The organism is Pseudomonas silensiensis, assembly GCF_050434865.1.
Lineage (GTDB): Bacteria > Pseudomonadota > Gammaproteobacteria > Pseudomonadales > Pseudomonadaceae > Aquipseudomonas > Aquipseudomonas fluorescens_W.
Window position 1 is genome coordinate 1 of the sequence record NZ_JBNDJH010000003.1, and the last position, 57,671, is coordinate 57,671.

Annotated in this window: 49 protein-coding genes and 4 pseudogenes (1 of these 53 running past the window's edge); 27 read left to right on the plus strand and 26 right to left on the minus strand. The window is 56.1% G+C overall.

Annotation, left to right across the window (positions count from 1 at the left end; translation table 11 throughout):
- The first annotated feature begins 308 nt into the window (after window positions 1–308).
- The 8 genes from glpD to QF010_RS04660 all read left to right on the plus strand — a co-directional run bounded on the left by glpD (window position 309) and on the right by QF010_RS04660 (window position 9,275).
- Window positions 309–1,847, plus strand: a complete 1,539-nt coding sequence (gene glpD, locus QF010_RS04625; RefSeq protein ID WP_429532497.1) for a glycerol-3-phosphate dehydrogenase — start codon at window positions 309–311, stop codon at window positions 1,845–1,847.
- A gap of 389 nt (window positions 1,848–2,236) precedes the next feature.
- Entirely contained in the window at window positions 2,237–3,151 is a 915-nt protein-coding gene (locus tag QF010_RS04630; RefSeq protein WP_033057458.1) for a glutamate/aspartate ABC transporter substrate-binding protein, read from the plus strand.
- Window positions 3,152–3,343: 192 nt separating this feature from the next.
- Window positions 3,344–4,090, plus strand: coding sequence for an amino acid ABC transporter permease (locus QF010_RS04635; RefSeq protein WP_008156468.1), 747 nt, complete (start codon window positions 3,344–3,346; stop codon window positions 4,088–4,090).
- A complete protein-coding gene (locus tag QF010_RS04640; RefSeq protein ID WP_033057457.1) occupies window positions 4,090–4,761 on the plus strand; it encodes an amino acid ABC transporter permease in 672 nt (223 codons plus the stop codon). Before QF010_RS04635 ends, QF010_RS04640 begins: the two co-directional genes overlap by 1 nt.
- Window positions 4,758–5,492, plus strand: a complete 735-nt coding sequence (locus QF010_RS04645; protein WP_033057456.1) for an amino acid ABC transporter ATP-binding protein — start codon at window positions 4,758–4,760, stop codon at window positions 5,490–5,492. The genes QF010_RS04640 and QF010_RS04645 overlap by 4 nt, the downstream gene beginning before the upstream one ends.
- A 218-nt stretch (window positions 5,493–5,710) precedes the next feature.
- Window positions 5,711–7,612, plus strand: a complete 1,902-nt coding sequence (gene aauS, locus QF010_RS04650; protein WP_033057455.1) for a two-component sensor histidine kinase AauS — start codon at window positions 5,711–5,713, stop codon at window positions 7,610–7,612.
- A complete protein-coding gene (aauR, locus tag QF010_RS04655) occupies window positions 7,609–8,937 on the plus strand; it encodes a two-component response regulator AauR (protein ID WP_033057453.1) in 1,329 nt (442 codons plus the stop codon). Before aauS ends, aauR begins: the two co-directional genes overlap by 4 nt.
- 8 nt (window positions 8,938–8,945) lie before the next feature.
- Window positions 8,946–9,275, plus strand: a complete 330-nt coding sequence (locus QF010_RS04660) for a GlpM family protein (RefSeq protein WP_197281743.1) — start codon at window positions 8,946–8,948, stop codon at window positions 9,273–9,275.
- A 228-nt stretch (window positions 9,276–9,503) separates the two neighbouring features.
- On the opposite strand, the gene QF010_RS04665 is transcribed toward QF010_RS04660, so the two are convergent.
- The 3 genes from QF010_RS04665 to metE form a co-directional block, all read right to left on the minus strand.
- The gene (locus tag QF010_RS04665) at window positions 9,504–10,172 is read right to left on the minus strand and encodes a DsbA family oxidoreductase (protein WP_033057450.1); all 669 of its coding nucleotides are present in this window, start codon (window positions 10,170–10,172) and stop codon (window positions 9,504–9,506) included.
- A gap of 90 nt (window positions 10,173–10,262) precedes the next feature.
- Window positions 10,263–11,297, minus strand: coding sequence for an alpha/beta fold hydrolase (locus QF010_RS04670; protein WP_429532498.1), 1,035 nt, complete (start codon window positions 11,295–11,297; stop codon window positions 10,263–10,265).
- Window positions 11,298–11,554: 257 nt separating this feature from the next.
- Window positions 11,555–13,867: a 5-methyltetrahydropteroyltriglutamate--homocysteine S-methyltransferase gene (gene metE / locus QF010_RS04675; protein ID WP_429510972.1), complete on the minus strand. Its 2,313-nt coding sequence runs from the start codon at window positions 13,865–13,867 to the stop codon at window positions 11,555–11,557.
- A 111-nt stretch (window positions 13,868–13,978) separates the two neighbouring features.
- On the opposite strand from metE, the gene metR reads away from it, so the two are divergent.
- Complete coding sequence (metR, locus tag QF010_RS04680; protein ID WP_008155262.1) at window positions 13,979–14,896, plus strand: transcriptional regulator MetR; 918 nt, start codon at window positions 13,979–13,981, stop codon at window positions 14,894–14,896.
- Between the two features lie 121 nt (window positions 14,897–15,017).
- Here metR and QF010_RS04685 read toward each other — a convergent pair whose 3' ends face one another.
- From QF010_RS04685 to nosR, 4 genes are all read right to left on the minus strand, one after another.
- Entirely contained in the window at window positions 15,018–15,515 is a 498-nt protein-coding gene (locus tag QF010_RS04685; protein ID WP_429510973.1) for a GNAT family N-acetyltransferase, read from the minus strand.
- Window positions 15,516–15,517: 2 nt separating this feature from the next.
- Window positions 15,518–16,156: a LysE family translocator gene (locus tag QF010_RS04690; RefSeq protein ID WP_033057445.1), complete on the minus strand. Its 639-nt coding sequence runs from the start codon at window positions 16,154–16,156 to the stop codon at window positions 15,518–15,520.
- 25 nt (window positions 16,157–16,181) lie between these two features.
- Entirely contained in the window at window positions 16,182–16,616 is a 435-nt protein-coding gene (locus QF010_RS04695; RefSeq protein ID WP_429510974.1) for an NUDIX hydrolase, read from the minus strand.
- A 192-nt stretch (window positions 16,617–16,808) separates the two neighbouring features.
- Window positions 16,809–18,167: a response regulator c-di-GMP phosphodiesterase, NosR family gene (gene nosR, locus QF010_RS04700; RefSeq protein ID WP_033057441.1), complete on the minus strand. Its 1,359-nt coding sequence runs from the start codon at window positions 18,165–18,167 to the stop codon at window positions 16,809–16,811.
- Between the two features lie 257 nt (window positions 18,168–18,424).
- Here nosR and QF010_RS04705 point away from each other — a divergent pair, with 257 nt between their 5' ends.
- From QF010_RS04705 to QF010_RS04730, 6 genes and pseudogenes are all read left to right on the plus strand, one after another.
- Window positions 18,425–20,731: a putative bifunctional diguanylate cyclase/phosphodiesterase gene (locus QF010_RS04705; protein ID WP_033057440.1), complete on the plus strand. Its 2,307-nt coding sequence runs from the start codon at window positions 18,425–18,427 to the stop codon at window positions 20,729–20,731.
- Complete coding sequence (locus tag QF010_RS04710) at window positions 20,728–22,602, plus strand: putative bifunctional diguanylate cyclase/phosphodiesterase (protein ID WP_429532499.1); 1,875 nt, start codon at window positions 20,728–20,730, stop codon at window positions 22,600–22,602. Before QF010_RS04705 ends, QF010_RS04710 begins: the two co-directional genes overlap by 4 nt.
- 44 nt (window positions 22,603–22,646) lie before the next feature.
- The gene (locus QF010_RS04715; protein ID WP_033057438.1) at window positions 22,647–23,606 is read left to right on the plus strand and encodes a cytochrome-c peroxidase; all 960 of its coding nucleotides are present in this window, start codon (window positions 22,647–22,649) and stop codon (window positions 23,604–23,606) included.
- Complete coding sequence (locus QF010_RS04720; RefSeq protein ID WP_033057437.1) at window positions 23,603–25,414, plus strand: DAHL domain-containing protein; 1,812 nt, start codon at window positions 23,603–23,605, stop codon at window positions 25,412–25,414. The genes QF010_RS04715 and QF010_RS04720 overlap by 4 nt, the downstream gene beginning before the upstream one ends.
- A 590-nt stretch (window positions 25,415–26,004) precedes the next feature.
- Window positions 26,005–26,091, plus strand: a pseudogene (locus tag QF010_RS04725) (hypothetical protein); the annotation flags it as partial.
- 57 nt (window positions 26,092–26,148) lie between these two features.
- On the plus strand, window positions 26,149–26,817 hold the full coding sequence (locus QF010_RS04730) for an ATP-binding protein (protein WP_429532628.1): 669 nt from the start codon (window positions 26,149–26,151) through the stop codon (window positions 26,815–26,817).
- A 22-nt stretch (window positions 26,818–26,839) separates the two neighbouring features.
- Here QF010_RS04730 and QF010_RS04735 read toward each other — a convergent pair whose 3' ends face one another.
- Window positions 26,840–28,165, minus strand: a complete 1,326-nt coding sequence (locus QF010_RS04735) for an APC family permease (protein WP_033057435.1) — start codon at window positions 28,163–28,165, stop codon at window positions 26,840–26,842.
- Between the two features lie 242 nt (window positions 28,166–28,407).
- The gene (locus QF010_RS04740) at window positions 28,408–29,229 is read right to left on the minus strand and encodes a carbon-nitrogen hydrolase family protein (protein ID WP_046047064.1); all 822 of its coding nucleotides are present in this window, start codon (window positions 29,227–29,229) and stop codon (window positions 28,408–28,410) included.
- 125 nt (window positions 29,230–29,354) lie between these two features.
- Here QF010_RS04740 and QF010_RS04745 point away from each other — a divergent pair, with 125 nt between their 5' ends.
- Entirely contained in the window at window positions 29,355–30,155 is an 801-nt protein-coding gene (locus QF010_RS04745; protein WP_008147857.1) for a helix-turn-helix transcriptional regulator, read from the plus strand.
- 212 nt (window positions 30,156–30,367) lie between these two features.
- Window positions 30,368–31,108 (plus strand): annotated as a pseudogene (locus QF010_RS04750) (glutamate synthase-related protein); the annotation flags it as partial.
- A 194-nt stretch (window positions 31,109–31,302) separates the two neighbouring features.
- On the opposite strand, the gene QF010_RS04755 reads toward QF010_RS04750, so the two are convergent.
- Window positions 31,303–32,832 (minus strand): nucleotidyltransferase, encoded by a 1,530-nt coding sequence (locus QF010_RS04755; RefSeq protein ID WP_429532500.1) that lies wholly within the window; start codon window positions 32,830–32,832, stop codon window positions 31,303–31,305.
- A complete protein-coding gene (locus tag QF010_RS04760; protein WP_429532501.1) occupies window positions 32,829–33,389 on the minus strand; it encodes an SLATT domain-containing protein in 561 nt (186 codons plus the stop codon). Before QF010_RS04760 ends, QF010_RS04755 begins: the two co-directional genes overlap by 4 nt.
- A gap of 564 nt (window positions 33,390–33,953) precedes the next feature.
- Here QF010_RS04760 and QF010_RS04765 point away from each other — a divergent pair.
- The 3 genes from QF010_RS04765 (at window position 33,954) to QF010_RS04775 (ending at window position 36,672) form a co-directional block, all read left to right on the plus strand.
- The gene (locus QF010_RS04765; RefSeq protein WP_429532502.1) at window positions 33,954–35,267 is read left to right on the plus strand and encodes an SMODS domain-containing nucleotidyltransferase; all 1,314 of its coding nucleotides are present in this window, start codon (window positions 33,954–33,956) and stop codon (window positions 35,265–35,267) included.
- A complete protein-coding gene (locus tag QF010_RS04770; protein WP_429532503.1) occupies window positions 35,264–35,893 on the plus strand; it encodes an SLATT domain-containing protein in 630 nt (209 codons plus the stop codon). The genes QF010_RS04765 and QF010_RS04770 overlap by 4 nt, the downstream gene beginning before the upstream one ends.
- Before the next feature lie 161 nt (window positions 35,894–36,054).
- Entirely contained in the window at window positions 36,055–36,672 is a 618-nt protein-coding gene (locus QF010_RS04775) for a 3'-5' exonuclease (protein ID WP_429532504.1), read from the plus strand.
- Window positions 36,673–37,133: 461 nt separating this feature from the next.
- Here the strand turns inward: QF010_RS04775 and QF010_RS04780 are convergent, their stop codons facing one another.
- From QF010_RS04780 to QF010_RS04810, 7 genes are all read right to left on the minus strand, one after another.
- Window positions 37,134–37,841: a hypothetical protein gene (locus tag QF010_RS04780; RefSeq protein ID WP_429532505.1), complete on the minus strand. Its 708-nt coding sequence runs from the start codon at window positions 37,839–37,841 to the stop codon at window positions 37,134–37,136.
- A 260-nt stretch (window positions 37,842–38,101) separates the two neighbouring features.
- The gene (locus tag QF010_RS04785; protein WP_429532506.1) at window positions 38,102–38,929 is read right to left on the minus strand and encodes a pentapeptide repeat-containing protein; all 828 of its coding nucleotides are present in this window, start codon (window positions 38,927–38,929) and stop codon (window positions 38,102–38,104) included.
- Between the two features lie 196 nt (window positions 38,930–39,125).
- Window positions 39,126–40,232 carry an AAA family ATPase gene (locus QF010_RS04790; RefSeq protein WP_429532507.1) on the minus strand — a complete coding sequence of 369 codons (1,107 nt, stop codon included), beginning with the start codon at window positions 40,230–40,232 and terminating at the stop codon, window positions 39,126–39,128.
- 305 nt (window positions 40,233–40,537) lie between these two features.
- A complete protein-coding gene (locus QF010_RS04795; protein WP_429532508.1) occupies window positions 40,538–40,774 on the minus strand; it encodes a ribbon-helix-helix protein, CopG family in 237 nt (78 codons plus the stop codon).
- 320 nt (window positions 40,775–41,094) lie between these two features.
- On the minus strand, window positions 41,095–41,889 hold the full coding sequence (locus tag QF010_RS04800) for an acetoacetate decarboxylase family protein (RefSeq protein ID WP_429532509.1): 795 nt from the start codon (window positions 41,887–41,889) through the stop codon (window positions 41,095–41,097).
- 58 nt (window positions 41,890–41,947) lie between these two features.
- A complete protein-coding gene (locus QF010_RS04805; protein ID WP_429532510.1) occupies window positions 41,948–42,628 on the minus strand; it encodes a type 1 glutamine amidotransferase domain-containing protein in 681 nt (226 codons plus the stop codon).
- 38 nt (window positions 42,629–42,666) lie between these two features.
- The gene (locus QF010_RS04810) at window positions 42,667–43,113 is read right to left on the minus strand and encodes a cupin domain-containing protein (RefSeq protein WP_429532511.1); all 447 of its coding nucleotides are present in this window, start codon (window positions 43,111–43,113) and stop codon (window positions 42,667–42,669) included.
- A gap of 215 nt (window positions 43,114–43,328) precedes the next feature.
- Between QF010_RS04810 and QF010_RS04815 the strand changes: the two genes are divergently transcribed.
- Window positions 43,329–44,210, plus strand: coding sequence for an NAD(P)-binding domain-containing protein (locus tag QF010_RS04815; protein WP_429532512.1), 882 nt, complete (start codon window positions 43,329–43,331; stop codon window positions 44,208–44,210).
- A 57-nt stretch (window positions 44,211–44,267) separates the two neighbouring features.
- Here the strand turns inward: QF010_RS04815 and QF010_RS04820 are convergent, their stop codons facing one another.
- Both QF010_RS04820 and QF010_RS04825 read right to left on the minus strand, forming a co-directional pair.
- Complete coding sequence (locus QF010_RS04820; RefSeq protein WP_429532513.1) at window positions 44,268–45,245, minus strand: helix-turn-helix domain-containing protein; 978 nt, start codon at window positions 45,243–45,245, stop codon at window positions 44,268–44,270.
- A gap of 283 nt (window positions 45,246–45,528) precedes the next feature.
- A complete protein-coding gene (locus tag QF010_RS04825) occupies window positions 45,529–46,293 on the minus strand; it encodes an SDR family NAD(P)-dependent oxidoreductase (RefSeq protein ID WP_429532514.1) in 765 nt (254 codons plus the stop codon).
- 309 nt (window positions 46,294–46,602) lie between these two features.
- Between QF010_RS04825 and QF010_RS04830 the strand changes: the two genes are divergently transcribed.
- From QF010_RS04830 to QF010_RS04845, 4 genes and pseudogenes are all read left to right on the plus strand, one after another.
- Entirely contained in the window at window positions 46,603–46,824 is a 222-nt protein-coding gene (locus QF010_RS04830; protein WP_046061863.1) for a hypothetical protein, read from the plus strand.
- Complete coding sequence (locus QF010_RS04835; protein ID WP_429532515.1) at window positions 46,821–48,314, plus strand: cytosine permease; 1,494 nt, start codon at window positions 46,821–46,823, stop codon at window positions 48,312–48,314. The genes QF010_RS04830 and QF010_RS04835 overlap by 4 nt, the downstream gene beginning before the upstream one ends.
- A 450-nt stretch (window positions 48,315–48,764) precedes the next feature.
- Window positions 48,765–49,730 (plus strand): annotated as a pseudogene (locus QF010_RS04840) (PDC sensor domain-containing protein); the annotation flags it as partial.
- Window positions 49,731–49,832: 102 nt separating this feature from the next.
- Complete coding sequence (locus tag QF010_RS04845; protein WP_429532629.1) at window positions 49,833–50,588, plus strand: methyl-accepting chemotaxis protein; 756 nt, start codon at window positions 49,833–49,835, stop codon at window positions 50,586–50,588.
- Between the two features lie 44 nt (window positions 50,589–50,632).
- Here the strand turns inward: QF010_RS04845 and QF010_RS04850 are convergent, their stop codons facing one another.
- From QF010_RS04850 to QF010_RS04860, 3 genes are all read right to left on the minus strand, one after another.
- A complete protein-coding gene (locus tag QF010_RS04850) occupies window positions 50,633–51,292 on the minus strand; it encodes a TetR/AcrR family transcriptional regulator (protein WP_429532516.1) in 660 nt (219 codons plus the stop codon).
- A 257-nt stretch (window positions 51,293–51,549) separates the two neighbouring features.
- Window positions 51,550–52,446: an alpha/beta hydrolase gene (locus QF010_RS04855; RefSeq protein ID WP_429532517.1), complete on the minus strand. Its 897-nt coding sequence runs from the start codon at window positions 52,444–52,446 to the stop codon at window positions 51,550–51,552.
- A gap of 37 nt (window positions 52,447–52,483) precedes the next feature.
- Window positions 52,484–53,362 carry a phytanoyl-CoA dioxygenase family protein gene (locus tag QF010_RS04860; protein ID WP_429532518.1) on the minus strand — a complete coding sequence of 293 codons (879 nt, stop codon included), beginning with the start codon at window positions 53,360–53,362 and terminating at the stop codon, window positions 52,484–52,486.
- 196 nt (window positions 53,363–53,558) lie between these two features.
- Here QF010_RS04860 and QF010_RS04865 point away from each other — a divergent pair, with 196 nt between their 5' ends.
- Entirely contained in the window at window positions 53,559–54,305 is a 747-nt protein-coding gene (locus tag QF010_RS04865; RefSeq protein WP_429532519.1) for an SDR family oxidoreductase, read from the plus strand.
- Window positions 54,306–54,432: 127 nt separating this feature from the next.
- Here QF010_RS04865 and QF010_RS04870 read toward each other — a convergent pair whose 3' ends face one another.
- Complete coding sequence (locus tag QF010_RS04870; RefSeq protein ID WP_429532520.1) at window positions 54,433–54,798, minus strand: histone-like nucleoid-structuring protein, MvaT/MvaU family; 366 nt, start codon at window positions 54,796–54,798, stop codon at window positions 54,433–54,435.
- Between the two features lie 10 nt (window positions 54,799–54,808).
- On the opposite strand from QF010_RS04870, the pseudogene QF010_RS04875 reads away from it, so the two are divergent.
- A pseudogene (locus tag QF010_RS04875) lies at window positions 54,809–55,489 on the plus strand (glutamate synthase-related protein); the annotation flags it as partial.
- 25 nt (window positions 55,490–55,514) lie between these two features.
- Here QF010_RS04875 and QF010_RS04880 read toward each other — a convergent pair.
- Together QF010_RS04880 and QF010_RS04885 are read right to left on the minus strand one after the other, a co-directional pair.
- On the minus strand, window positions 55,515–57,029 hold the full coding sequence (locus QF010_RS04880) for a glucosyltransferase domain-containing protein (RefSeq protein ID WP_429532521.1): 1,515 nt from the start codon (window positions 57,027–57,029) through the stop codon (window positions 55,515–55,517).
- 1 nt (window position 57,030) lies between these two features.
- Window positions 57,031–57,671, minus strand: the 3' portion of a protein-coding gene (locus QF010_RS04885; protein WP_429510980.1) for a glycosyltransferase family 2 protein. The gene runs 301 nt beyond the window's last position; 641 of the gene's 942 nt are visible here — the last part of the coding sequence; the start codon falls outside the window, past its right edge; the stop codon is at window positions 57,031–57,033.

Below are 57,671 nucleotides of genomic sequence, written 5' to 3' on the forward strand. Positions count from 1 at the left end.
TCAGTTTTTTGGGTGTTTTTGTTTTTTACACCGCCGTCTTTTAAAAAACCCTGTGTTGGGGGGGGGGGGGGGGGGGGGGGGGCGGCCTGCGCCCCCCCCCCCCCCCCACCCCTGGCTCCTACAACAGCACGCGCCACCTCCCTCATCTCCACGTTTAATGTTCGAAAATTTTCCTTTAGCGGCCCTTCGATCAGTATTTTCAATCGAAGTTAACTGGCTGTGGGCGACTTTATGGGCTACCATTTTCGCAAATGAACATTAATGTTCGAATTCCAATACAGAAAATCATAAAAGCCCGAGGCTAGCCGATGCCCACTTCTACCTTGCCTACGCCCCCTCTCGCTGAGATCTACGATATCGCCGTTATCGGTGGCGGGATCAATGGCGTGGGGATCGCAGCGGATGCCGCCGGTCGCGGTCTTTCGGTGTTTCTTTGTGAGAAAGACGACCTGGCCAGCCACACCTCGTCAGCCAGCAGCAAGCTGATCCACGGTGGCCTGCGCTACCTTGAACATTACGAATTCCGTCTGGTGCGCGAAGCCCTGGCCGAACGCGAAGTGCTGTTGGCCAAGGCCCCACACATCGTCAAGCAGATGCGCTTCGTGCTGCCACATCGCCCACACCTGCGTCCAGCATGGATGATCCGCGCCGGTCTGTTCCTTTATGACCACCTCGGCAAGCGGGAAAAACTAGAAGGCTCGAAAAGCCTGAAGTTCGGCCCGGACAGCCCACTGAAAAGCGAAATAACCAAAGGCTTCGAATACTCCGATTGCTGGGTCGACGATGCTCGTCTGGTGGTCCTGAACGCCATGGCCGCCCGCGAAAAAGGCGCCCACGTTCACACCCAGACCCGTTGCGTCAGCGCCCGTCGCACCAAGGGCATGTGGCACCTGCATCTGGAACGCGCCGATGGCAGTCTGTTTTCGATCCGCGCCAAGGCACTGGTAAACGCCGCCGGCCCATGGGTCGCCAAGTTCATTCGTGACGACCTGAAGATGGAATCGCCGTACGGCATCCGCCTGATTCAGGGCAGCCACCTGATCGTTCCGAAACTGTACGAGGGCGAACACGCGCACATTCTGCAAAACGAAGATCAGCGCATCGTGTTCACCATTCCGTACTTGAACCACTTCACCCTGATCGGCACCACCGACCGCGAGTACACCGGGGATCCGGCTGCCGTTGCGATCACTGAAGGTGAAACCGATTACCTGTTGAAAGTGGTCAACTCCCATTTCAAGAAACGCATCAGCCGCGACGATATCCTGCACAGCTATTCCGGTGTTCGCCCGCTGTGCAACGACGAATCCGACAACCCGTCGGCTGTCACTCGCGACTACACCCTGGCGCTGTCGGGCACCGGCGAAGAAGCGCCGCTGTTGTCGGTGTTCGGCGGCAAGCTGACCACCTACCGCAAACTGGCCGAGTCGGCGCTGGCGCAACTGGCTCCGTACTTCAAAGACATCAAGCCGAGCTGGACCGCCAGCGCTACCCTGCCGGGCGGCGAAGACATGACCACCCCGCAAGCCTTGTGCGCCTTGATCCGTGACAAGTACGACTGGGTGCCGACCGAAATCGCCCGCCGCTGGTCCACCACCTACGGCAGCCGCACCTGGCGCATGCTGGAAGGCGTGCAGAATCTCAGTGATATGGGCGAACACATCGGCGGCGGGCTCTACACCCGTGAAGTCGATTACCTGTGCAGCGAAGAGTGGGCGACCACCGCGCACGACATCCTGTGGCGCCGCAGCAAGCTGGGGCTGTTCACCACCCCGGTGGAACAGGAAAAACTCAAGGATTACCTGAACAAGGTCGAACAGAACCGCAGCAAGATCGAAGCGGCCTGATCGCAAATCCGGTTAAACGAAAGCCCCTGAATCGAGAGATTCAGGGGCTTTTCGCATGCTGCCAGACACTAAACATCCCCTGTGGAATCGTCGCACCGCCGCTCCCACAGGGGGATTTCGGCGCCCTCGGGATTTCATTCGGTTTTCCGAACGCGACTTGCCGGTCGATTCGGTTAACCGGATTCTTCAACATCAAAAACCTCGCCACAAATATTTAATCCCCTTATAAATCAATGTATTGACCTGACTGTCCTGGCCTGGCACGAGTCATGCTCTACACTCTTGGACGAATGTCCGCTGAGCCAACCCTTCAGGAGCCGGCAAGCATTCAAAGCACAAAAAGGGCCGATGAACTGGCTCCATATAAAAACAATGTCGAGGAAAATTTGATGCGCATCGTTCCCCATCTCCTGGGCGCAGCCATTGCTGCCGCTCTGATCAGCACTCCAGTTTTCGCCGCCGAGCTCACCGGCACCCTGAAGAAGATCAAAGAGTCCGGCGTTATCACCCTCGGACATCGTGACGCTTCCATTCCGTTTTCCTACATCGCTGATGCTTCCGGCAAACCGATGGGCTACTCCCACGATATCCAGCTGAAAATCGTCGAAGCCATCAAGAAAGACCTCGACCTGCCGAACCTTCAGGTCAAATACAACCTGGTCACCTCGCAAACTCGTATCCCGCTGGTGCAGAACGGCACCGTGGACGTCGAGTGCGGCTCCACCACCAACAACGTCGAGCGTCAGCAGCAAGTTGACTTCTCCGTCGGTATCTTCGAAATCGGTACCCGCCTGCTGTCCAAGAAAGGTTCCGCGTACAAGGATTTCGACGACCTCAAAGGCAAGAACGTCGTGACCACCGCCGGCACCACGTCCGAGCGCATCCTCAAGTCGATGAACGCCGACAAACAAATGGGCATGAACGTCATCTCCGCCAAAGACCACGGCGAATCCTTCCAGATGCTGGAATCGGGCCGTGCCGTCGCGTTCATGATGGACGACGCGCTGCTGGCCGGTGAAGCGGCCAAAGCCAAGAAGGCGGATGACTGGGCCGTAACCGGCACTCCACAATCCTTCGAAATCTACGGCTGCATGGTCCGCAAGGGCGACGAGCCGTTCAAGAAAGTCGTGGATGACGCCATCGTTGCAACCTACAAGTCCGGCGAGATCAACAAGATCTACGAAAAATGGTTCATGGCGCCAATCCCGCCAAAAGGCCTGAACCTGAACTTCCCGATGAGCGACGAGCTCAAGGCCCTGATCGCCAATCCGACCGATAAAGCGGCTGACGAAAAGAAATCCTGATTTCTGACTAACCTTATCTCCTGAGAGGGCCCCTGCCCTTTCAGGGGATAGTCATTCCCTGCTGGCATTTCTGGAAACACTCGAACCGGTGGCTGTCGAGCCGCTCGTGTGTGCCTGACCGTCAAGGTTGGGCGGGAACGGAGCTTCCCCAGGCGGGCACTTGTACATCGAACGATCTGAGGGGAGACCCTAATGAATTACAACTGGGACTGGGGCGTGTTCTTCAAGTCCACCGGCGTGGGCAGCGAGACGTATCTCGACTGGTACGTCGCCGGTTTGGGCTGGACCATCGCCATCGCCGTCGTGGCCTGGATCATTGCCCTGCTGCTGGGCTCGATTCTGGGTGTCATGCGCACCGTACCGAACCGCATCGTATCGGGCATCGCGACCTGTTACGTCGAACTCTTCCGTAACGTGCCGCTGCTGGTCCAGCTGTTCATCTGGTACTTTCTGGTGCCCGATCTGCTGCCTCCGGACCTGCAAGAGTGGTACAAGCAGGATCTCAACCCAACCACCTCGGCTTACCTCAGTGTTGTCGTCTGCCTGGGCTTGTTCACCGCCGCTCGCGTTTGCGAACAAGTGCGTACCGGTATCCAGGCGCTGCCTCGCGGCCAGGAATCCGCCGCTCGCGCCATGGGCTTCAAGCTGCCGCAAATCTACTGGAACGTGCTGCTGCCCCAGGCTTACCGGATCATCATTCCGCCGCTCACCTCGGAATTCCTGAACGTGTTCAAGAACTCTTCCGTCGCGTCGCTGATCGGCCTGATGGAGTTGCTCGCGCAGACCAAACAGACCGCCGAGTTTTCCGCCAACCTGTTCGAAGCCTTCACCCTGGCAACGCTGATCTACTTCACGCTGAACATGGGCCTGATGCTGCTGATGCGCATGGTCGAGAAGAAAGTGGCCGTACCGGGTCTGATCTCCGTAGGGGGTAAATGATGGAATTCGACTTCTCGGGCATCGTCCCGTCCCTGCCGGGTTTGTGGAACGGCATGGTCATGACCCTGCAACTGATGGCACTGGGCGTGTCCGGCGGGATCATCCTCGGCACGATCCTGGCGCTGATGCGCCTGTCCCACAGCAAACTGCTGTCGAACATTGCCGGCGCCTACGTTAACTACTTCCGCTCGATTCCACTGCTGCTGGTCATCACCTGGTTCTACCTGGCGGTGCCGTTCGTACTGCGCTGGATCACCGGCGAAGACACCCCGATCGGCGCGTTTGCCTCGTGCATCGTGGCGTTCATGATGTTTGAAGCAGCGTACTTCTGCGAAATCGTCCGGGCCGGCGTACAGTCGATTTCCAAGGGCCAGATGGGTGCAGCCCAAGCCCTGGGCATGACGTATAGCCAGATGATGCGGTTGATCATCCTGCCGCAAGCGTTCCGCAAGATGACCCCGCTGCTGCTGCAACAGAGCATCATCCTGTTTCAGGACACCTCGCTGGTCTACGCGGTCGGTCTGGTGGACTTCCTCAATGCCTCGCGTGCCAGTGGCGACATCATCGGTCGCTCCAACGAGTTCCTGATCTTTGCAGGTCTCACGTACTTCACAATCAGCTTTGCCGCCTCGCTGCTGGTCAAGCGTCTGCAAAAAAGGTTTGCCGTATGATCTCTATCAAGAATGTCAACAAGTGGTATGGCGACTTCCAGGTACTGACTGACTGCAGCACCGAGGTCAAAAAAGGCGAAGTGATTGTGGTGTGCGGGCCGTCCGGTTCCGGCAAATCCACCCTGATCAAATGCGTCAATGCCCTGGAACCGTTCCAGAAAGGCGACGTGGTGGTCGATGGCACGTCCATCGCCGACCCGAAGACCGACCTGCCGAAACTGCGTTCGCGCGTTGGCATGGTGTTCCAGCATTTCGAACTGTTCCCGCACCTGACCATCACCGAAAACCTGACCATCGCGCAGATCAAGGTGTTGGGCCGCAGCAAGGAAGAAGCCACCAAGAAAGGCCTTCAACTGCTTGAGCGCGTCGGGCTGTCCGCCCATGCGCATAAGCACCCGGGCCAGCTCTCCGGTGGTCAGCAACAGCGTGTGGCAATTGCCCGTGCGCTGGCGATGGACCCGATCGTCATGCTGTTCGACGAACCGACTTCGGCGCTGGACCCTGAAATGGTCAACGAAGTGCTCGACGTGATGGTGCAACTGGCCCACGAAGGCATGACCATGATGTGCGTGACCCACGAAATGGGCTTCGCCCGTAAAGTGGCGGACCGGGTGATTTTCATGGACCAGGGCCGGATCATCGAAGACTGCAAGAAAGAGGAATTCTTCGGCGACATCAATGCCCGCGCCGAGCGTACGCAGCATTTCCTCGCCAAGATTCTGCAGCACTAAGACGGTACTGGCTTGCCCTTGTGGCGAGGGAGCTTGCTCCCGCTGGGTCGCGCAGCGGCCCCAAAACCTGCCAATGCATGATGTCAGACACACCGCATTGACCGGTTTTACGACTGCTTCGCAGCCGAGCGGGAGCAAGCTCCCTCGCCACAGGTTCCGCATTCGACTGGAAACCAGAGCAAGCCTGTTGCCACGCTGGTTGACCCAAGGCATCTGTGATGAAATGCGACCCCACTCTCTATCGCGCCGCGCCGCCATCACTCGCCGTGAAACCCCGTCTGATTCGCCATCTGTTCCTGCCGCCGCTGGTCATCGCCCTGATGATCGGATTGGGTTACATCGGCTTCTGGGTCAGTGAACACTACGGGATCCGCAGCCTCAGCGAGAACGGCCAGCGTCAGCTGGAACTGCACGCCCGCGCCGTCGAGAGCGAGATCAGCAAGTACACCTACCTGCCCAGCCTGCTGGAACTCGAATCCAGCGTTTCGAAGCTGTTGGCCGACCCGTCGCCGGAACACCGACAGACGGTCAATGAATACCTCGAAGGCCTGAACCGGCGCAGCCGCAGTCGGGCTATCTATGTGATGGACACCACCGGCCGTGTCATGGCCACCAGTAACTGGCGCGATGTCGACAGTTACCTGGGCGAAGACCTGTCCTTCCGCGCCTATTTCCAGAATGCCGTTCGCGGTCAGCCGGGGCGTTTCTACGGCATCGGCAGCACCAACGGCGAGCCCGGTTATTACCTGGCTCATGGCCTGGAAGAACAGGGCAAGATCATCGGCGTCGCGGTGGTCAAGGTCCGCCTCGAAGCCATGGAAGAACGCTGGCAGCGCGCGCGGCTGGAAGCGTTCGTCAGCGATGAGAACGGCATCATCATTCTTTCCAGCGATCCGGCACGGCGCCTGAAATCGGTTGTACCACTGAGCGACGAAACGAAAGAAAAACTCGCTCGCAGCCTTCAGTACTACTGGTTCCCGCTGAACGAACTGCAACCGCTGGCCCGGGAAAAACTGGCCGAAGGCGAGGAAAAACTCACCTTCCCCGCCAACAGCGAAGTGGAATCCGACGATGAAGACATCAGCTACCTGTCGCAAACCCGTCCGCTGAGCGACACACCATGGAATTTCACCCTGCTCACCCCCCTGCAGGATTTGCGTCGCGAAGCGATCAATCAGGGGATTCTGGTGGCGGTGGCGTTTGCCCTCGTGGCGTTCCTGCTGATCGCCTGGAACGAGCGGCGCAAGGTCATTGCCACGCGTCTGGCCGCCCGGGAAGCCTTGCAGGAAGCCAACAATCAACTGGAGCGTCGGATTACCGAACGCACCACTGATCTGCGCGCCAGCAACGAACGGCTCAAGGGCCAGATCCGCGAACGGCGTCTGGCCGAAGAGACGCTACGCCGCGCCCAGGATGAACTGGTGCAGGCCGGTAAACTCGCGGCCATCGGCCAGATGTCCACCAGCATCGCCCACGAATTGAACCAGCCATTGGCGGCGCTCCGAACCTTGTCTGGCAACACCGTACGGTTTCTGGAACGCGGTCAACTGGACGTTGCCAGCACCAACCTCAAGACCATCAACGAACTGATCGACCGCATGGGCCGGATCACCGCCAGCCTGCGTTCATTCGCTCGACGCGGCGACGACAAAGGTCAGGCCAGCCTCGGCAAAGCGGTGGATGCAGCCTTACAGTTGCTCGGTGGTCGCGTGGAAAGCACGCACCTGCAACTGCACCGAGACTTCGCCGATCTGCAGGTGCAGATCGACCAGACCCGTCTGGAGCAGATTCTGGTCAACCTGATCGGCAACGCCCTCGACGCCATGCAGGCACAGCCGCTGCCAGAACTGTGGCTCGAAGGCGAAGAGTTCGATGGTAAATATCGCCTTCGTGTACGCGACAACGGCCACGGCATCGACGCCGAAGCCCGCAAACATCTATTCGAACCGTTCTTCACCACCAAACCCGGCGAACAGGGCCTGGGCCTCGGCCTGACCCTTTCCGCCAGCCTGGCCGCCGCCACCGGCGGGCACTTGGGTGTCGAGCACCCGGCCAGCGGTGGTACCACCTTCGTCCTCAGTTTACCGTTGGTAAGCCCCACTCACGCCGAGCCAATATGAACAATGACCTTAGTGTGCTGATCGTCGAAGACGACCCCCATGTGCTGCTCGGCTGCCAACAGGCGCTGACCCTTGAAGACATTCCCTGCGAGGGCGTCGGTAGCGCCGAAGAAGCGCTGGAGCGAGTCGGCGACAACTTCGCCGGCATCGTCATCAGCGACATCCGCCTGCCGGGCATCGACGGTCTGGAATTGCTGACCCGTCTCAAGGCCCGCGATCGTAGCCTGCCGGTGGTGCTGATCACCGGTCACGGCGACATTTCCATGGCCGTCGGCGCGATGCAGAAAGGCGCCTATGACTTCATGGAGAAACCTTTCTCCCCCGAGCGTCTGGTCGATGTGGCGCGCCGTGCGCTGGAGCAACGCAGCCTCGCGCGGGAAGTCTCTTCGTTGCGCCGGCAACTGGCGGAGCGGGATTCCCTCGAAGGCCGGATCATCGGCCGCTCGCCCGCCATGCAAAACCTGCGGGAATTGATCGCCAACGTCGCCGATACGTCGGCCAACGTGCTGATCGAAGGCGAGACCGGCACCGGTAAAGAGCTGGTTGCGCGTTGCCTGCACGACTTCAGTCGGCGGCACACCAAGCAGTTCGTCGCGCTGAACTGCGGGGGTCTGCCGGAAAACCTGTTCGAAAGCGAAATCTTCGGCCATGAAGCCAACGCCTTCACGGGCGCTGGCAAACGGCGGATCGGCAAGATCGAACACGCCGACGGCGGCACGCTGTTCCTCGACGAAGTGGAAAGCATGCCGCTGCCGCTGCAGATCAAACTGCTGCGGGTATTGCAGGAACGCACCCTGGAACGTCTCGGCTCGAACCAGAGCGTGGCGGTGGATTGCCGGGTGATCGCGGCGACCAAGTCCGATCTGGATGAGTCGAGCAAGGCTGGCGAGTTTCGCAGCGACCTGTATTACCGCTTGAACGTGGTGACCCTTGAATTACCACCGCTGCGTGAACGCCGCGAAGACATCCTGCAATTGTTCGAACACTTTCTGCAGCAATCGTCCCTGCGTTTCGACCGTGCCGTGCCGGACTTGGACAACCAGACCCTGTCGAACCTGATGAGCCACGACTGGCCGGGCAACGTGCGCGAATTGCGCAACGTCGCCGAGCGTTTTGCCCTCGGTCTGCCGGCCTTCAAGAAATCCGGCGCCAGCGGCAGCAATCAGGGCCTGGCCTTCGCCGAAGCGGTAGAAGCGTTTGAACGCAACCTGCTGAGCGACGCCCTGCAGCGCAGCGGCGGCAACCTGACCCAGGCCAGCCTGGAACTCGGGATGGCCAAGACCACGCTGTTCGACAAAGTGAAGAAGTACGGGCTGAGCCACTGATGGACCTGATTCTCAAAGCAACCCTGGGCGCGGCCGTGGTGGTGATCCTCGCCGCGCTGGCCAAGACCAAAAACTATTACATCGCCGGATTGGTGCCGCTGTTTCCGACCTTTGCACTGATTGCTCATTACATCGTCGGCAAGGGCCGTTCGCTGGAGGATTTGAAGACCACCATCGTGTTCGGGATGTGGTCGATCATTCCTTACTTCATCTACCTGGCGACGTTGTATGTCATGGTGGACCGGATGCGGCTCGAGGCTTCGCTCGCTGTGGCGGCGGTGGCCTGGTTGATGGCGGCGGCGGTGTTGGTTTCGGTTTGGGTTCGTCTTCAAGGCTGACTGATGTGATCGGTTTTAGAACCACCCCTCACCCCAGCCCTCTCCCCAGCGGGGAGAGGGGGAAAGGGAGCAGATCTTCATGTGCTTCTAAGCCTGAGTTCGACTCAGACCTTTCACGTCGCAAAATTTCAACTAGGCGCATCGGTCAGTCCCCTCGCCCCCCTGGGGCGGTCCGACGTTTCGGGAGGGTTAGGGTGAGGGGTCGATCTAGAGAGTCGCCAAAGCACCTCACCCGTTGACCGTCCCACCCTTCGCTTCACTCATGATCTGCCGAATCGCCCCGACAAACGTCTCCACTGGCTGCCCGCCCGTGACGGCGTACTGCCCGTTGAAAACAACAGTCGGCACCGAACTCACCCCGCGCGACAGCCACAACTGCTCTTCCTCACGAACTTCCTTGGCAAATTCATCCGACGCCAGTATCGCCTCGGCCCGCTGTCGATCCAGGCCAACGCTTTCGGCGATCTGCGCCAATTGCCCATGGTCGGACGGATTGCCGCCCTCGGTGAAATACAACGTGAACAGCGCCTCTTTCAGATTGAACTGCAACCCTTCCAGCCCCGCCCAGAACAGCAAGCGGTGGGCATCGAAGGTGTTGTAGATCCGACTATTGCCGTCCGTGCGAAACGCAAACCCGACCTCGGCGCCACGCGCGCGGATCATCTCGCGATTCTTCTGGGATTGCTCGGGCGTCGAGCCGTATTTCTCGGTGATGTGTTCGGTGATGTTCTGCCCTTCAGGTCCCATCTTCGGGTTCAGCTCGAACGGCTGGAAACGGATCTCGGCCTGCACCTCGTCGCCCAGCAAATCCAGGGCCCGGGTCAGGCCGTAAAGGCCGACGACGCACCAGGGGCAGGACACGTCGCTGACGAAATCGATTTTCAGGGGGGCACTCATCACACACCTCACAGACTGGAACGCGCCGGAAAGCTCGAACGATATCACCCGAAAGACCGGTGCGCGCAGCTCCCACATTTAATCGGTGGGTTACAGGAGGTTATGTTCGACCACCGGATCAATCTGCGCCCAATGCGAGGTGTCTTCACGGTGGGCCTGCAAGTACGGTAACACCGCCGCCAGCAATGGCGCCTTGAATGCTTCCTGGAATCGATGCGCCAACCCCGGAATCAGCTTCAACTGACTGCCGCGAATATGCGCCGCAAGGTGCACACCGTGCATCACCGGCAGCAACGGATCAGCCGTGCCGTGAACCACCAGCGTCGGAACGCGCAATTGATTGAGCAGCGCCACCCGACTGCGCTCGGCGAGGATCGCCATGATCTGGCGCTTCACGCCCTCTGGGTTGAACGCCCGGTCATAGGACAGCGCCGCCTGATGCAGTAGCGCTTGCCGATCATCGCTCACCGTCGGGCTGCCCAGCGCCGCCAGCAAATCGGCTTGCTGTTCCAGCGCCACTTCGCGATTGGGCGCCCCACGGCGCGACAACAGTTGCACCAACGCCGCACTCGGCGCTGGCAACCCTTCGGCCCCGGAACTGGTCATGATCAGGGTCAGGCTCTCGACCCGCTGTGGCGCCATGGCCGCCATATGCTGGGCAATCATCCCGCCCATGCTCGCGCCCAGCACGTGGAATTGCTCGACGTGCAACGCATCCATCAAGCCAAAGGCATCGTCTGCCATATCGGTCAGGGTGTACGGCGCCGACACCGGCAAACCGAGTTTGTAGCGCAGCACTTCGAACGTCAGGTTGGCATCGACGGGCGCTTGCCGCCAGGTCGAGAGCCCGACATCGCGATTGTCATAACGAATCACCCGAAACCCTTGCTGGCACAGCGCGACCACCACCTCGTCCGGCCAGTGAATCAACTGCCCGCCAAGGCCCATCACCAGCAACAACGCAGGGTCTGACGCACGGCCGATGCTCTGGTACGCCAGGCTCACCTGTGCCAGATCGACCCGTTCGGTCGGAACATTGATATCGCAACGAGACGCCGCCAAGGACGGCAGGCCGAACAACAGCGCGGCCAGGAAAACCGCTGTGGAAAAAAATCGTACACGCATGAAAAACACCGAAACGCAGAACTCCAGTAGAGCGCGAGTCTGATGAAGTTTGTTCAAGCGCGCTGCCACAGTTACGTGACAGTTTGATGAAGATCGCTGAGCGGTAATTTTCAGGACCGCGTTATCGTTTATCGCGAGCAAGCTCGCTCCCACAGGATTGATGCCGTACACAAATCTGTGATCGACCCTTACCCTGTGGGAGCGAGCTTGCTCCGGGCGGCGTTCCGACGATGGCGTCCGCACAGACGCTACATCCGTTAAGCCAATTGACTGCGCAACTGCCGCGCCGCCGCCACCATGTTCACCAACGCCGCCTCAGTCTCCGGCCACGCCCGGGTCTTCAACCCGCAATCCGGGTTCACCCACAACCGCTCCGCCGGAATACGCTTCACCGCTTTGCTCATCAACTTGACCATCTCGGCCGTGTCCGGCACCCGTGGCGAGTGGATGTCGTAGACGCCCGGACCGATGTCGTTCGGGTAGTCGAACGCTTCGAAAGCCTCCAGCAATTCCATGTCCGAACGCGAGGTTTCGATGGTGATCACATCGGCGTCCATCGCCGCGATGGACTGAATCACGTCGTTGAATTCGCTGTAGCACATGTGGGTGTGGATCTGGGTTTCGTCCCGCACACCGGAGGCGCTCAAGCGGAAAGCTTCCACCGCCCAGTCGAGGTATTCCTGCCATTGCGCCCGACGCAGCGGCAAGCCTTCACGGAACGCGGCTTCGTCGATCTGCACGATCTTGATGCCGGCGGTTTCCAGGTCCACCACTTCGTCACGCAGGGCCAGGGCCAACTGCTGCGCCTGGATTTTTCGCGAAACGTCTTCACGCGGGAACGACCACATCAGCATGGTCACGGGACCGGTGAGCATGCCTTTCATGACCTTGTCGGTCAGGCTCTGGGCATAGGTGATCCAGTCGACTGTCATGGCGGTCGGACGGCTGAGGTCGCCGTAGATGATCGCCGGTTTGACGCAGCGCGAACCGTAGCTCTGCACCCAACCGAACCGGGTGAACAGGTAGCCGTCCAGTTGCTCGGCGAAGTACTCGACCATGTCGTTGCGTTCGGCTTCACCGTGTACCAGCACGTCCAGACCCAGGCGTTCCTGGACTTGCACCGCGTGGCGGATTTCGCTGTGCATGGCGTCGGTGTAGTCGTTGGCCGACAGCTTGCCTTGCTTGAAGGCCTGGCGCGCCAGACGGATCGAACCGGTCTGCGGGAACGAGCCGATGGTGGTGGTCGGGAATGCTGGCAGTTTCAACCGCGCACGCTGCTGCTCGATGCGCTTGGCGAACGGCGATTGGCGTTGGCTGTCCTTATCACTGATGGCGTCGATGCGCGCCTGCACCTCGGCTTTGTGGATACGCGGTGACTCGGCGCGGCTGGCCTGAATCGCACGGCTCTCGGCGAGGGCGGCTTGCACCTTGGGCGATTGCGGATCGTTCAGAGCATCGCGCAACACGGCGATTTCTCCGCACTTTTGTACGGCGAAGGCCAGCCAGCTTTTCAGTTCCGGGTCGAGTTTGTCTTCGCGATCCAGATCCACCGGGCTGTGCAGCAGCGAGCAGGAACTGCTGACCCACAGGTTGTCGCCGAAGCGTTCCTGGGCCGGTTGCAGTTGCGCCAGCACTTGCTCCAGTTCGCAGCGCCAGACGTTGCGACCGTTGACCAGGCCCACCGAGAGAATCTTGTAAGTCGGCAGACGGTCCAGCACCTGGCCGAGTTGATCCGGGGCGCGCACAGCGTCGATGTGCAAGCCTTGCACCGGCAGGCTGACCGCCAGGCCGAGGTTGTCTTCCAGGCCGCTGAAGTAGGTCGCCACCAGTTTTTTCAGCGGCGAGTATTGAAGGATGTGGTAAGCGCGCTCGAAAGCGTTTTTCCAGGCCTGTGGCAGGTCGAGGGTCAGGATCGGTTCGTCGATCTGCACCCACTCCACGCCTTGTGCGGCGAGGCGACCGAGGATTTCGCCGTAGATCGGCAGCAGGCGTTCCAGCAGGTCGAGCTTGTCGAAGTCGTTGCCCTTGGCTTTGCCCAGCCACAGGTAAGTCAGTGGACCGATGATCACCGGTTTGACGTTGTGGCCGAGGGCCTTCGCCTCGTCGACTTCGTCGAACAACTGTTCCCAGCTCAGCTTGAACTGCTGGTCAGCGGTGAATTCCGGGACCAGGTAGTGGTAGTTGGTGTCGAACCACTTGGTCAGTTCCTGGGCATATTGCGCTTTGCTGTGTTCGCCGCCGCAGCAGGCAGTCGAGGCGCCACGGGCCATGGCGAACAGGGTGTCGAGGGTCGGCAGGCCGCGCGAGTCCTTGGTGCTGTCGAAACGCTCGGGGATCACACCGAAGGTCAAGGAATGGCTCAGGACCTGGTCGTACCAGGCGAAGTCGCCCACGGGCAGCAGGTCGATGCCGGCGTCTTTCTGCAATTGCCAGTGGGTGGCGCGCAATTGGCGGCCGACGCTTTTCAGCGCGTCCTGATCCAGATCGCCCTTCCAGTAGGATTCGAGGGCTTTTTTCAGTTCGCGGTCAGCGCCGATGCGCGGGAAACCAAGTGTGTGGGCCAGAGCCATGGTGAATTTCTCCCTGTAAAAGATGGTGCTATTGTCGACAGCTAACCCAACATGAGACAAACTCAACCTTTTCGTGTTGATCACAAGTTTTCCTCATGGAGCCCCCCCCCGGTGCTTGAAATCCGTCACCTGAAGACCCTGCACGCCTTGCGCGAAGCCGATAGCCTGGTAGATGCGGCCGACCGCCTGCACCTGACGCAGTCGGCCCTGTCCCACCAGTTCAAGGAACTGGAGGAGCGCATGGGCATGCCGCTGTTCGTGCGCAAGACCAAACCGGTGCGTTTCACCAGTGCCGGTTTGCGCCTGCTGCAACTGGCTGACGCGACCTTGCCATTGCTGCGCGGCGCCGAGCGCGATATCGCGCGGCTGGCCGGTGGCACTGCCGGGCGTTTGCACATGGCGATCGAGTGTCACAGTTGCTTTCAGTGGCTGATGCCGACCATCGACCAGTTCCGCGATGCCTGGCCGGAAGTCGAACTGGACCTGGCCTCAGGCTTCTCCTTCGCCCCGCTGCCTGCGCTGGCCCGCGGCGATCTGGATTTGGTGGTGACTTCTGATCCGCTGGAACTCGCCGGGATCACTTACGTGCCGTTGTTCACCTATGAAGCGATGCTCGCGGTCGCCAACCAGCACCGTTTGGCGAGCAAGGCCTACATCGTCCCGGAAGATTTGCTTACCGAAACGCTGATCACCTACCCGGTGGAGCGTGATCGACTGGACATCTTCACCCGTTTCCTGGAGCCGGCCGATATCGAACCGGCGCAGGTCCGCACCTCGGAACTGACGGTGATGATGATGCAATTGGTGGCCAGCGGCCGCGGTGTGTGTGGCATGCCCCATTGGGCGCTGCATGAATACAGCTCACGGGGTTATGTGAAGGCCAAGCGGCTGGGTGAGAAAGGTTTGTTTGCGACGCTGTACGCCGGGATTCGCGCCGACATGCTGGATGCGCCATACATGCGCGATTTCTTGCTGACGGCCAAGGACACGTCGTTCTCGACACTCGACGGCGTCAGCGCCGTCCGTTAGTACACCACAACACCTGTAGGAGTGAGCCTGCTCGCGATGACGGTCTGACATTCAACATTTGTATGGACTGACACACCGCTATCGCGAGCAGGCTCACTCCTACAGGGGATTTTCGTGATCCTTAGATCTCGCGCCACATGTGGATTTTGTCGAAGTAGTCCTCGCCCACCCGTACCGCCAAAGGTTCGAGACCAAACTGGATGAAGCCGCAACGCTGATACAGGTTTAACGCGGCCTCATTACCAGCGGTGACGGTCAGCTGGATCAACTTCAGACCTTTATGGTTCTGCGCTTCAGCCAGGGCGGCCTGCACCAGGTGATAACCGATCCCGCGTTGCCGGACTTTGCCGGACACGTACATGCCAAACAATGTCGCCTTGTGCCGGGCCTTTTCCCGAGGCTCGAAGGCCAGGCCGACGATGCCCGCCAACTCCCCGCCTTCGAACGCACCGAACACCACGTCCAGCTTGCTGGTCAGGCGTGATTCCCACCAACTCAACGGCATCACGGCGCGTTCGCGCACGCTGGAGGTAAACGCCTGGGGATGCAGGTCATAGGCTTCGAGCATCAGCGCCCGATAATCCAGAGCATGACTGGCATCAAGCCGTTCAATCCACATGTTCAAGCCATCCGTCGTTGTTCCAGCATCAGTCGCACCGCCAGCGCCGACAGCACGAACCCCATGAAATAGCGCTGCACCGCCAGCCAGGACGGGTTGTTGACGAACCAGGAGGCGATACCCGCGGCGAACAGCGCGATCAGCAGATTGACGCTGAAACTGACGCTGATCTGGGTCAGGCCCAGCGTGATGCTTTGAGTGAACACCGAGCCATGCTCAGGTGTGATGAACTGCGGAAACACCGACAAATAAAACACAGCGATCTTCGGGTTCAGGGCGCTGGTCAGAAAGCCCATGGTGATCAGTTTGCGCGACGAGTCCGGTGGCAACTGCTGCGCCTCAAAGGGTGAACGCGCACCCGGTTTGACGGCTTGCCAGGCCAACCACATCAGGTACAGCGCGCCAGCCCACTTCAGCACTTCGTAGGCCATCGGCACCGCCAGAAACACCGCGGTCAAACCGGCAGCGGCCGCGAACAGGTGCACGAAAAACCCCGCGACCACACCAAGCAACGAAGTCACACCGGCCTTGCGCCCCTGGCAGATCGAACGGGAGATCAGGTAAATCATGTTCGGCCCCGGCGTCAGCACCATCAGCAATGCGGCAGCGGCGAAAATCAGCAAGTCTTGAAGCGGGATCATGGGCAGTCCTTTAGTCCAGAGATGATCAAGCGATTGCGGTTAAGGAGGCTCGATAAAACGGCAGGATCAGGTCCCGTGTCAATGGCGCCAGCGTGACATTGCCGTCGGTGGCCGGGTCGATCCAGCGCACTTCTTCGATCTCCGCCGCAGGCGATACGTCAGAATCGATGGTCATCTGAAAGAGTTCGGCCTGGACGACAAAACCGGGCTCGTTGGCCGCCGGCGCCGAGAATTTCCCGAGATATGTGGCGTGTGCCGGATCGATGACCAGGCCCAATTCCTCTTCCAGTTCACGGGCCAGCGCGTGGACCGGTTGCTCATGGGCTTCAATCTTGCCCCCCGGCTGCATGAACGCCTCGGTACCGCGCTTGCGGACCAACAACGTGCGGCCATCCGGGCCGATCAACAGGGCAGCGGCGATGCGAATGAGTCGGGGCGAAACAGCGGATGACAGCGTCATGGATCAGGATCGTCCTTGGAAAAAGGCGCAAGGATCACATGAGTCTCGGCGCCTCGTCACGCCGAAAAAAGCATCTGCCGAGCCCTCTGTGGGAGCGAGCCTGCTCGCGATGAAGATAACGCGGTTTTTCAGGTACACCGCATCATCGTTCATCGCGAGCAGGCTCACTCCCACATTGGACTAGTACGGCGCCTAGACCTCACTCGCCTCGAGAACCGCAACGTCTTCCGGCACCTTCACGAAAATGCTGTATTTCGCGCCTTCCATGGCTTCGAAGGCGATCAACTTGTCCACCAGCGGCCCATTCAACACCTTGCCGGCATTGAGCAGCAGCATGCCGTTGTCGGCATTGAGGTTGCGCGCCAGGATCATGCCCGCCGTCACTTCCCGTGTGGTCATCACCTTGACCGACGGATCGGCCAACGAGACATCGCTCTGGTACGCGGCACAGACCTGGATGAAATCCTCCACCAGTTCGGGATCGTAGAGCCGCCCGGCATAGCTGCGAATGTAGACCAGCGCTTCATCGCTGTTCATTTGCCGCTCGAGGATCAGCCCGCGCTGCAACTCGATGAAATCCACCGCGAGTTTCAACAGTCGCGAACCGAACGGAATCGCCTCGCCCTTGAGCCGGTCGGGGAAGCCGTTGCCGTCCCAGCGCTCCTGATGATAAAGAATCAGACGGGCGGCGTCCTTCATCGGGTCGAGGGTCATCAACAGCGATTCGCTCTGCTTGGGATAACCGCGATAGCGTTCCCGATCACTGTGGTGCAGCAGGTCCGCGGGCGCGGTCATCATGCTGTCGGTCCAGCTCAGCTTGCCGATGTTGTAGAGCGCCGCGGCCATGGCCAGGTCGCGACTGGTGCCCTCGTCCAGGCCATGAAGTTTGCAGTAGACCCGCACCAGTTCGATGATCTGGCGGTTGGTCTGTTTGGACGGCGGCAGGCGCAGGTTGGCCAGCAGCGAGAACACTTCGGTGCCGGTGACATAGCTGTGCTTGAGCTCTTCGTAGGCCAGGTCGAGCATGTCGGCGGTCTGCTGGAGTTCGGCAGTGCGGGCGGCGACGTGTTTTTCCAGGGTGACGTTGAGCGACTTCAACTGGTCGTTCTGCAGCCGGGTCAATTGCTCCAGGCGCTGGCGTTCGCGCTCGGAATATTGATGAGCCAAGGCCTGGCGCAAGGTCAGGAGCATTTCCTCGTCGTTCCAGGGTTTGCTGATGTAGCGGTGAATCTGCCCTTCGTTGATCGCTTTGATGATCGTCGGCATGTCCGCGTAGCCGGTGAGCAGAATCCGGGTGGTCGTCGGGTACAACTGATGGATACGGGCCAGCAGCGTGGCGCCGTCCATGTTGGGCATGCGTGCGTCGGTCATCACCAGGTCAATGGAGTGTTGTTCCATGATCTCCAGCGCCTGGGCACCACTGGTGGCCAGCAGCAACTCGTAGGGCTGGCCGCGTAACAGGCGACGCAGGCTGTTGAGGATTGACTCCTCGTCATCGACCAGCAGCACCTTGGGTTTATCGTTCAAAGTCGTGGGGAGTTGCTCTTCCATGGCGTCACCTCAAGTGAAACGGGCACATCGTTATGACAGGATCCGGCAAACATCCCCTATTGCCGGAGCCTGACCTACAGGCTAGATGATTTTCAGCCCGGCAACAGAAATGATTCAGCTCATTCAGTTGCACGAAGTTCTGGACAGACGACTATGCTCAGCTGACTCGGATCCATAATCTGTACGTTCGGCCAGGTGATCAGGGAAAGGATGCCCCCTATGACTAAACCGCATCAAACCACTGCCGGTACTGGCGTATGTCGATAAATACGCTGCTGGCACGGACCAACCGGCGGATTCTTATCGTCGACGACACCGCTTCTATTCATGCGGACTTCGCCAAGATCCTCAGCCCGCCATCGATTGATGACGACAGCCTGATCAGCGCCGAAAACGCCCTGTTCGGAACCCCTGCGGCGCTATCGCTGCAAAGCTTCGTGCTCGACTCGGCGTTTCAGGGCCTCGAAGCCCTGGGCAAGGTCGAGACGGCGCTGGCCAACGACATGCCCTATGCAATGGCTTTCATCGACATGCGCATGCCGCCGGGCTGGGACGGGCTGGAAACCATCGAACGGCTGTGGCAGGTCGATCCCAAGCTGCAAGTGGCGCTGTGCACCGCTTATTCCGACTATTCCTGGGAAGACATCGACGAACGCCTGGAACTGGGCGATCGCCTGCTGATTCTGAAAAAACCCTTCGATGCCATCGAAATCCGCCAGATGGCCAGCGCATTGACGGCCAAGTGGCAAATGACCGAAGACGCAGAGCTGAAGATGTCGCTGCTCGAACAGGCGGTCGAAGAGCGCACCCGCGAGCTGTCCGACGCCAACATCATCGTGCAGAACAGCCCCACCATTCTGTATCGGTTGCGCGGCGAGCCGTCGTTTCCGTTGATGTATATCTCGCACAACATCACCAAATACGGTCATGTCGCGGCGAAACTGGTCGCCTCGGCCAACTGGGCCCAGGAACTGGTCCATCCCGATGATCAAACCAAGGTCGACACCGCCATGGCCCGGGTGCTGGACCGTCATGCGGCGGGCGCTTCCATCGAATTCCGCATGCGCACCGGCGAAGGAGCCTGGCGCTGGGTCGAAAACCGCTACATCCCGGTGCGCGACGATGAAGGCCGTTTGCTGGAAGTCGAAGGCATCATCATCGACATCACTGAACGCAAAATTGCCGAGGAGAAAATTGCCCTGCTCGCCCGCACCGACGGGCTGACCGGGCTGGCCAACCGTGCGACGCTGATCGAGCGGCTGCACCAGGCGTTCGCCTCTGCGCGTCGGGGGGCGGCACCGTTCGCCATGTTTTACCTGGACCTGGATCACTTCAAACGCATCAACGATACCCTCGGCCATCCGGTGGGCGACCTGTTGCTGCAAGAGGTTGCACGCCGGATCAAGGCCTGCGTACGCGAAAACGATGTGGTTGCCCGCCTCGGCGGTGACGAGTTCGCGATCTTGCAACTGGACGTCAGTGACCCGACCCAATCCGCAGCCCTGGCCGCCAAGATCCGCGATACGTTGGTACTGCCCTACTCCCTGGCCGGCAATGATGTGCGGGTCTCGGTGAGTATCGGCATCAGCAGCTGCACCCCCGAAAGCACCAGCGCCGACGGCCTGCTGACCCAGGCCGACATGGCGCTGTATCGCTCCAAGGAAAAGGGTCGCAACCAGTACCACTTCCACTCAGAGGAGATCAATCAGGAGATGGTCGAACGCATGGCCATCGCCAGCGACTTGAGAGCGGCCATCGAACACGAAGAACTTGAACTGCATTATTGGCCGGAAGTGGACCTGAGCAGCGGCAAAATCCTCGGCATGGAAGCGCAAGTCACCTGGAACCACCCTGAACGCGGTCTGCTGGACGCCTCGACGTTCCTGCCCGCTGCGGAGAAGACCGGCACCATCGTCGCGCTCGGTCACTGGGTGCTGGATCGCGCCTGTCAGCAAATGCGTCAATGGCGCGATGAGGGAATGGCGCCGCCGGTGATTGCGATCAAGCTGTCCCTGGCCCAACTCAAAAGTGGTCCTGAACTGATCTATGACGTGCTGCGCACCACGGCACGTTGGGAGCTCTGCCCCTGGGACCTGCGCTTCGACGTCACTGAAGCGACGCTGGCCCAGACCAAATGGACCCACAACGATGTGTTGCCGCGCCTGCGTGAACTGGGCGTGAAGATCGCCATCGACGACTTCGGCACCGAGTACTCCTCGTTCGACTACCTCAAGACCTACCAGGTCAATCACCTGAAACTCGCGCAGGCCTTCATCGACAACGCCGCCCGCGATCCGGCCAGCGCGAACACCTTGCGCGCCATCATCAACTTCGCCCGTGACGTCGGGATCGGCATCATTGCCGAGGGCGTCGAAACCCAGGAGCAGCGCAGCTCGCTGATGGCCACCGGTTCACCGATGAACGCCCAGGGTTACTTCTTCAGCAAAGCGGTCAGCAGCCAGCAGGCTGCCGAGCTGCTGAAAGCCGGCAGCATCGTGCCCCCGAACCACGACATCGGGCCGATCCGGAACAACCCGCCACGCTTCACGGAGGACAAAGGATGAAAACGCCTTTCGTGCGGACCAACCGGCGCATCCTGATCGTCGATGACACGCCTTCGATCCATGAGGATTTTCGCAAGATCCTCGGCCCTGAGATTGAAGGTGAACAGACCCTGGCCGGTGCTGAAGAGGCCCTGTTCGGCACCGTGCAGCTAGATCGGCTGACGTTCCAGCTCGACTCGGCCTACCAGGGCGAGGAAGCCCTCGAACTGGTCACTCGCGCACTGGCCGAAGGTCGTCCCTATGCCATGGCGTTCACCGACATGCGCATGCCACCAGGCTGGGACGGCCTGGAAACCATCGAACAACTGTGGAAAGCCGATCCTCACCTGCAAATCGCGTTGTGCACGGCCTATTCCGATTACACCTGGGAAGACATGGCCGAACGGCTGGAATTCGGCGACCAGTTGCTGGTGCTGAAAAAACCCTTCGACAGCCTGGAAATCCGCCAGATGGCCAGTGCCCTGACCTGGAAATGGCAGATGGCGCAGGACGCGGCGATGAAGGTCCTGAGCCTGGAGCAAACCATCGAGGCGCGGGTCCACGAATTGCTCAAGGTGTCGCACCTGTTGCAGTACGACGTGCTGACCGAGCTGCCCAACAGCACGTTGCTCGGTGACCGGTTGAACCAGTCCCTGGCCCTGTCCCGTCGCCATGACAAGCAACTGGCCGTGATGTTTCTGGGCCTCGATCGCTTCAAGCGCATCAACAATGCCCTGGGGCATCCGGCCGGTGATGAAATGCTTAAACAGGTCGGCCGCAGTCTGGTGGCGACGGTGCGCGAGTCCGACTCGGTGTTTCGCTATGGCGCTGACGAATTCGTAGTGATCCTCGCCGATGTTCGCCACCCTCAGCAGACCAAGGGCATCGCCGAAAAACTCTTGAGTGCCATCCGCGCGCCCCAGCACATTGCCGGTCACGACTTGTGTGTGACCGCCAGCCTGGGAATCAGCATCTATCCCGACGATGGCTTCGATGCGATCTCGCTGATCAAAAAAGCCGAAACCGCGATGCGCAACGTCAAGGAAAGCGGCCCGAACGATTTCAGGTTTTTCATCGACGACATGAACCAGCGCGCCCGGGATCAGCAAAGCATCGAGACCGGCATTCGCCTGGCGCTGGAGCGCAACGAATTTGTCCTGCATTACCAACCCAAACTGGACCTGGGCAGCGGCCAGGTGGTCGGTGCCGAGGCACTGATCCGCTGGCAAAAACCGGGGCACGGCCTGGTCTACCCCTCGGATTTCATCAGTGTGGCCGAAGACAGCGGCTTGATCGTGCCGCTGAGCAAATGGGTACTGGCCGAGGCGTGCCGACAAGCCTGCGCCTGGCAGGCCGCGGGGCTGCCGAAGATCTGTATGTCGGTGAATATGTCGGCCATTGATTTCCGTCAGCGGGACTTTGTCGACGGCATCGAACAGACACTCAAAAAAACAGGGATGGAACCGGCCTTGCTGGAGCTGGAAATCACCGAAGGCGTGCTGATGCAAAACGTCGACACCACGGTGAGCGCCCTGACCCGGCTCAAGGTGATAGGCGTGCGACTGGCCATCGATGACTTCGGTACCGGATATTCCAGCCTGAGCTACTTGCGGCGTTTTCCCATCGACGTGCTGAAAATCGACCAGTCGTTCATTCGCGGTTTAAGCAGCGACAGCAACGACGCCGCGCTGGTCAGCGCCATTATCAGCCTGGGCCGGAGCCTCAAGCTGACCATCATTGCCGAAGGGGTGGAAACCCTCGAACAACTGGATTTCCTCAAGGCCCATCAATGCGAGGAAGGCCAGGGTTTCTACTTCAGCAAAGCCGTGGAGCCGGACGCCTTCGTCCGGTATCTGGGGTCGGTGAAGCCCTCTTCATCCGCAGCTACGTGAACGATGCACAACGACACACAGGCCCCATGCCAAGGAATCATCAGATGTCGCCTTCCTTTCCCCGTCTGTTATTGGCGCTGCTGTTCGGACTCTGCCTGAGCGCCGGCGCCGCGCCGCTGAATGAAGCGCTCAAACCACTGCCGGCAGTGCCCCAGCAGAATCCGCTGCAGGTCGAACTCGGGCGCCAGTTGTTCAATGAACCGCGCTTGTCGGTCGACAGCTCACTGTCCTGCGCCAGTTGCCATCGACTGGAAAACGGCGGCGCCGACAACAAGGCGTTTTCCATTGGTTTCGCCGGCCTTCCGTTGACGATCAACACCCCCAGCGTGTTCAACGCCAGCCTGAACTTCCGGCAATTCTGGAACGGCCGCGCCGACACCCTGGAAACCCAGATCCACGGCGTGGTGCAAAGCCCCAGTGAAATGGGCAGTAACTGGGAGCATGTGGTGCAGATGCTGAGCGCCGATCCGGCTTATCGGACCTCGTTCGCCAACGCCTACCCGGACGGCGTGACCATGAATAATGTGCAGAATGCCCTGGCCACCTATGAACGCACGCTGATCAGCGCCAACTCGCGTTTCGATCAATACCTGCAAGGCGATACCGACATTCTCACCCTCGACGAGAAATACGGTTACCAACGCTTCAAGGACTACGGCTGCATCGCCTGCCATCAGGGCGTCAACATCGGCGGCAACATGTTCCAGAAGTTCGGGGTCATGGGCGACTACTTCAAGACTCGGGGCAACCCCACCGAAGCCGACCTGGGCCGCTATCTGGTCACCAAAGACGAAGAGGACCGCAACGTGTTCAAGGTTCCGAGCCTGCGCAACGTCGCCGTGACCGCTCCGTATTTCCACGATGGTTCGGCCAAAACCCTCGAAGAGGCGGTAGATGTGATGTTCAAGTTCCAGCTCGGTCGTATTCCCTCTGCCGATGACAAGACGCTGATCATCAAATTCCTCAAGACCCTGACCGGTGAATGGGGAGGCAAGCCCTTATGAAAACGTCTAACCGTCGCAACCTGGCGTTGCTCGGCGTCGTGGCCCTGATGCTGGCTTCAGTGCTGCTGTTTCTGTACCTCAAATCCAGCTCGAACCAGACGACGACCTACACCGAATCCCGGGACTTGATCGGCCGGATCAAGCAGTTGAACGCACAATGGGAAACCGAGATCCTCAAGGCCAGGGTCGCCATCAGTCACAACTACGATCCGTTGGTCACACCGCTGACCGAGATAACGAACCTGTGGGAGCGGTTCGATACCATGGAGTCGAACCACGGCCGCAACGACTCACCCATCTGGCGCGCCAGCCATGAAGCGTACCTGACTGCCATTCAGGAAAAGACCCGCTTGGTGGAGCAGTTCAAGTCTCACAACGCCGTGCTGCGCAACTCACTGGCGTTCCTGCCCACCGCCGAGGACGACATTCAGGAACAGCTGTCCCGGTTGGTGGACGAGGACCAACTGCAACTTCAGAACATTGCCACCGACACGTATGACTTGCTGCTCAGCAGCCTGGAGTTCGCCCAGGTCACTTCCGATGACAAGGCCGCCGACATCCTGGTCGGGCTGAACAAACTGGGGGTGAACAAACAGCGTCTACCTGAACAGTTCCACAGAACGATCGATATCATGAGCAACCACATCGCGCTGATCCTGCGCGAACAACCTGTGGTCAATCGGTTGCTGGAAAACATCGAAGCCGTTCCCGTGGCCGAACGCCTGGACGACATTACCAACCTGCTGAACACCGACCAGCAGCGGACCGACGCGATCGATCAGCGTTATCACTTCTACATGCTGGTGTTTTCCGTACTGTTGGTGCTGTTGCTGGTTTACCTGGCGATTCACCTGATGCGCAGTTTCACCGTGATCAATCGCGTCAACAAAGCCCTGCAAACCGCCAATGAGGACCTCGAACTGCGCGTTGAAGAGCGCACCCGCGAACTCAAGGATACCCAGAGCGAACTGCTCGACACCGCGCGCCAGGCCGGCATGGCCGAGATCGCCACCAATGTGCTGCACAACGTCGGCAACGTGCTCAACAGCGTGAACATTTCGGCCGACCTGGTGACCCGCAAACTGCGCGCCAGCAAAGCGCAGGGCCTGGGCAAGGCCATGCAGCTGATCAACGAACACCCAGGCGACCTCGGCACCTTTCTGACCGAGGACCCAAAAGGCAAGTTGCTACCGGGCTACCTGAATCAACTGGTGGACGCGATAGCCCTGGAACAACAAGGCATGACCGACGAACTGTCCCAACTGACCAAAAGCGTGGACCACATCAAGGACATCGTCGCCACCCAGCAATCCTACGCGGGCGCCAACAGCCTGATGGAACCGCTGCACATCAGCGAATTGCTGGAGGACGCCCTGCGCATGAACTCCGGCGCCCTGACCCGACACCACGTCACGGTGGTCAAGGAGTACAGCGACGTGCCGCGAGTCATGGGGGACAAGCACCGGTTGCTGCTGATCCTGATCAACCTGATCAGCAACGCCAAATACGCCATGTCCGACCTCAGCAATCGCCCGCGACAAATGACCCTGGGGGTGAAAATCGTCGAAGACAAGACCCTGCAAGTCAGCGTCAAGGACGACGGCGAAGGCATCGCCGAGGAAAACATGACGCGCATCTTTGCCCACGGGTTTACCACCCGCAAGGAAGGCCATGGCTTCGGCCTGCACAGCTGCGCCCTGGCCGCCATCGAAATGAACGGCCACCTCACCGCCCATAGCGACGGACCGGGCAAAGGCGCGCTGTTCACGTTGCAGATCCCGCTGAAAACCGTACCGGAGGAAGCATGAGCAAACCTTCGAACCGACGCATTCTGCTGATCGATGACACCCCGTCCATTCACGTGGATTTCCGCAAGATTCTCACCCCCATGCCGGAGCAGACCGTCGAACTGGACGAGATGGAAGCCGCGCTGTTTGGCAACGAAGTGAAATCAACCACTGCGCTGTTCGAGCTGGACTCGGCCTATGGCGGCCAGGAAGGCCTGGGCAAACTGAACGAAGCCATGCAGGAACAACGCCCCTACGCCCTGGCCTTCGTCGACATGCGCATGCCCGAGGGCTGGGACGGTGCGCAGACCATCGAACATTTGTGGCAGGCCGACCCGCGCCTGCAAGTGGTGGTGTGCACCGCCTATTCCGACTATTCCTGGGATGAACTGCTCGATCGATTGAAGGCCCATGATCGACTGTTGATCCTGAAAAAGCCGTTCGACAACATTGAAGTCCAGCAAATGGCCAACACCTTGCTGACCAAATGGGACATGACCGAACGGGCCAGCGTGCAGATGGACCATTTAGGGCAGATGGTCGAGCGCCGAACCCGGCAGTTCACCGAGGCCAGCGTTGAGTTGCAGCGGGAAATCGACGAGCGCAAACAGCTTGAAACCCAATTGGTGCAATCGGAAAAACTCGCGTCATTGGGACAACTCGCGGCGGGCGTCGCTCATGAAATCAACAACCCCATCGGCTTCATTTCCTCCAACCTCGGCACTCTGGATGGCTACTTCAAACAGCTGCAGGAAATGCTCGACGCCTATCGGGATGCGGAAGAGGCAATCGGTTCCAGCGAGCTCGTCGAGCGTTTGAACCAACTGCGCGAACGGGTCGAGCTGGAGTTCCTGCGCGAGGACATTCCGCTGCTGATCAAGGAATCCAAGGACGGCATCAACCGGGTCGGGCAGATCGTCAAGGACCTGAAGGACTTCTCCCGGGTGGACTCCAATCAGGAATGGCAGTGGGCCAATCTGCAACAGGGCATCGAATCGACCTTGAACATTGTCGCCAACGAACTCAAGTACAAGGCCGATGTGCTCAAGGAATATCAGGTCCTGCCCGACATCGAATGCCTGCCTTCGCAAATCAATCAGGTGATCATGAACCTGATCGTCAACGCCTCTCAGGCCATCGGCCCGGAGCGCGGCACCATCACCTTGCGCACCGGGCTTGAAGCGGAAACGGTGTGGATCGAAGTCGCAGACACCGGCGCCGGCATTGCGCCGGACTGCCTGCAGAAAATCTTCGACCCGTTCTTCACCACCAAACCGGTGGGCCAGGGGACGGGACTGGGGTTGTCCCTGTCCTATGGCATCGTGAAAAAACACCGGGGGGATATTACGGTGCGCAGTGAAGTTGGCGTGGGGACGACATTCAGGGTTGAGCTACCGATGCGCCAAACAAAACCATCCGCCTGAACACCATTCGCCCATCAGGCAATTATGTGGCTTCCTGGAAATCCATCTCCGGTGGTTGGCGACGGAAGCCACTGGTCAGCACCGCCAGGTACACCACGCCAATCGCCAGCCAGCTCAGGCCCAGATAGATCGCCAGGTGATCGAGGCTGACCATCAGCCACAAATCCGCCGCCAGGCCGATAAACGGGAACAGCAGGAACAACACGAATTCACGCAGCCCTTTGTTCTCACCGCCAATCCAGTAGTGAAAGATCACCGACAGGTTCACCAGGCTGAACGCCAGGAACGCGCCGAAGTTGATGAACGAGGTTGAGGTGGTGACGTCCAGTTTAAGTGCCAGCAACGCGACCACGGCGCACAGCAGGATGCTATTGACCGGCGTGCCGAAGCGTTCATGCAAAGTGCCGAAGAACGATTTTGGCAGCACACCGTCACGGCCCATGGCGAACAACAGCCGCGAGCCGCTGGCCTGCGCCGACAGGCCCGACGCAAACTGGCCGACGATCAGGCCGATCAGAAAGATCGACACGAAAAGGTCACCACCAATGTTGCGGGCAATTTCATAAGCCGCCGAGTCGACGCTGTCGAACTGGAACGACGGATGCGCGATCTGCACGAAGTACGACACACCGACAAAGATCAGCCCGCCAATGAGAGTGATCAGCATGATCGCTCGCGGGATGGTGCGGCGCGGGTCGCGGGTTTCTTCGGTCAGGGTGCTGACCGCGTCAAACCCGAGGAATGAATAACAGGCGATGGCTGCACCGCTCATGATCAGCGGCATCTGCATGTCACCGTTGAAGAACGGTTTGACCGACCACAACGGCGTGCTCGCATCGCCACCGACGTAATGAACACACAGCGCAACGAAGGCGATCAGTACCAGGAACTGCACCAGCATCAGTAACGCGTTGATGCCGTTGGCCAGTTTCAGACCGACGATGTTGATCGCACTGGTGATGCCGATGAACGCCAGCACCCAGATCCACTGCGGCACGGCCGGGAACGCGGAGTTGAGGTAGGCCGCGCCGATCAGCCAGATCGCCATCGGCAGGAACAGGTAGTCGAGCAGCACGGCCCAACCGGCGATGAAACCGAGTTTGGGGCTGATCGCCTTGCGGACATAGCTATAGGCCGAGCCCGCGACGGGAAACGCCGAGGCCATTCGGCCGTAACTCATGGCGGTGAAAAACATCGCCACCAGCGCCGCCAGGTAAGCGGCCGGGACCATGCCGGCGGTGGATTGAGCGAGGATGCCAAAGGTGCCGAGCACGATGATCGGCGTCATGTAGGCGATGCCGAACAGCACCACCGAACCCAATGACAGGGTGCGTTGCAAACGAGCCATGAGCGACTACTCCGAATTTATTAGATTTATGGCAGAGCCGAGTTCGGCGCTAAATTTCGGGTGTTTCGTTGTTGTAATTGGGTGAACTATTAAACAGGTGTGACGACCGGGCGGGCCTCTTCGCGAGCAAGCCCGCTCCCACAGGTGTTATGTGTCGTTTACAAATGCTGTGTCCGCTGAAGATCCCCTGTGGGAGCGGGCTTGCTCGCGAAGAGGCCCGCCCTGACAACACAGGATCCGGATCAGCTCTGAGGAATCATCAGCTCCCGCAATCCACAAGCATGCTCAACAATCTCCCCCGGCAACCGCAGCCGCTGATCATCCAGATACCGATAATCCTGCCGCGCCGCCGTCAGCTGGTTCAGGTCCAGCTCCACTGCAAACTGCCCTTCCTCCCGCCCGGCCTCGAACAACAAAGTCCCCAGCGGATCCACCAGCGCACTGCCGCCCGCGAACACCAACCCGCCATCGCCCTCTTCCACCCGGTTGACCATCAGCGCGAACGCCTGGTTTTCCTGGGCACGGGCCATGATCGCGGTGCGGTGAGTCGGGCCGTACGGGTCCATGTTGCCGTTGGTGACGATCAGCAGTTCGGCCCCCAATTGCGCCAGGGCCCGGGCGGTTTCAGGGAATTCGATGTCGTAGCAAATCAACAGGCCAACGCGCACACCGTTCCACTCACACGTGGCGTAACGGTCCCCGGCCTCGAACACACCGCGATCCGACGCCCACAGGTGCGTCTTGCGATATTTCAGCGCGATACCTTCGGGGGTGATCAGCAGCGTGGTGTTGTAGAAGCGGCCGTTGTCGTTCTCGGCCATGCCGATCACCACGGCGATGTTGCGTTCACGGGCCGCAGCGAGCACCGCGCTGACGGTCGGACCGTCCAGCGGTTCAGCGGTTTCAGCCAGTGCCTCGAGGGACGGGAAGCCCATCAGGTGGGTTTCGGGAAACACGATCAGCTGCGTATCGGCAGCACAGGCAGCCATCGCCTTCAGAGCGCGTTCGAGGTTGTAAGCCGTGTCGTTGTCACGGCCCGCCAACTGGGCGAGTTCGACTTTCATGGGTATTCCTTGTTCTTAACCAGGCTGGCAGAAAGATTGCCCGGTCGGTGTCTGTGCGCCAGTATGCGCAGCAAGCCACCGGCCGGGAAATCACGCCGCTGGGGTAACCCGATAGGGGTAGAGGCATGACACTTTCGTTAGACGACATCGCGTGGCACCGCTCGGTCGGGCAACTGATCGACGCCCTGGACAAGCCCAATTTCTGGACGCAGCTGGTACGGTTGCTGGATCAGTACGTGACCTTCGACAGCTGGGTGGCGCTGCTTTTCAGCGCCGATCAGCACCCGCAAGTGTTCGCCGAATGCCCGGGCGCGGACGGCAGTCCCGATCAGTTGTTCCAGGATTACCTGCGCGGTTTGTACCTGCTCGATCCGTTCTACATCGCCTGTCGCGAGCAGTCGCGCACCGGGCTCTATCGCCTGTCGGAAGTGGCGCCGGAACATTTCGAACTGACCGAGTATTACCAGCGCTACTTTCGTCTGAATGTGGTGGCCGATGAAATCCAGTTCAATTGCCAACTCGAAGGCGACCGCACGCTGTGCCTGTCACTGGGCAGCAAGCAACGTTTCAGCGGCCAGCAGATTGCCTTGCTGTCGCTGATCCAGCCCTGGGTGCTCGGCCTGTTGCGCCAACGCCTGCCCTATGAAATCAACGAAGTCGTGGCCCTCGCACCGGCACCACCGCAAGTCGACTGGCGCGTGCAGCTGGAGGCGTCGGTGCAGCAACTCAAAGGCGCGCAATTGACCGCCCGAGAGCTGGATGTCGGGCGCTTGATGCTCAGCGGTTGCTCCAGTAAAGAAATCGCCCGCAAGCTGGAAATCTCTGTCGAAACCGTGAAAGTCCATAAGAAACACATGTACAGCAAACTGGGGATCAAATCCCAGTCAGAGCTGTTTTCGATTTTTCTCCAGGCACAGAACGCCTGATTGCCTGTTCTAGCACAGGAGATCTCTGTGGCGAGGGAGCTTGCTCCCGCTGGATCGCGAAGCGATCCCAAAATGGGCAACGCGTTCGGTCAGACAAGCCCCGTCAACAGGTTTGCGACTGCTGCGCAGCCGAACGGGAGCAAGCTCCCTCGCCACAAAAGCCTGTATGCCAATGCCTCACCACAACTAAGTCCCGAACCCAAGGAAACCGTATGAGCCTGTCACTCCTGAGCCGCTACGCCTTCTTTGCCGTCTGTGTGATGTTCACCCTCGCCAGCCTGCCCTTCCTGGAACACGACTGGCTCTGGCCAATCACAGCCGTCACCGGTGTGCTCAGCTTGATCGGCATTTTCGATCTGCTGCAAAGCCCTCACGCCGTGCGCCGCAATTACCCGATCCTCGGCAACATCCGTTATCTGGTGGAGGGTATCCGCCCGGAAATCCGCCAGTACCTGCTTGAATCCGACAGTGACGCCCTGCCCTTCTCCCGGGCCCAGCGTTCGCTGGTCTATTCACGGGCCAAGAACGAAAGCGCCGACAAACCCTTCGGCACGTTGATCGATGTGTATCAGTCGGGTTTCGAATTCATCGGCCACTCCATGCGCCCGGCGCCATTGAGCGACCCGAACAGTTTTCGGGTAACGGTCGGCGGCCCGCAGTGCACGCAGCCGTACTCGGCGTCCGTGTTCAACATCTCGGCCATGAGCTTCGGCTCCCTCAGCGCCAACGCCATTCGCGCGTTGAACCAGGGGGCAAAACTCGGCAACTTCGCCCACGACACCGGCGAAGGCAGCATCAGCGCCTATCACCGGGAAAACGGCGGCGACCTGACCTGGGAACTTGGCAGCGGCTACTTCGGCTGCCGCACCGCTGACGGGCGCTTCGACCCGGAACGCTTCGCCGCCCAAGCGCAGACACCCCAAGTGCGGATGATCGAAATCAAGATTTCGCAAAAGTTAAGTTGTCAATATGATGACCTAAACAATTTCACCCTATTGTTCTCTATAGCCCCCCGAAAACAGCCTTTCGTAGCTTGAATTCAAGACTGATCAAGCGATCGCAAAGGTCAACAAACGGCTTGGCGCTCCGTGGAAGTCGTTGATCTCTTCTTTTTGGGCTTCCGTCATTCCTCCACACTGCGCTCCTCTCAATGCTGAATTTCCACCACGAATTGGCCGCTACGGGCAGCGCAATAGTCGCCCTTCACGATAAAGCACTCGATGGTGTGAGCGCCTACATAACCTGCCTGCTCCTCTTTCCATAGGCTTCCCATTTCGGTTGTGGAACTCTCAAAGCTGCCTCGAAGATCTTTCGCGTTTGCAGCCTCACGCCCAGTGTTCACCACCTGCCAATACACAGTGAATGGAGGTGTCACGTCTGTGGACGCAATGAACTCGAGAGTAGAACCCTTACGAATAGGCCGCCCGCTGGACACGAGCAGGGTACGAAACCCGTTCAAGGATGACCGAGCTAAGATCGTAACCTTTCCACCAAGGATTTTCGGCCACGTGGTCGGTTTTCGGTGTGGCGCATCAGCGAGCCTTTGGGTCGGATTTTTGCGCTTGGCTATCGACCTAACTACTGCGGATTGGCTCCTGGTATGTGCTGCGCTCTCGACCAAAGTGCGGCCCATCCGAGGAGCAAGAATATCCATAACCGATTCCATGTCGCTCTGTTGCACAGCCTGGGAGAAATCCGACCTTGCCATCTCTAGCCAATCATAAAATCCATGCTTTAGTTCCGGTTTGTGCTCCCAACTGTCAGCAAAGTTTTCGCGAGGGTTAGATGGGTTTTCAATCCAGAACACGCCATCCTTTTCTCGAATGTACTTATCCATTGAGCTGAGGATGGATAACAGTGCTCCACTGACTGAACCTTCCTGGTTGTAAGCGTGGGCAGCAAGAGTGCTGATGATGATAGAGGACGGTCGGCCCTCCTCTACTTCTGAGAAGCACATATCGCGATGGCGTTTCAGCAGTTGAATGGCGGCCTGTAAAGGCGTTTTAACACGGAATGCGGGAATGTCTTCCACATCTGCCTTTGCCTCAGCCAGCATCATTGCCCGGCGCCGTTGGTCAAAAGCAGGCTTCATCCGTTCATAGAACCAGTCAGCGTAGCCCCTTGGATTGCTAGAGGGCCAATCATCAGAACGGACTCGGTAGTTTTCGTGAGTACGGTCAGTGATTGAGATTGAGGTCTCAACATGGGCGAGGCTAATCATCCGCTGCTCGCGTAAAGCCCGTTGCCGATTCGCATCAGGCACAGACGGAAGTAAGTCCATGTGGAATTGCGCAGTATCCGCGTAGTTGAGCGTCCAGCATCGATCCCAGCCCAGCGGCGCTTGCATACCATGTCGCCTTGCATAGGCGACAAGCTCGGTACCGAGAGCATCGTAAACGTCCTCTTGCGTATTGAGCGCCTTACTCAGATCAAACTCGAATATGACGTCGAGATCGTAGTCCTCCTCACCGTTCACCGGGCGAATGACTGTGCCAAGCCTAAATGACCCTTGCGTATAAGCCTGAATGTCGACCCCGAAAAATTGAGACTCCCTCCTCTCCAACCAATCACATACGGAGCGGTAACTACGATCAGCCGCTTCGTAGCGTTCAGGCGGGATATCCAAGGCCTTCGCCAGATCGCTGATGAAAAGATCGCCGGAGGTGGCCAGACTCACTGCTTACCTCCTTTGCGAAGCGAGGGAGGCACAAAGCAATCAATTTCCTGCTCTGAAAAGGTGTACTCCTCATTGAGCTTCAAGGCTTCTTGCGCTTTGAGGTAGGCTTTGCCGTCAGTCTGAGGAGCGCCTTTATAAATAGTGGCGAGCTTTGCCTGAAGGTCATCTCTTCGTTTTGCGCCAAGTTCGTAGGTGATTTGACCCGCCTTGATATCGGTGAGTAACGAGAGGTAGGACTCACGGATAGGCCAAATGCTTCTCGCCGCATCCCGGTGTTTTTGCGCCGTACCACCAGGATCGAACCCCTTCATGTAGCCAGAAATTACCAACGTGGCAACGGAACATACTGCAGTGAAAACCTTTACCCACTGCGGCTCGAATAATGCGGCGGCAATAGCACCAGAGGCCGTGAGAGCAGATACCACAAGTTGAGCCACCTTGAAGGAGCCTAACTTGTCCGCACATGAATCGGCCATCTTCTCGTGGGTCTTGTGGGTGTAGACAGCACGCCCGAAGCACTCCCGCACCTGGCCTTCCAGGTGTATCAAATCATTCATCAAGAATCTGCTCCAGAGGCATACTTTCCAGCGTCGGTAAGTAGCACGCTGACCGCTGTCTAGCAAGCTTCGCCCTGCAAGGGAAAATCTCGCAGAAAACGCCATGCCACTCCTCCTTTAGCGGTCAGCGTTGATGAGGATTTTTTGATTGCTCATCCCGAGGACGGAGAATCTAGGGCCGCTTTTCAACGAACAAAAAACACAACATGTTGTGTTCGTACGTTTCGCAATGCATTGAACAGTGCAAAAAACATACAGCGATCATTTTTTGTCCACCGCGAGGAAAACACCAGTGCTTGCTTTACGAAAACCGGAAACAACCCACAACTTATTCACAAAACTTAAAAGTTATCCACAGGAAAATCACCTTGCACTTCACATGCAAGTTGGCATATCTTGTGTCTGGCTGATCTAGTGGACTGGAACACTTTTTGCTGCTACCGGTTGCCCTCCCCACCTCGTGGTTGAAGGACGGCTACTGAATTATTTTTTTAGACTCAAATTGGAAAGCAGCTACATGCTGCGTCTGGCCTTATGTTATGGACAATTTAAACCGAGACTGCCATGTCAACTGCAACTAATTTCCGCACTTTTTTTGACAATATAAAAATCACTAACCACGAATCTATCGAGACGCGCTACGGTGAGATCACTTTGTCTCTCAACAAGCGGTTCCGTGACCTGGAGTCTCGTTCAAGATACAATCTACAAGTTGGATCGTATGGTCGCTGGACGGCAATCAAGGGCATCTCGGATCTCGACATGTTGTACATCATGCCGCCATCCGAGTGGGCGACCTACAACAAAGCGGGTGGACAGTCGAGCCTTCTAACAGATGTCAAAAATGTATTGTTGAAGCGTTACCCTAATACGAACATCTACGTCGACCGCTTGGTGGTATGTGTGACATTCGCGAGCTTCCACATCGAAGTTCAACCCGTGTTCGAACAGTTGGACGGGAGTTTCAAATATCCGGATAGCTATAACGGGGGATCTTGGAAGATCACTAAACCGCGAGAAGAGATCGAAGCCACCAAGAAAACTAATGACAACAACAACGGTAACCTTCGCTATCTTTGTAAGATGATCAGGGCCTGGAAAAATAAACATGGCCTGGGTATCGGTGGTTTACTCATTGATACGCTTGCTCATAACTTCCTAAACTCTAACAACACTTACGCTGACAAAAGCTTCGGGTGGCATGACTGGATGATCCGGGATTTTTTCCTATACGCCTCTCATCTTCCAAACCAAGACTATTGGGCCGCACTGGGAAGTCGTCAACGCGTTAGCGTAAAGCAGAAATTCCAAAAATCTGCAAAGAAGGCATATGAGCTCTGCCTGAATGCTATCGAGGCGGAAGGTAAACCGTATGAGGGCGATCGTTGGAAAAAAATATTTGGCCGAGACTTCCCTAGCACTAGAGACCAATTGCTAAAAGCTGCTATGGAAAGCGTGGGTTCGAGTTCTTACAGCTTCCGGAACACAGAACAATTCATTGAGGATATTGCTCCGGTGGATATCCGCTATCCCCTTGCGATTGACTGTGATGTAATTCAAAACGGCTTCCGTGAGCGCCTATTAAGCGAGCTGATTTCACTGGGTCGCCCTCTGATGGCTCGTAAAAATCTGAAATTTCACATTACGAATAATGGTGTACCTGCACCATATGAGATCAAATGGAAGGTCTTGAACATTGGCGAACAAGCTGAAAAACGTGACTGCATCCGAGGTCAAATCTTTGATGATTCAGGTTACGCTACAGTCAATGAGTCAACTACCTTTAAAGGTGATCATGCGGTGGAATGCTACATCCTCAAAAATGGGGTAGTCGTGGCTCGCGATCTAGCTCTTGTGCCTATCAGTGAAACCATATGAACAAAGCAGCTCTTTTGAAATGCATCGCCGAGACCGGCTACAACGTCGGTTTCGGCGGAAGAAAACATTGGGCAACTTATGATATTGTTGACAAGGTTCCAGGCCTAATTGCTTTTTTCTCTACAGCCGCGGGCATATTCGCCCTAGTCAATGACTCATTATCCGCAAAAAACATATCTGCAGCACTTACAGTGCTTGGGGTAATAGGCATCTACATTTCTGTCTACGACTCCAAAAAAGGCGCTTACGAGGAAAGCGCTGCAGCGATAACCAAAATGTTTAATGCGCTTCGAGATCTTTATCGTACAGTCGAACACAATCAAGATGAATCCAAAAACACTGTTTTTTACAATCAGCTCAAGGACATAGAGTCCGACTACTACTCGAGATCAATGAGCAAACAAATACTGTTTAGTGATTGGTATGCTCACTACAAATTTTTCTGGCAATACCAAATCGACTGGGTAGCCGAGCAGAAGAACTTCACTTTCTGGCGCGATAAAATTCCACTTACTGGCTGGATCGCCATATGCGCTATTATTGGAATTTTTTGCTGGCAACTACTCGGAACAATGGACGCAATCAAGTTATGCTATGAAACATTCGCAATTAAGCCTAACAAATAATTGATAATCAAACAAAGCTGATCTAGGCTTTGTGCTTACCCTTTGATCCGATTCATGCGATCTGGCTCGCCACTGAACCGATGCATATCAACGCCTTCAGAGCATCGTTATATGCACCTTTAGATGTACCTTTGATAGATCAAAGTTAGGACATACTTGCCATGAGCATTGAAGCGAAGCTCCTTCACCTCCAAGCCATCAAAAACCTTCTCGCGCCATACCGTTACCTCTATTGCGTAGATCTCGAGGCAACCTGTGATGAGGTAGAGGATTCGGAAAAACTAAGACCGCTAGCAGTCACACCTGATCAGATGGAAACGATCGAAGTTGGCCTGGTGGTGATCGATTTGGAAACGCTTGAGATCGTCGATGAATTCCAGCGCTTCGTTCGGCCTCAGATCAACCCCCTCCTCACCGACTTCTGCAAAAAGCTCACGTCCATTCGACAAGCAGATTTGGACAGTGCTGGAACCTATGCGGAGGTTGGCCAGGAGCTGGGAGCGTTTATTGCGCGATATCCAAACGCTGCTTGGGCATCGTGGGGTGACTATGATGCAAGGCAGCTTGAGCGAGACGCAGGGTTTGCTGCGTGCCCTTCCTTACTCGAAGGTTTGACCCATTTCAATGCTTGGAAATGGCATGCAGGCTTGTATGACAATCGACCAAAATCACTTAAGCAAACGGTAGAGTCGTTGGGCTTGGTTTGGATGGGTACCTATCACCGTGGGATAGACGACGCGAGAAATGTGGCTTCCATCGTGAAGGAAATGCTTAGCTAATTGATGAGCCGGGCCCATCGGCCCGAAGGATCGAGCTCCCCGTTGACGCCATTTCCTACCGCAGCTTAGCTATGGGCAGGTGATGACTCGAGCTCAGAATGATTTGAACACAACCTCCCCTCCCACCGCCCGCGATGTCTTCCAGGTGTTGATAGAAGTCGCTCTCGGCAAACGCTTCATGACGCCAAGCACCATTTAGTCATGGAATTAGATCTACCACGGCCTCATGCCCGGAGAAATCGATGGCTGGCAGCTCAGAGTCTTCAATGACTGTGACGCCCTAGGCTACTGCTAATACGGCGGATCGCCGATCGCATATTCGGGGCACTCGAACTTGGACAGCGTGCCGAAAACGATTCCGGCGATCTGTTTAGAGCTTGAAAACTTAAGTATCACGAGCATTTGTTCGTATCGTGGCGGGCCAGATGTGAAGTGGCTCGCCCGATACAGGTGAGACGTTATCAACCCTTAAGTGGATAACTTACATAGCTGCATATCAGCTGCGAGATGATGGGCTCTTGAACATACGAGACCATCGCACTCAACAGAGCCATACCAATCACTGTTGAAAGGATCGCACGAATCCAACCGAAGTCATGCACTGAACGCTGCATTTTGGCGATGGCAAAGCCGATGAACATTACATAACCGATCAGCACTATATCATCTGAAGTCTTGGCCATTGAGCTTTGCTGGATTGCCGACGTGACCGCCTCGTCATAGCTAAAGGCACTACAACTCTGTGCCATCGCTTTAAAACGGGTACCCAAAGCAGGCATTTCGAACAGTTTGAGTACCACCAGCCAACCCGAGACGTAAAAGAAGGTGTTCACACTGACCAACATCTCGCGGTCACTTCCGAGCAGCCGAGAACCTATCGCGAAGCACACCCCGTAGAACGCAACGAGGAGCCAGTTCATCATTGTCATTACGCTCGCAAACTCAAGGTTTGGAATAATGCCGGCAGAGCGAGACGCTGGCAGCCCCAAAACTCCCAGGCCAATCGCTACGAAGATGCCGAAGAGCCAGGCATTCGAGCAAACTCCCTTGCGATCTCTCATGGTTGCGAAAAAGGACGAGTTCGACTGAATGAGCTCCCGCGCGTCCTGAGCGGATGCGCACAAGGCTGGCCAAATCTTCTCCAAGAAAAACCCTATTATTTTTTCCATTTTCTTATTCCCCTTAGCTTCAATGGCCATTCACCCAATAGTTGATGATCCAATCCTTGCCCTCTCATCTCGAAAAAATCCGGAATTAAAAAAACAGGTACATGGATAGAGCATCACCTCAAAGTGATACTTAATGTTCGTTACTAGCGTTGGTATGATTCACTTGCAAAGCGTTCTTTAATCGCAACGTTTCTTCGCCCGCCCACGCCCCCCCAACTTCGTCTAGGCGTATGAGCGGGGTACCATGTAGAGGCTGCGGTTCAGTCTTCTTCGTCTGGTAACCAAGGGACGACGCCCTGTGGGCCAACATCCCAGTTGTGATAAAGGATTTCACCGCTCAGAAATGTCCCTGTGACACCGGTGAATATGCAATCAGTGATATTCGCATTGCGCAGATCAGCGCCATCGACCTTAGCCCCTTTAAAACAGGCTCCTCGCAGGTACGCCCCTCGAAGGTCAACGCCTCGCAAATCTGCATAGCTAAAATCAGTTTCCCATCCGTAAGCACCAGGTTGAATCACTGGATCAGCCGTAATGCAGTAGAACTTTGCATCACTGAAGTTGCAGTGGCTTGCCTTTTGAACGTCCTGAAACCAGTCGTAGTGCACGAGACTTCCGGGCGCCTGCAGGTAGCTGAAATCAGGAACTTTCAAGCGTTTGAGGACACGACGAATTCTGCTAAATAGCAACGAGCTGAAATGAAATCCGCTGAAATCGACGCCCCGCTTATCTGCAGCAGACGCAAGTGGAACTTGGTCACGAAGACATTCAACAAGCGCATCGAACTGCAACAGGAATCGCGCTCTTCGAAATACGCCTTCATATGGTTTGCGCCAAAACCCTTGAGAAACACAGTGTTCCGCGTACCGGGATATCATCTGATCCCTAGCAACAATTTTGGGGTATGGCAGACCATGCTCTTTGGCAATGATACGCAGGCAGATATCACGGTTTACGGGGCCGGAACTTATCAACTGAGCACTAATGGCTCTGTCGAGTGCAGAGCGACAGCCGCTGCGTAAATCACGATGCAAAACAGCTGCATCTGACTTAAAAGCAGCAAGCGAAGGAGTATCAGGGAATTTCATAGCCTAGCCTCTCACGATCAACGCTAAACCCTAGTATCAGTTGACCATTAAAGGTGGCAATAAGAGATGTTGTAGCGACGTTGCAGAGGCTTCACCTAGCTAGGGCTGAACGCCAACGTCGGTGGCGCAGACACATACTGGAAAAAAAATCAGCCATCGTCAAGAGTCGCATCAACGTGGAGTTGCACTTGCCTGCCTATAACCGCAAATCAACAAGCTCAGTGGCCAGCCTACGTATCTCGTCCGCCGCATGGGAATCGGGGGAGATATCCAACACTGAGTCAAAGTACGAAAACCCTTCCATGAACGGCTGATCATTGTTGTACTTGTCTATCACGATCTCGTGAGCATTGGTCAAGTGGGTCATGAGACGAGTCAAGGGCAAAGACTTGATATCACTTAAAATTCGTTCTCTGAATGTGCTGGAGGCGAACCTCCTTGCCTCCAGCCCTTCTGCCAGTTCTGGCGGAATCTCCAAGCCTCCACAAAATTCCTCCAATTCGCGGCTTCTGCCACCTACATCATTTCGCGTGACCAACCCGAAGCACCTTGGTGTACGGCGCCCTCCTTTGCTTTTGAGCAATCGCATATTCAACCGCTGGGCGCTATCTACCGATTGAGGACAGCCGCTGTCGATGATGATCGCAACCAAGTCCGAATTTGTGCGAATCAGATCAACCTTAAGATTGAGGTCAAGCAGGACATAGTCGTAATCTGCCTTGACGTCTTTGAACATTCTGGAGGATCCGATCCTCTCGACCATCGAACCCAATGTTCCACCCGTTTCGAACTCAAGTCCGCTACGATCCATAGAAGACCCATGATCCACGATGTGTCGCAATCGCTTGGCGAAACTTTCTTTTTCGGCCAAGCAAAAAAATACGTCTGCATAACCAAAGAAGTCGACGCCTGCCACCAACGATCCTGCCTTGGGGCGCGCACCATTTGAAACGCCATCCTCAAAGCAACAATCGTGGGTGATTACCGCTACGTTGCTTCCTCGTTCCACCAAACATGCAGCTACATCAACGGTGATGGGCGACTTACCGACCCCGCCCTTGAGAGATGTAATGCTCAGCACGCGGGCCGTTCGCGCAACCCTCAGCAGCTTGGCGATGTTCGGGGGCATCGAGATCCCTGATCGATCATAAAAATTTCGTACCACGCTTTTGCGCGGTGAGCGCTGGCCCTGCTCGTAAGATCTCCAGGTTCGTTCGCTCACGCCTGCGCACTCTGCGGCCCTGAATCTAGACATCGAATGCTCGATCCGGGAATTCATGAGCGCAGCGGCCAGTGGGGACATAGCAATTCTCCTTGTCTGTCGAAACAGCCTAAGGGTTTGCGAAACGAGAAAACAGATGGCACAGAGTGCCGAAATCAAACCAGCACATCCCAAGCAACTTCTTCAGAATGTATCTTTATGCTCATGTCGATGTATGTTGCGCAAATCACATCTAGGACATCCATGCCATGAGCATTGAAGTAAAGCTTCTTTAAGCGCCAAGCAATCCAAAACCTCCTCGCGCCATACCGCTACCTCTATTGCGTTGACCTTGAGGCAACCTGTGATGACGTTGGGGTACCCGCCTCACAAACTAAAATGTAGGCTTAAAAAGCACTGTCTAGACGACGCCGCATGGCTATGCTATAGCGCAATGAATCTTTCTCTAAGAGTTCGAAACCAACAACATCTTCGATTTCAGCCCCGGCCTCAACCTTGTCAATCAGTTCTAAAATCGCTTTTCTCATGAACCAGTGAGGTGAGCGATCCAACTTTTCTGACGCTGCCTTCAACCTGGCACGTGTTTGTTCATCCAACTTTATACCTAGCGTCGTCACAGACATATTTCACCCTTTTAAATGATCCGGTCTCTTAAATCAGGAATGCGCATCCCGAAATCACTTCGGTCTATCAGGAAGCTCGCTGGCGCGAATAAAAATCCGTAGTTGAGTAGGTACTCCTAAAACGTGCGAGTCACGACGCCCACATGCCGGTTTTTTTTTCCAGCGCGCACGTATGTTTTGCGAAAAAAAGGCGCCTTTTCAGGCGCCTAAAAACATCCGAAACGCAGGATGTATCTGCTCAATTTCAAGCCGCGTCTGGTACCGCTGCTTGAGCACAATGGCGCGGGCGCACATTGCAACATTGAGTAAGTGAATCGGTACTATTTGCTCAACTTTTGAAATCGCGCCGGCTTACGGAACAGACGGAAATCGTCGAATTTTTGCCCATAGATGAAAGGCAGATAAGCCTCCCGGTCTGGCAATACGTCCAAGCGCGGTACCGTCCAACTCGACTCACCTTCAGTGTAATAAGCCGTACCAATCGATACGACTGGAATGGTGTGAAGAGGATCCAGCGCCGTGCCATTTAGCTTAAGAGTCCCTCTGCCTTCACGCTTTACACGAAGGTTTTCCTGGTTCTTCATGCAGTTCAGAATCGGATCGTGCTGAAGACCAAAGCCAGTGGAGTGAGGTATCGCTTTGATCTCAAAATCGTAGCTCTCACTGCTTGAAGGGCCGAGGTTGTCCCCAAATTCGGCATCAATCTCGATCAAACGTGTGCCGTTACGCTCGCAGAAGCCGTAAGCCTCATGGCCATCCATGTAGACTTGAGCAATGCCGGTTTTCTTTGCCTCCCCCCACATCTCACGACCGATTGTGACGGGCATATCCCCACTCACAATCAACACGAGCATGGTGGTGCCTTCGAGCTCTTTGTATCGACATTTTAGCGAAATTATTCCGCAGTCGAACTCGCCGCATAACTCGCTCTGCCAACGTGAAATGCTGGCTATGGCAGTAGGTGTTTCAGGCAGATCAAAACAAGGAGGTAGCACCGACCGCAAGAATTCAAAAGTCGTCTCGAACTCAATCGATACGGCTTCAATTGTGCAACGCCCTTCAGAGAGAATTCGTTGAATTTCCTGAAGCTCTTCTTTCGTTTTTACGAAACTCATGACAGTCGGTATCCCTTGGTATTTTTATAAGGTTAAAGGTGACAATCTGACGTGGAATTCAGGCTTTCAAGCGTTTGATAACTGCCTCGGCTACGCCCAGAGAAGAAGCTGGATTCTGGCCAGTGATCAAGGATCCAGACACGACAACGTGACTTTCCCAATCGCCGGACTTCGAGTACACCGCTCCAAGCGCTTTCATGTCAGTTTCAACGAGATAAGGAACTGCCTTTTCCAGGCCTACAGCTGCTTCCTCACTGTCACTAAACGCAGTCACCTGGGCACCTTCGACCAAGGGACGTCCATCGCTTTTACGCGCATCGAGCAGTGCGCAGCCCGCATGACAGATTGTGGCAACAGGCTTGCCTAGGGAGATAAACGATTCGATCAGCGCCACAGAATGTGGGTTATCGCGCAAGTCCCACAAAGGGCCATGGCCGCCGGGATAAACAAGCGCGCTCACATCAGATGCCGATACAGATGAAAGTTTGGCTGAGGAGCTCAGACGCTCTGCCAGAATGGCATCAGACTTATAACGCTGGTAAAGAGGGCTGTCCTTCAGAGCATCCACCGAAGCTGGATCTACTGGGACATTGCCTCCCTTTGGCGAGGAAAGGCGAACAGGAAGACCAGCGTCAACGAAGCTGTAATACGGGGCTAGAAACTCTTCAAGCCACAGCCCTGTTTCTCTTCCGGTATCACCTAATGTGTCGTGAGAGGTTAGAACAAACAAAATACTCATCGTGCGCACTCCAGACGTTTCAGCCAGATGGTTGGATTTCAGGCAGCAGTTTGCTGATCCCACAAATCTTGGGCGGTCGACCAGGTTTGATTAACGTCGCGACCGTCGGCGGTTTTCCAGGTGATTGGGCCTACCATCTGAAGGATGAATGTAGTGTCAGCGAGCATCTTGGTTTCTTCGTGCTCGGCACCAGTAGCCTCATAAAGAAAACCGTGCTTAACGCAAAGCGCGCCGCCATTTTCTGGCCCACCACGCAATTCAAGAATGCCGTCGAAGACGTAGCCTTCCGCTGGGCCATGGTGAATGTGCGGCAGCAAAATTGAGCCGTTCGGACAGAAAAACATCACTGTCCAGATGCCAAACTCAGGAGAAACATGGAGTAGCTTCCACTTCACACCGCCGGTATGAAATTGCTCTGGAAACTCCTGCCACTCTACTTCGTCAACCTGCACATAAGCGTCTTGTGGTTTCTGGATCTGGTTCATTTCAGGCCTCACGGATTGTGGGTATCGGTGGGCACAAGCTACATCTGGGGTTCAGTTCGTCCTATCCAGAATTGGCAACAGGCGCATCTGACTCACGGTAGGAGGGCGAAAAAGCAGAGTTGCCGAAAATGGCTATTTCCTTAGAGGTTCAGAGCTTAGCTTTCGGGTCGTAGATAACCCGGCGAGTGCTCCTCGCCCATATGAGGAATAAGAAGATGGCTAAAACAATAACGGTAATCGGCACTGGCTTGATGGGTTCCGGCCTCGCCCGCACACTGCTTGCAGCAGGACGAAAAGTCACAGTGTGGGATGGTCGCCCTGAAGCCACTAAACCCTTGGTGGAAAAAGGTGCCACTCTTGCTCCTTCCTTCGTGGAAGCGGTGCATGCAAGCGAGCTGACCATCATGATTATCAGCAGCGCAGCTGGTGGTGCATCGCTTATCGAAAGCAATATCGAGGCACTTGATCTGGCCGGTCGCTTCGTGGCCAATCTCAGCACTTCTATGCCGGAAGACGGACAACGCTTTCGTAGTCTCGTAGAAAGTCGCGGCGGGATCTTTATCAACGCTGCTATCTCTTCGTACCCTGACCTGATTGGCGGCCCTTACACAGCGATTCAATACGCATGTGATCCAGCCGTATGGGACGAGATTGCAGAAACCGTTAAGCCGATGGCGCCACAAGGCACGATTTACACCGGTGAAGACCTGACTGTGCCACCTATCGTTGATGCCGCGATGACGGGCAGCTTTTACGCCGTGGGCCTGGCCGGCTTCCTCGAGGCAGCGGCGTATGCCAAGACTCAGGGCGTCAGTGCGAGCCAACTTTCGGAGTTCGCCGACAAGATGTTGGATCTGCTGCGCTATAAAGTGCAAAAGAGCATCAAGGAGATCGAGGCCAACGATTTCAGCACAATCCAGGCAACTGTGGACGTGTATCTGGATGCCGTTGTTCAGTGGCGCGATGCACTTAAGGCAAGCGGACTGCGGGCCAGTCATATCTCGGCACTCGCGGATGACCTCAAGATTGCTCAGGATGCTGGTCACGGTGCCTTGGGCTTCAACTCACAATATCTGGTGGCAGGGACAAAGGGCTAAGGATTGGGCAATAAAAAGCCGGCTACGAAAGAGCCGGCTTTTTACATTTGAGGGCTTTTAATGATGACGTCGGTGCGCGCCCAATCTGCTTACAGTTTGAGACGGTAGCTCTCCGAAAAACTCCTGATAGTATTTTGAAAATCTACCCAGATGGCTGAAGCCCGCATCAAGCGCGGCGCCTTGAATTGTCTCCTGCGGTGAGGACATCAACAGTTTTCGTGCGGTGTTCAGTCGCACAGACCGTACATAGTTCAGTGGAGTCATGCCCAATACATCTTCAAAACTGTATTGAAGCGTTCTACGGCTGATCCTGAGGTGGTTACACAGGTCTAGCACTCCAATGTCTTCATCCTGGACATGGTGAGCGAAAAATTCGCAGCTCTTTTCGACGATGTATGTCCGTGTCGAAGGAGGAATGACGAGCCGAGTAGAAGTTTCAAAATCCAAAATTTCTTGGACGCAGCTAAAAACCTTATCCAGACTCGAACTGAATGGATCTTGCCCAATTCCTGCCTGGACGTTACTCAGATGTGATTTTAGATTCAGCTCGAAATCGATCTGAGTTTCGATAGAAGGCTGAATAAATCGCTCGAATGGCTTCGACTCGATATTTAGGAAAGCTTCAGTTTTGAATGTTTCGAGAAAAGCAGCCTTACTGACGGTAAGCATCAATGCTTCGATAGGCGCTTTTGATACCGCATGGAAAGAGCGCCCAGACGAAATGTGAAAGGTGTTGGCGTTAACGTACCTGCCGTTGAGAAGCACATCCTCATCGGATCGCACGTTAACGATGACTATCGAATCCAGCGGAACATGACATATTTGCTCGACACAGGGACTGTCCATGGTCTCGCGAGTAACCTGCACTTTTCCGGCAATGGAATGGCTCGCAATAGCACCATGGAAGTGAGCTTTCTTCTCAAGCTGATGATAACGATTGTCGTCCCATTCGTTCAGGCCACCAGCGTGCTCAAACGCATCATGCGACTCCAAAAACCGAAACCTGGTGTCGTTCTGAGGTGTGTGCATGGCCATCATGAAATCCCGCTTAACTTAGGTGACATATGTCTCTAGGCAAGCTTCATGCCGCCAACCCGTCAAAATCTTTCTTATTCCACGCGTATGCGCAGAGAGGCCCCTAAAACGAGCGCTGCAGGCCGAGCAAAAAAAGACGCAAAGCCTCTTTGGGCTTTGCGTTTTTTGTGAACTGATACCGACCTTGCATTTTATTGGGTCAGATGACCCAGACTGGTGCGAATTTACTCACTCCTCAGCCACAGATCCGAGAAGAAACTACCCAAATACCTGCGAAACCTGACTATCCAAAATGCCCAGCGGTCGCGCCTCCATCCAAAGAGTAAACAATTCCGTTCGTGTAACTGGCTTCATCGGAAGCCAGGTGATAGATGACCTTCGCCACCTCAGCAGGCTGAGCAAATCTGCCCAAAGGTACCTCTTTGGCGTAGGACTTCATCTCGGCTTCAGGGTCACTCGCCTCCGCAAATAAGCTATCCATCATCCGAGTCTGTACGAAGCCTGGACACACCGCATTGCTACGTACTCCCCAAGGCCCATAGTCCAGCGCCAGGCACCGCACAAGCCCCAGTACACCGTGTTTAGATGCACAGTAAGCCGCATATCCCGATGCACCACGCACTGATGCGTCGGATCCTACGGCAACGAAAGCGCCGCCTTTCTGTTTCATGAAAATCGGCATCGAATACTTCGACATTAACCAGGTGCCAGTGAGGTTCACCCCCAGCATGAATTCCCAGTCGTCCTTAGCCAAATCATGAACCAGTCCTGTGCGAGCAACACCCGCGCAAGGGATCACGGCATGAAGCGCAAGGTTGAAGGATTTGACGAACTCAAATAGCCCTCGCACCTCCTCCTCTTGAGAGACATTCACGACCTGTGCATGAAAGCTGCCGGCGCCGACCTTTTGGGCTGTCTCTTCCAGGCCTGATTGCGAAAGGTCGCAGCCGATCACACAGAAATTATTCTTTGCGAAGTGGACGGCGGTCGCCTGGCCGATTCCAGAACCAGCTCCAGAAATAACGACAATGCGCATTTCTTTGCTCATGGCTGTACTCCATATTTTTTAGGCTGAGCCCACAACGTAGCGTTAAGGAAGGGCTTGGCCGTAGCCAATATCGGCAAATCGCAAAGAGGTTGCCAATAGGAGGATGTCTCAGAATGGATTGCCAAAAATGGATACGAGGTAACAGCTGCCAAGCGTAGGCTGAATACAGGGCGCAATTGAACAGCTTTTCTGACCGTCGAAGGGAAGCAACAACATAGCGTCCAGAAACACTTACTACCGCTGCCATAATAATTTTCTAAAACAGCCAAAGCGGACGGCATCGTAAGAACTCGTCCAGAGAGCAACGACATGAGCAAAGCTGACGTTGAACACGGCACAGGAATGATGAGTACAAGCGAAAGCTTGAACACGGATCTGTTGAAGCAACTGGAGGCCATGAACCAGCCTGAGCACACCTCTTCCGAATGCTGGAGTAGCGCTGCGTCGCTCGTTCGAGAAGCCTCTATATGGATTCTCTTAGGTGCTGTTCTCTGGATCGGTACCTTGCTGGCTGTAGGAGCAAACGCATGAGCACTTCACATAGCGTCGAACAAGAAGCCCTCGCGGGTCGGTTGCCAGTTCTGTCAGGTAACCGGGTGTACAAAACCTACGGCTCATTTCTCTGGACTTGTTGCGCATTCAGTGCTGCAACATGGGCATTCCTCATAGGCAGCTATCTACCGTATGTAGGGGATTGGCGGCTCGGAGTGATGGGGTATGTGATCGGCCTCATCATCGGCATGGCATTGGTTTCGCTCGCTTCGGGAGTGCCCAGCTACAAATACGGAACCGACCCTATTGATACAGCCAAAGCTTCTTTCGGCTACAGAGGGATCATCGTTCCCCTATTTGGCTTGCTTGCAACCTTGATTGGCTGGTCTTACGTAGTTGAAGCATTGACCGCCAGGGGAGCAGCGAACGTCGCCGCCACCGTCACGGGAAGCCAGGTAACCGGCGATTCACATGAGCACCTGGTGATTGGCGTTGCGTTGGCTGCATTGCTCCTAGTCTGGTTTATTGCATGCAAAGGGCCGAAGTTTTTTGAACGCCTCAACGGTTTTATCGGGCCGCTGCACATGCTGATCACCCTAGTGATGTTTGGCATCCTGGTGCATAAATTCGGACTCGAAAACCTGTGGCACAACCAGGTCGCTCCAGATCAGATGCTATCGCATGATCCCGTACAGGGCCTGGCACTTGCCGTTGAGTTTGGCGTCTCCAACGCCATGACTTGGTGGCCAGTCATGGGTGGTCTTACCCGCCTGGTAAAAAGTAAAAACCATGTCATGGGCCCCTCCATCATTGGCGTGGGCATCCTAGGAGCGGCGGTTGTTTCCACCGTCGCGGCCCTTGCAGCCATCAGCGCAGGCACTTACGACCCAACGATTTGGATGATCGCAGTTGGCGGGCAAGTATTCGGCTCAATCGTGATGACCATCGTTCTGACGGCAAACATTGCCACGATGGTTGTGATGATCTACCTGGCAGGGGTTTCAATTCAGCAGGTCAAATTCTTCGCAAGATTAAAATGGGAATTGCTTCTCGCACTCCTCCTGCTGCCTGGTGTGTACTTCGCTTTTGAGACTGAATGGCTGCTGTCTAAGGTAATGAGCTGGCTGTCGTACAACGGCGTCATGTTTGTAGGTATTTCTGGGATCACGCTGGTTGATTATTTCATCCTTAGACGCGAACAACTCGATGCCCCAAGCTTCTTCGCGACTCGCAACAGTCACTACGCGTATTGGGGGGGAGTGAACTGGGCAGCGGTAGTTATCAGCATCGTGGCAGTGATCGGCTATTTGGCTCTTTACGATCCCGTAACGGTCGCAATGAGTGGAGGGTTCCGTTACCTAGGCGCCTCCATTCCAGTGATCGCAATTTCTGGATTGGCGTACTACCTGGCCGTGAGACTCATCGTGGCACCTTTGGGGAAAGGTAGCTACACGAAGGGAACTGCAATCACCAGTCGCCCAACACTCGATCCACAGCCAAAGCCGGGAACGATGAGGGTCAGCCTCTAGCTGCCAAAACGGCATCCCTCCTATGAGTCTCAGCTAAAGCTGAGCTCTAAATCAGGTTTCCCTCAGGGCGTCTTCTAGACGCCCTTTTTTATGCAGGCGCGCAGTTCTCTGCGCCCACTAGAGGCGTTGCTAATGCTATCGATGTATTCAATGAAGTTCAGGATGCTAGCCCTGACAGGGCTATGTCTGGTGACGACGCTGGCAAGCGTCGTGGCCCTTAACGTCAAGCAGGGGAAAGTGTCTTCAGATGAAATTCGTAAGCAGAGCAGTGTTCTATTAGAAGTCGCGGCTCGCGACCAACTCATCGGCAACGGGAAAACTCAGCAAGCTCGCATAGAGAAAAAATTCAGCGATGCCAATCTCTTAGCTCAGCAGGTAGCTTTGCAGATGGGTACGCTTCGAGATCAGTTTGCAGAGGGGCGGATCAGCGCAGAGAACCTGCGGCGAGACATGGTCAAAAGCATTCATCAAGCGATTGCAGCCAACCCTGCTTTCTTGGGGCTATACGTTGCTTTTGAACCCAATCAAGCAGCTGGTGAAGACGAAGGCTTCAAAGGCAAGACAGAGTTCGGTTCAAACGAAGTTGGCCGGTTCTCAACCTACTACTCTCGTTACGGCAGCACCACCTTCGAATTAGCAGCATTAGACGAAAAGACGATCAACGGCGATCAGCCAAACGCTAGCGGCCAGCCGATGAATTACTGGTACAGCTGCTCGAAAAGTACGCTTAAGCCCTGCATCACTGCCCCTTACTTCGACACACTGAATGGTCAAACTGAAGGTCTCGTATCGCTTGCCGTTCCCTACTTGGAAAAGGGCAAATATGTCGGTGTATTGGTCGTCGATTTGAGTCTGACTGATCTTCAGGAGCAAAGCGAAAAGCTCTCCCGAGATATTTACGATGGGCATTCTGCGGTCAGCATCGTGAGCGACCTGGGCGTAGTCGCTGCTAACAGCGCCTCGGCCAATTCAGCTGGCAAATCAGCTTCTCAGGTATGGCCCGAAAATGGAGCGCGGCTTCAGGCTGCAACATTCGCTTCTGGAGTATCAGCCGCTCGCGAACGCGACAATTTTCAGTTGCTACTGCCCTTCTCTCCTATTGGCGAGTCAGTACCTTGGGCCGTAAAGATCGACGTACCGTGGGACACGTTGATGGCACCTGCTGGCAAGTTGGCAGACCAGCTGGATACACGGCGCCGTTCAGGCATGTGGCAAAGTATTATGTTCGGTGCGCTGCTCGGAACATTAGGTCTTTTGTTAAGCGCAGTCGTCATCCATAAATTGCTTCAACCTTTGAGGGTAATCACGCTCATGATCAAGGAAATTGCGAGCGGTGACGGCGACCTGACCAAGCGGATCAACTACCACCAGCCTAACGAACTTGGTGAGCTTTCAGGATGGTTTAATCGCTTCCTGGACAAACTACATCCTCTGATAAAGGAGATCCAAGTCACTGCTCAGAAAACTCGTGAGGCTGCAACGCACGCGTCCGCGATAGCACAAGAATCTCGCGCCAGATTGAACGCCCAAGCCAATGAGGTCGATCAGGTAGCTACAGCGTCTACCGAAATGGCAGCGACTGCGCAGGAAGTGGCCAGGAATACCGCATCTGCCGCCGATGCCGCGCAGGATAGTAATCACGCGGGATCTCAAGCTGATCGAATCATTGTCAGCGCGAGCCAAACAATTCATAAGCTGTCCGACGGCATGAGCCAGAACATGTCCCAAGTCAGGGCGCTCGCCGATAGCAGCACAAAGATCAGTTCCGTTCTGGAGGTCATTCGGGGGATCGCCGAACAGACGAACCTACTCGCATTGAATGCCGCCATCGAAGCCGCTCGCGCTGGCGAAGCCGGTCGAGGATTTGCGGTTGTCGCAGACGAAGTTCGAACCTTAGCTCGGCGCACCCAAGATTCGGTAGCCGAGAGCCAGCTAGTCATTGAAGCTCTTCAACAGAACACCTCTAATGTGGTCGCTGCAATGAGCGAAAGCCACTCACTGACAGGCACGACGGTTGAAGAGTTCGCCAAGGTCGGGGATGCCCTTCAGCAGATGAGCATGGGAGTAGGAAGGATAAATGACATGACCCTACAGATCGCGACGGCTACAGAGGAACAAAGCAACGTGGCTGATGAAGTCAGTGCAAACGTCAGCAACATCAGGGACTTCACCCAGAGATTGGCCTTGAACGGTCAAGAATTAGAAACCGTCAGTATGCACCTTGATCAGCTGGCGAAGACTCTCGAAGAAAAAGTAGGCCACTTCAAAGTCTGATCTGACCACTTTGCGCCCTCTTATTCGAGGGCGCACTCACCTAACTAAGCAGACTCATCTGCATGTGAAGGCGCCAAAGTGGCAGTCCAAAATGAGATCGCGGTCTCGACCATCTGTTCGCGGAGCCCCGACGTTGGGCTCAACTGATCCTGGTAGAAAAAAACCCCCTCAATCTGCGTCGCGATCAGAGCAGCGTATGTCCGGATTTTGTCCGCTGGTAACTGCGGATTGATTTCAGTGATCAACTGACAGAAGCCGTTAAGGAAGTGGTTGTACTGACTGACCATTAAATCCTTGATCGACTCATCGTGGCTGGCCAGAGCTCCCATTTGAAAAAAGAACTTTCCAGTTTCTGTATCAAATGTCGCTGATGAGTTTTCCCGAATGGCAACTGCCAATCGTTCAATTGGTGTTTCGGCGGAGGCATTCTCAACCAGGTGATTCACGGCCTCTACGAAGTGACCAAGCTTTGCCTTGATCATTTGCCGGCAAAGATTTTCCGTATTGCCACAGTAGTGCTGAAGGTTGTTGAGGCTAATACCCAACTCCTTGGCAACCTTTCGGGCGGAGAATTGCGCGTAGCCGTCCCGCACAAAGATAACGGCAGCGGCATCGTTGATCTCTTCGATTTTTTTTAGCCGCTTACCGGCACGGCTGTAGGGGCTGACGTCCCCAGCTTCACTTTCTTCATATTCTAGTAGCACGCCGTGGCCACTCCTTTTGTAGCGTAGTGCCCCATTCTCGCTGGGACGACTCCAGCATCGCTACCCATCTTACCCCTAACCAAAGCAGCCAGTGAGCGACGTTACCTGTTGGCCCCATCGAGTTGCCAATTTCGGATGTCGCTGAGATAGATCTTGGGATCACCGCCACATACACCAATCACATTCAACCTGACCTCCAAGGACATTGACGAAAAAAGCCCCGGTTATTTCCGAGGCTTTTGGCTTCACAAGCAAATCTACAGATGTTGTAAAAACCAATCCGTCGCTGCCTTACTCGAAGCTTCAAAGTATTTGACGTAAGGATCGAAGTGACCGCCCTCAAGCAGAACCAAAGCCTTCGGCTGAAGCGCCTGCTCGTATGCTTTGAGAGCCAAATCCGTGACCGTCAAAGTATCGCGCTTGGCCACAAGCATCAGCAGTGGAGTCGGGCTTATACGATCAATTACAGATCCCGGCTCATACTCATTCAGCATCTCAACGCTCTTGAGCGTTACCTCGTTACGCCAAGCAGGAGCAATGGTTCGTCCGCTGTGGATGAAGAAGTCGTAGGAATCCTGTCCTGGGAGAGCGCAATCACTTGTTGGGTCTTCGTTTACGACTTCGAGCATCATAGGGGCCTTGCCCGCATAGCGATCAGCCCGGTCAACCTCGAACGCATCAATGACTGCAGGCAGCAGGTCAGGGCGAATGGCGAGGCGTACATCCATCGACCCGCTTATATCAGGCACCTGTGCTGCTACACATTTCACCCGACGATCAAAAGCCGCTACCTGTAAAACATGCCCACCACTGTAACTCGATCCCCAAATGCCGATCCGCAGACTGTCGATCTGCTCAAGGGTACAAGCGAACGTAATGGCGTCTCGGTAATCGCGGATCTGAAGGACGGGGTCGACTTCCTGCCGAGGAAGACCTTCACTGGATCCGAAATTACGGTTGTCATAGATCAATACGGTAAAGCCATTTTGCGAAAAGACTTCTCCGTACTTATCCAGGTACTGCTCCTTTACAGCAGTAAATCCGTGGGCCATGACGATGGCCGGATACTGACTCTTTGCCTGCCCTTCAGGGGTATACAACCACCCTCGGAGCGTCAAGCCATCGATGGTTTTAAAGCTGATGTCGCTGCGCATTGTAAGTACTCCAAGCGTTGCCGCCGGTTATTACCCGTTACAAGATGTCTTCGGCGGTGGTGTTCAAGGACGCTTCTGGAGCGACCAGATAGTTGGGGTCTCGCATCTCAATCCATCCACAGAATGGTGGATTCGTGCTCCACCCCAGCAGGCGCTGAACACGCTCGGGGAACTCACGGACACGCTCACGAGGAACTGCGATGTATTGATTTTCTTCTTGGCGTAGGTAGCCCAGAACCAAGGTAGTGGCAATAGCGGTACGTGGTTTGTCCGCCGTCGTATTCTTGCCGCCACTGTGGTACGTCGATCCCAGGTAGATCAGGCCGTCACCAACGCTCATCTCAGCCGGCACGGATTCCTCGTAGGTAGGCGCACGATCATCATCCCACTTGTGGCTGCCTGGAATAACTCGCGTTGCACCATTTGCTTCGGTGTATTCGCTTAGCGCATATAGCACCTGAATTTGACTATCTGGGCCAGGGTGACGGCGATGGTGAGCAATATCATCACGATGGAGCGGCTGCGCGCCCTCACCAGGCATGATCATGATTGCTTGGGTCAATGACATCTGCAGCGCAGGGACGGAAACATGCTGAACACCGTCGAGCCAATACTTGAAAGGCTTGCACAGATGCTTCTCTGCTGCGCCGTAAAGCTGTGGTTGGGTGATGAGTTCTTGCATATGCAGTGACCGGGAGAACAGCCCCGATATGCGCCGTGTCTTACGCCCAACGAAGGAGCCGTCACCATTAGGAGCAACGTCCAGCACGTCAGCCAGATCAGCCCACAACCCGTCGATGGTCTCTTGCTTGAGCATGTTTTTAACAATGCATCCACCATCGCGCTCCAGGCACTCAAGGATGTCGTCGATGCTGGCGCTGCTTGGCAGTGTGACCAACGCTTTTCTGCTACTCATCTTGCTCTCCGGAAAAACTTCAGGTGTTCGTGCAGCTTTTATACAAGGCTGTTGAACATTCCCTTATCCAGAATCGGCAAGCTGATAAAGCGGGACAAGACCTAATCAAGGTGTCCGAATTGCCGATTCTGGCTAGGTTAGTTAGCAAGGAGCATTTAGCGTTTGATCACGTTCATAAAACATTGAGGGAGCACTGATGAAAAGGCTCGAAGGCAAGGTGGCATTGATTTCCGGCGCGTCCTCAGGCATCGGCGCTGCAAGCGCCATACGCTTCGCAGAGGAAGGGGCCAAAATTATCATCTGCGACATCGATGAGGCGAAGGCCAGCTCAGTTGTGAAGGCAATTCAGACTGCAGGTGGCGAGGCAATATTTGCGCGTTTGGACGTTCGGGATGAGAGTCAATGGATATCAGCGTTTCAAGCTGGCGTATCACAGTTTGGTTTCGTGAACGTCGTTATGAACAGCGCCGGCATCGCGGTGCCCGGCAACGTCGAAACCATGAGCTTTGACGACTGGAACAAGGAGCTTTCGGTCAATCTCAACGGTACCTTTTTCGGCATCAAACACGCGTTCAAAAACCTTCGAGAATCAGGTGGGTCGATAATCAATCTGTCCTCGATCGAAGGCATCGTTGGCCATCCGGAATACGCGGCATACTGTGCCGGTAAAGGTGCCATCCGTAATCTCACCAAGTCTGCGGCGCTGCACGCAGGTCGAAGCGGCTACAAGATCCGCGTCAACAGCATCCATCCTGGGTACATCGTTACGCCAATGGTTGGAAATGACCCAGTAGAGCTAGCGCGATTGGCGAAGCTTCATCCAATCGGCTTCTTAGGCGAAGCAATCGACATCGCCAACATGGCGCTCTTCCTGGCTTCGGACGAGTCGCGCTTTGCGACAGGGGCAGAATTTGTCGTCGACGGCGGGTTCCTAGCGCAGTAGAGACCCTCAACTACAACTCAGTAGGGCAATGACGACCATAGTGCTTACTGTTTGAACGCAACGCGGTGTTTAAAACCTAGCTACCAAAAAAGGGCCTTTAAAGGGCCCTTTTGTACTCAATCCAAAATCACTTGGTCAGCCAGGACTCAACGGTCGCGGCGCCGTGCTGCGCTTTCCACTCCTTCAGCGTCTTGTGATTGCCGCCTTTAGTTTCGACGACTTCGCCGGTATGTGGGTTCTTATAGACCTTCACTTGGCGCGGCTTGCGACTGCCGGCTTTAGATTCGGCTACTGGAGCGCGACGGCCAGACTTCGGATCTAGCAGGTTGATCACGTTCGGCAGGCTGTAACCATACTCAGCGAGCAATGCGCGCAGCTTCGTTTCAAATTCGATTTCTTTCTTGAGGCCAGCATCACCTTTCAGCGCTTCGAGAGCTTGAAGCTGTTCGGCGAGGTGTTTTTCGAGCTGGCGGAATTCAGCGAGCTTAGACATGACGGATCTCTGCCTGGGCCACCCGTGGGAATTCATGGGCATCGCCAAGGCCATGCTGGAAACCGGCATCCTCCCGGACTTCATCGTGGTCGATGGCAAGGAAGGCGGCACCGGCGCCGCGCCCGTGGAATTCACCGACCACATTGGTGTGCCGATGCGCGAAGGCCTGCTGTTCGTGCACAACACGCTGGTCGGCCTGAACCTGCGGGACAAAATCAAACTCGGCGCCAGCGGCAAGATCGTCAGCGCCTTCGACATTGCCAGCGTCCTGGCCATCGGCGCCGACTGGGCCAACTCGGCGCGCGGCTTCATGTTCGCCATCGGTTGCATCCAGTCGCAAAGCTGCCACACCAACAAATGCCCGACCGGCGTCGCCACCCAGGACACCCTGCGCCAACGCGCACTCGTCGTCCCGGACAAGGCCCAACGCGTCTTCAACTTCCACCGCAACACGCTCAAGGCCCTGGCCGAAATGCTCGCCGCTGCCGGGTTGGAACATCCTTCGCAGCTATCAGCCAAACATTTGGTACGGCGCATGTCGGCAACCGAGATCAAATTGTTCTCGCAGTTGCATGTGTTCTTGAAGCCGGGAGAGTTGCTGACCGGTGAAGTGAATGGCGAGTTTTACTCGCGGATGTGGCAGATGGCGCGGGCGGACAGTTTTGAACCGAATGAGGTCGTAGCGGCCTGAACCCGACGGCCCCTGTCATCGCGCTTCACCAGTGAAGCGACTTAATCGGGGCCGGCTCTTTCATGACAATAAAACCGTAATCGCCGAGCAGATAAATCCGGTAGTACTGGCGCTCCAGCACCGGTGGATAGCCCTGATAACCCACCCTCGTCGCATTACGTCGCTCCTTCTCCGCAACGACGTTGGTGATCCCCACTTTCGGCAGGTTCTCGGCCAGCATGTAGAAGTCGATGTTCAGCAGATAGTGCAACACCGGCATCTGCTTGAACGAGCCCGCCGCCCCCAGCAGCCAGTGATCGGAATAGGTCACTGACATGTAAATGCGCTTGGCCTCGAGCAGCTGTCGATTCGACGCGATGTCGTGTTCAAGACTTAACAACGCGCTGGACGCGAAGGCTTTCTGCACGGTCAGCACGCGCCCATAGGCATACGAAATTGAAAGCATTGCCAACAATGGCACCATCAACAACAGCGGTAATCGCTGGTGGATTCGTGCCAGCGCCAGATGGCTCAAATAGAACAACAGCACCAACAGAACCGCGAAGCCCATCAGGGTTCTGGCGCCTTCATTGAAGTCCCGGAAAAACAGCGCGACACCCGACACCAATAGCGTCACGACCGGCAATGTCAGTAGACACATCAGGCCGATCAGGATTTTCTTCAGCCCTGTGTCCTGACGTTCCAACACGTTCAGCCCCAGCCGGACACTGCCAGCAATGGCACACAGCAGCAGTGCGGCGAACACCCAGGTAAATCCGCCGTGAAACAGCAGCACGACTTTTTCCAGCACCCGGCCGATATTGATTTGAAGTTGCAGCAAGGGCTGCGCCGTCCAGTTCAACAACAAGGTGCGATTTCCACTCATGAACGGATAAGCACTCACGCTGTAAATCAACCAGCCCAGGATGGCCTGCGATATTTTCCAGCCAATCAACTCGCACCACTGCGGCCAGGCCAGCTTGTCATTCGCGCTCCTGAGCAGTTCCAGGCAACACAGACCCAGAAACACATTGAAGCTCACCTGATAGAGCCCCAACGCCAGCGCAATCAGGAACGAAGGCACCAGCCAATGAACGATGCGCGAGGGATGACGAAAGGTGATCGCATAGATGACCGCCACCACGCTCAACGCCATGGCGGGTCCGTCGTATTGATAGGACAGGTTTTGCAGAAAGAACGGGTTGTACCAGAGCGGCAACGGCACCAGGCAGCAGGCAATCGTCGGTTGCGGGTAGTAATGAAACGTCAGGCTGGTCAGTGCCGCGGCCATGGCCAGCGTGACGATCAACAGCGGCAACGGAAAGATGTTCGGCGCGGCATTGCCGAAGGTCAGCAGGTTGTAGAACAGCTCGGTGAATAACCGTCCCTGCTCCGCCCAGGCCGAACCGGCCGCAGCCGACAACGAGCGCCAGTTGTCATCGATATACGGATAGTCCGCGAGGATCAGCGGCACCACATACACAAAGGTCGCCAACAGAAAAAACAGCCAGACTTGTCGACGCCCGAGTTCCTTGCTGAAAAAGTCGCTGAACCTGCCCATGCTAAATCCCGAGCCGGTCTTTGCCGCCGACGATGTCTTTCACCACATAACGCGGCCGATGTTTGGCTTCGATGTAGATGCGGCCGACGTACTCACCGAGGATGCCGATGCCGATCAGTTGCACGCCGCCGAGAAACAGAATGGCCGTCATCAGCGACGGGTAACCAGGGACGCTGTTGCCGAAGAAAATCTTGTCCAGCACCATGTACACCGCGTAGAGCACCGCGAAGATCGAAATGCCGCCACCAATGTAAGTCCATAAGCGCAACGGCACCGTACTGAACGAGGTCACGCCTTCCAGCGCCAGGTTCCAGAGCTTCCAGCCATTGAACTTGCTGGTGCCCGCCACTCGCTCGGCTCGCTCGTACTCCACCACCACGGTGGTGAACCCGGCCCATGACAGCACGCCTTTCATGAACAACTGGTGCTCGGGAAGCGCGCGAATCACGTCGACCACCTTGCGGTCCATCAGACGAAAATCCCCGACGTTTTCTTCGATGCGGGTGTAAGCGATACGGTTCAGCACACGGTAGAACAGCGATGCGCTGTGGCGTTTCAGGTAACTATCGGCGGTGCGATTCCGGCGTTTGGCGAGCACCACATCCGCGCCTTTTTGCCATTCGCCAATCAATCGCGGGATGA

Coding starts and splice junctions, on each gene's coding strand:
- QF010_RS04690 (WP_033057445.1), bottom strand. CDS start 16,156: ATGATCCCGCTTCAAGACTTGCTGATTTTCGCCGCTGCCGCATTGCTG.
- QF010_RS04835 (WP_429532515.1), top strand. CDS start 46,821: ATGAGCACTTCACATAGCGTCGAACAAGAAGCCCTCGCGGGTCGGTTG.
- QF010_RS04780 (WP_429532505.1), bottom strand. CDS start 37,841: ATGGAAAAAATAATAGGGTTTTTCTTGGAGAAGATTTGGCCAGCCTTG.
- aauS (WP_033057455.1), top strand. CDS start 5,711: ATGAAATGCGACCCCACTCTCTATCGCGCCGCGCCGCCATCACTCGCC.
- nosR (WP_033057441.1), bottom strand. CDS start 18,167: ATGGAAGAGCAACTCCCCACGACTTTGAACGATAAACCCAAGGTGCTG.
- QF010_RS04800 (WP_429532509.1), bottom strand. CDS start 41,889: ATGAGTTTCGTAAAAACGAAAGAAGAGCTTCAGGAAATTCAACGAATT.
- QF010_RS04705 (WP_033057440.1), top strand. CDS start 18,425: ATGTCGATAAATACGCTGCTGGCACGGACCAACCGGCGGATTCTTATC.
- QF010_RS04820 (WP_429532513.1), bottom strand. CDS start 45,245: ATGGCCATGCACACACCTCAGAACGACACCAGGTTTCGGTTTTTGGAG.
- QF010_RS04710 (WP_429532499.1), top strand. CDS start 20,728: ATGAAAACGCCTTTCGTGCGGACCAACCGGCGCATCCTGATCGTCGAT.
- QF010_RS04740 (WP_046047064.1), bottom strand. CDS start 29,229: ATGAAAGTCGAACTCGCCCAGTTGGCGGGCCGTGACAACGACACGGCT.
- QF010_RS04735 (WP_033057435.1), bottom strand. CDS start 28,165: ATGGCTCGTTTGCAACGCACCCTGTCATTGGGTTCGGTGGTGCTGTTC.
- QF010_RS04685 (WP_429510973.1), bottom strand. CDS start 15,515: ATGTGGATTGAACGGCTTGATGCCAGTCATGCTCTGGATTATCGGGCG.
- QF010_RS04865 (WP_429532519.1), top strand. CDS start 53,559: ATGAAAAGGCTCGAAGGCAAGGTGGCATTGATTTCCGGCGCGTCCTCA.
- metE (WP_429510972.1), bottom strand. CDS start 13,867: ATGGCTCTGGCCCACACACTTGGTTTCCCGCGCATCGGCGCTGACCGC.
- QF010_RS04695 (WP_429510974.1), bottom strand. CDS start 16,616: ATGACGCTGTCATCCGCTGTTTCGCCCCGACTCATTCGCATCGCCGCT.
- QF010_RS04770 (WP_429532503.1), top strand. CDS start 35,264: ATGAACAAAGCAGCTCTTTTGAAATGCATCGCCGAGACCGGCTACAAC.
- QF010_RS04825 (WP_429532514.1), bottom strand. CDS start 46,293: ATGAGCAAAGAAATGCGCATTGTCGTTATTTCTGGAGCTGGTTCTGGA.
- QF010_RS04765 (WP_429532502.1), top strand. CDS start 33,954: ATGTCAACTGCAACTAATTTCCGCACTTTTTTTGACAATATAAAAATC.
- QF010_RS04665 (WP_033057450.1), bottom strand. CDS start 10,172: ATGAGTGCCCCCCTGAAAATCGATTTCGTCAGCGACGTGTCCTGCCCC.
- QF010_RS04815 (WP_429532512.1), top strand. CDS start 43,329: ATGGCTAAAACAATAACGGTAATCGGCACTGGCTTGATGGGTTCCGGC.
- QF010_RS04860 (WP_429532518.1), bottom strand. CDS start 53,362: ATGAGTAGCAGAAAAGCGTTGGTCACACTGCCAAGCAGCGCCAGCATC.
- QF010_RS04745 (WP_008147857.1), top strand. CDS start 29,355: ATGACACTTTCGTTAGACGACATCGCGTGGCACCGCTCGGTCGGGCAA.
- QF010_RS04775 (WP_429532504.1), top strand. CDS start 36,055: ATGAGCATTGAAGCGAAGCTCCTTCACCTCCAAGCCATCAAAAACCTT.
- QF010_RS04715 (WP_033057438.1), top strand. CDS start 22,647: ATGTCGCCTTCCTTTCCCCGTCTGTTATTGGCGCTGCTGTTCGGACTC.
- QF010_RS04670 (WP_429532498.1), bottom strand. CDS start 11,297: ATGCGTGTACGATTTTTTTCCACAGCGGTTTTCCTGGCCGCGCTGTTG.
- QF010_RS04855 (WP_429532517.1), bottom strand. CDS start 52,446: ATGCGCAGCGACATCAGCTTTAAAACCATCGATGGCTTGACGCTCCGA.
- QF010_RS04730 (WP_429532628.1), top strand. CDS start 26,149: ATGCTCGACGCCTATCGGGATGCGGAAGAGGCAATCGGTTCCAGCGAG.
- QF010_RS04795 (WP_429532508.1), bottom strand. CDS start 40,774: ATGTCTGTGACGACGCTAGGTATAAAGTTGGATGAACAAACACGTGCC.
- QF010_RS04635 (WP_008156468.1), top strand. CDS start 3,344: ATGAATTACAACTGGGACTGGGGCGTGTTCTTCAAGTCCACCGGCGTG.
- QF010_RS04805 (WP_429532510.1), bottom strand. CDS start 42,628: ATGAGTATTTTGTTTGTTCTAACCTCTCACGACACATTAGGTGATACC.
- QF010_RS04720 (WP_033057437.1), top strand. CDS start 23,603: ATGAAAACGTCTAACCGTCGCAACCTGGCGTTGCTCGGCGTCGTGGCC.
- QF010_RS04640 (WP_033057457.1), top strand. CDS start 4,090: ATGGAATTCGACTTCTCGGGCATCGTCCCGTCCCTGCCGGGTTTGTGG.
- QF010_RS04810 (WP_429532511.1), bottom strand. CDS start 43,113: ATGAACCAGATCCAGAAACCACAAGACGCTTATGTGCAGGTTGACGAA.
- QF010_RS04630 (WP_033057458.1), top strand. CDS start 2,237: ATGCGCATCGTTCCCCATCTCCTGGGCGCAGCCATTGCTGCCGCTCTG.
- glpD (WP_429532497.1), top strand. CDS start 309: ATGCCCACTTCTACCTTGCCTACGCCCCCTCTCGCTGAGATCTACGAT.
- QF010_RS04870 (WP_429532520.1), bottom strand. CDS start 54,798: ATGTCTAAGCTCGCTGAATTCCGCCAGCTCGAAAAACACCTCGCCGAA.
- QF010_RS04880 (WP_429532521.1), bottom strand. CDS start 57,029: ATGGGCAGGTTCAGCGACTTTTTCAGCAAGGAACTCGGGCGTCGACAA.
- QF010_RS04790 (WP_429532507.1), bottom strand. CDS start 40,232: ATGTCCCCACTGGCCGCTGCGCTCATGAATTCCCGGATCGAGCATTCG.
- QF010_RS04645 (WP_033057456.1), top strand. CDS start 4,758: ATGATCTCTATCAAGAATGTCAACAAGTGGTATGGCGACTTCCAGGTA.
- QF010_RS04785 (WP_429532506.1), bottom strand. CDS start 38,929: ATGAAATTCCCTGATACTCCTTCGCTTGCTGCTTTTAAGTCAGATGCA.
- QF010_RS04760 (WP_429532501.1), bottom strand. CDS start 33,389: ATGAATGATTTGATACACCTGGAAGGCCAGGTGCGGGAGTGCTTCGGG.
- QF010_RS04830 (WP_046061863.1), top strand. CDS start 46,603: ATGAGCAAAGCTGACGTTGAACACGGCACAGGAATGATGAGTACAAGC.
- aauR (WP_033057453.1), top strand. CDS start 7,609: ATGAACAATGACCTTAGTGTGCTGATCGTCGAAGACGACCCCCATGTG.